This is a genomic window from uncultured Sneathiella sp., from assembly GCF_963976355.1.
Lineage (GTDB): Bacteria > Pseudomonadota > Alphaproteobacteria > Sneathiellales > Sneathiellaceae > Sneathiella.
Window position 1 is genome coordinate 1 of the sequence record NZ_CAXBKA010000003.1, and the last position, 55,285, is coordinate 55,285.

Here is a 55,285-nt window from a genome sequence, read left to right on the forward strand (position 1 = left end):
AAACGTTCATGATGTGATTAAGAACGCGGGAGATTTCCGAAAACAGGACGCGGATGTATTGTGCGCGGATCGGCACCTCGCACCCCAGCAACTTCTCCGCCGCCAGAACAAAGGCATGCTCCTGACTCATCGCCGCGACATAGTCGAGCCGGTCGAAATAGGGCATCGCCTGCATATAGGTCTTGTGCTCGATCAGTTTTTCCGTACCGCGATGCAAAAGCCCGATATGCGGATCGATGCGTTCGACCACCTCACCGTCCAGTTCCATCACCATGCGCAACACGCCATGGGCGGCCGGATGCTGGGGTCCGAAGTTCAGCGTGTAATTCTTGATCTGGATTTCAGCCATCAGCCCTGCCCTTCCGCTTTTTCATCGCCAGGCAATACATATTTGGCTCCTTCCCAGGGGCTTTCGAAATCGAACTTGCGGAATTCCTGTGTCAGGTTAACCGGCTCGTAAACAACCCGTTTCTCATCTTCACTGTAGCGCAACTCGACATATCCCGTCAGCGGGAAATCCTTACGCAACGGATGCCCTTCGAACCCATAGTCGGTCAGCATGCGGCGCAAATCCGGATGCCCAGAGAACATGATGCCATACATGTCCCAGGCTTCCCGCTCGAACCAGTTGGCGGCCGGGAACAGCCCGACGACCGACGGAACCGGCGTCCGGGCATCTGTTCGTGCCTTCACGATGATCCGCTGATTATGACGGAGGCTGAGCAGGTTATAGACGACATCAAAACGCTTGGCGCGCGTCGGATAGTCGACACCGCAAACGTCGCATAAAACCTCAAATTTGCAATTTGAATCGTTGCGGAGGAATTCGAGCACCTTGTCAACCGATTCCGCCCGCACATCGACGATCAACTCATCAAAGGCAACCTTTGTAGAGATCACGTCGGCGGAATTTTCGGCCGTGATTAACTCGCCCAGCTCTTCAAGCGCTTCATTCATGTTACTGACGATCCCTTCCGCTTAGCGCAAAAATGTTCCGGTGCGACGAATTTTCTTCTGCAACTGAAACACGCCGTAAATCAACGCCTCAGCTGTTGGCGGACAGCCAGGCACATAAATATCGACCGGGACGATCCGGTCGCATCCGCGGACAACGGAATAGGAATAGTGATAATAGCCGCCGCCATTGGCGCAGGACCCCATGGAAATCACATAGCGCGGCTCCGCCATCTGGTCATAAACCTTGCGGAGTGCCGGCGCCATTTTGTTGGTGAGGGTTCCTGCAACAATCATCACATCGGACTGGCGGGGCGACCCGCGCGGGACAACGCCCAGACGTTCCATGTCATAACGAGGCTGCCAGGCATGCATCATTTCCACCGCACAACAGGCAAGGCCGAAGGTCATCGGCCACAGCGACCCGGTCCGGGCCCAGTTCGCCAGCTTATCGACCTGCGTTACGACAAACCCCTTGTCGTCAAGCTCGTTGCCGATATCGCGGAAAAAAGCGTCTTGATCCTGTGCGCCGGGACGAGGTTCCACACCGACCGGTTCAGAACTTACTCCCATTCCAGAGCTCCCTTCTTCCATTCATAAATAAAGCCGATTGTCAGGATTCCGAGGAACACTATCATGGACCAGAAACCATACAACCCCACCCCGCCAAGTGAAATCGACCAGGGGAACAAGAACGCCACCTCCAGGTCGAAAATGATGAACAGGATGGCGACCAGGTAAAATCGGACGTCAAACTGATTGCGGGCATCGTCGAAGGGCTCAAACCCACATTCATAGGGAGAGAGTTTCTCGGCATCAGGATGCTGCGCTGCCACAATTATCGAGGCAACCACGATAACCGCTGACAACCCGACCGCAAGCCCCAGAAAAATCAGGATGGGTAAATATTCTATAAGCAAGGCTTCCATAATATTACATTCCGCCACTCCGGAGCAGGCCTTGATTGGCCCGGTGGGTGGCAATCCCTCCTACCAAATACATACAGCATTATAGTGTCGGGTTATAAGGAAGAAAACCGATTTAGCAACAAAATTCCGCCATAATTTAAAATGCCGAACGGCAACGGGAACGCCCGTGAATAATTTGCGCAGACCAGTTGCAAACAATTATCATTTGGAAGAAATGGCGGGAGTGACGGGGCTCGAACCCGCGACCTCCGGCGTGACAGGCCGGCGCTCTAACCAACTGAGCTACACCCCCGCAGGGACGCTGTTTTGTATTGGACCCAAACGGCCCTGTCAAGCAGCATAAACAGTTTTTTGGAATAAATTTTCAAGCACGGTTGATGCCTTGAAAAACACCCGAGTTTTCAAAATAACGGCGCGCGCCACTCACATGAATCGCACGCTCTTTCACCCGAAATAATCCAGCCCTCAGGGAAATCAATCCACTGTTTAAGGAAACCACGATCAAAGCAACAGCCCATACCGACGTCAGTTCGATGCCGCGTTACAGGGATGTATTTTCGGGAAAATGGTGGGTGATGAGAGATTCGAACTCCCGACCCTCTCGGTGTAAACGAGATGCTCTAACCAGCTGAGCTAATCACCCATATTCAAGCGAGCCCGTGTATATCAATCAACACCGGCCATGGGAAGCAAAAAAGACGAAGCCAGACCCAAAAAATTGGATCTGGCTTCCGTATTTCGCCGTAACCGCTTGTGTTACTTGTTAACCGAGTCCTTCAAGGCTTTGCCGGCTTTGAATTTCGGCTGTTTGGAAGCCGGAATCTTGATGGTTTCACCGGTGCGAGGATTGCGGCCTTCGGAGGCTTTGCGATCAGCGACGCTGAACGTACCAAAGCCGACCAGGCGCACTTCATCGCCACCGCTCAAAGCGCTGGAAACCGCTTCGAGAACCGCATCAACACTTTTTCCTGCTTCTGCTTTACCCAGACCTGAAATGTCAGCAACTGCGGCAACGAGATCATTCTTATTCACTATAAGCCCCCTTCAATTTAGACTTGAACATATCTTATCAATAAATTCGTTTAAGACGGTCGCATACTAGTTTGTCGGCTGCGCCGGGTCAAAGGGAAAAATCAAGATATCCCCAACTTTTCTGCGGTTTTGACCCGGTTTTTGATTAAAGTCAGTGGGTTGTTACCCCATCCTCAACTTTTCGCTGAGCCGACGCCCCGGCAAGTTCTTTCGCCAGCTCTTCCTCGCTCCAGTTCAACGGCACAAGCGGCTTCGTCAAGGCATGTTTCAACACCTCTGAAACTTCCGCAACCGGAATAATCTTGAGCCCTTCTTTCACATTGTCGGGAATTTCCGCCAGATCCTTTTCATTGTCTTTCGGGATCAGCACTGTCTTGATACCACCGCGCAGGGCAGCCAACAGCTTCTCCTTCAGACCGCCGATCGGCAGCACCCGGCCCCGCAGGGTAACTTCGCCTGTCATGGCAATGTCCTTGCTCACCGGAATATTCGTCAGCACTGAGATAATCGAAGTGACCATCGCCACCCCGGCGGACGGACCGTCTTTCGGGGTTGCGCCTTCCGGCACATGGACATGAATGTCGTGCTTGTCAAAATCCGTCGGCTTGACACCCATTTCCAGACAGCGCGACTGCACGTAGCTCTTTGCCGCCTGAACAGATTCCTGCATCACATCGCCAAGTTTACCTGTGATCTGCATACGGCCCTTGCCGTATAACTTGACCGCTTCGATCGTCAACAACTCGCCGCCGACTTCTGTCCAGGCGAGACCTGTTGTGAGGCCAACCTGATCGGTTTCCTCCGCTTCGCCGAAGCGATATTTTCGGACACCGGAATAGTCCTTGAGATTGTCGGATGTAATGGCAACCGACTTGACGCCGTCGGTAATAATCTCCTTGATCGATTTACGGCACAGCTTCGCGATTTCCCGCTCCAGATTACGAACGCCGGCTTCGCGGGCGTAGTAGCGGATAAGATCGCGGATCGCTTCATCGGTAATCGACCATTCGTTCTTCTTCAGACCGTGGGCCTTCATCTGCTTTTCAACGAGATGACGCTTGGCGATCTCCACCTTTTCATCTTCGGTGTACCCCGACAGATGAATGATTTCCATGCGATCGCGCAGCGGCCCCGGCATATTCAGCGAGTTCGCCGTGCAGATGAACATCACTTCCGACAAGTCAAACTCGACCTCTAGGTAATGATCGGCGAATGTCGTATTCTGCTCGGGATCGAGCACTTCAAGGAGCGCCGATGACGGATCGCCCCGGAAATCATTCCCCAGCTTGTCGATCTCATCAAAAAGGAAAAGCGGGTTGCTGGATTTCGCCTTCTTCATCGACTGGATGACCTTGCCCGGCATGGAGCCGATATAGGTCCGCCGATGGCCGCGAATTTCCGCTTCATCCCGAACGCCGCCCAAGGCGACGCGCACAAAGTTGCGGCCCGTTGCCTTGGCAACCGACTTGCCGAGCGAGGTTTTACCCACACCGGGAGGACCAACGAGACACAGGATCGAGCCGCGGATTTTCTTCATCCGCTGCTGCACGGCGAGATATTCAAGGATGCGTTCCTTGACCTTTTCCAGACCATAATGATCGTCATTAAGAATTTTCTCTGCCCGGACAAGGTCCTTCTTGATGCGGGTGCGTTTGTTCCACGGCAGGCTGGTGATCCAGTCAAGGTAATTGCGAACAACGGTCGCTTCGGCCGACATCGGGCTCATGTTCCGGAGCTTCTTCATCTCCTGATTACATTTTTCGAGCGCTTCCTTCGTCAGCTTGGTCTTGGCGATTTTCTCTTCAAGTTCGGTCAACTCGTCGCGGCCATCCTCGCCCTCGCCGAGTTCCTTCTGGATCGCCTTCATCTGCTCATTGAGATAATATTCGCGCTGGGTCTTCTCCATCTGGCGCTTGACACGGCTGCGGATTTTCTTCTCAACCTGCAGGACACCGATCTCGTCTTCCATCAGCGCATAGACGCGTTCCAGCCGCTCGGACGCTGACTCAATTTCCAGAAGTTCCTGCTTCTCGGAAATTTTCAAGGCCATATGGGATGCCATTGTATCAGCAAGCTTAGACGGCTCATCAATCTGATTAAGCGAGACGAGGACTTCCGGCGGAATCTTGCGGTTGAGCTTCACATACTGCTCGAACTGGGAAATCACGGATCGGGCCAGCGCCTCAAGCTCCGGCGTATCGGCATCCTTCTCTTCCAGAATTTCGGCATGTGCCTGGAAGAAATCGGGATTTGACAGAAACTCATCGATCCGCGCGCGCTCCCCGCCCTCAACCAGGACTTTTACTGTCCCGTCGGGAAGTTTCAACAGCTGTAGAACGGAAGCAATGGTTCCGACGCGATGAATGTCATCCTCTCCCGGATCGTCCTGACTCGCGTTCTTCTGCGCGACAAGTAGGATCTGCTTGTCATCCTTCATGACATCTTCGAGTGCCCGCACGGACTTATCGCGACCGACAAACAGCGGCACGATCATATGCGGGAAAACGACGATATCGCGGAGCGGAAGAACCGGGAAAATCTGGGTACGGGGTGTATCAATCATCTTGTTGCCTTCTGGGACCGGCGATCTGGAATACCCCGCACAGGCGGGAAATATATGCTGGTCCTGACTAAATAATAAAGAGCGGGAGGGAAGATTTCCCTCCCCCAAAGGCCGGACTACGCGCTACTCGTCGCGTCCTGCCGGTCAGCATATATATGGAGTGGCTGGGTACCACCGTCAACCACCTCAGCATTAATAACGATTTCCTCCACACCTTCGAGCGAAGGAAGATCGTACATCGAGTCCAGAAGGATATTTTCCATGATCGAGCGAAGGCCCCGGGCGCCCGTTTTGCGGACGATCGCCTTCTTCGCGATCGAAGACAGAGCATCTTCGGTAAAAGTCAGCTTGACATCTTCCATATCGAACAGCCGCTGATACTGCTTGACCAGCGCGTTCTTCGGTGATGTCAAAATCTCGATCAGGGCTTCCTCATCCAGATTTTCAAGCGTTGCGACAACCGGCAGACGGCCGACAAATTCCGGGATCAGGCCAAATTTGAGAAGATCTTCCGGCTCGACATCCTTCAATGTCTCTCCGACATTGCGATCCTCTTCCGCCTCCACAGCAGCGCCGAAACCGATGGACGTATCCTTGCCGCGGGAGCCGATGATCTTGTCCAAGCCGGCAAACGCGCCGCCGCAAATGAACAGGATATTCGTCGTATCCACCTGCAGGAATTCCTGCTGCGGATGCTTGCGACCGCCCTGCGGCGGAACCGATGCCACGGTCCCTTCCATAATTTTCAGAAGTGCCTGCTGCACGCCCTCACCCGAAACGTCCCGGGTGATCGACGGATTGTCGGATTTACGGCTGATCTTGTCGACCTCATCGATATAGACGATGCCGCGCTGCGCCCGCTCCACATTATAGTCGGCAGACTGCAGCAGCTTGAGAATGATATTTTCGACATCCTCACCAACATAACCGGCCTCTGTCAGTGTGGTCGCATCGGCCATGGTGAACGGGACATCCAGGATGCGCGCCAAAGTCTGGGCCAGCAATGTCTTACCGCAACCGGTCGGGCCGATCAGAAGGATATTGGACTTCGCCAGCTCCACATCATCCGACTTTCCGCTATGGTGAAGCCGTTTGTAATGATTGTGGACCGCAACGGAAAGAACCCGCTTCGCATGAAACTGGCCGATCACATAGTCATCCAGAACCTTGCAGATTTCCGTTGGTGTGGGAACGCCATCGCTCGTTTTTACCAGAGTGCTTTTGTGCTCTTCGCGAATAATATCCATGCACAGCTCTACGCATTCATCGCAAATGAACACCGTTGGTCCCGCGATCAGCTTTCTGACCTCATGCTGGCTTTTGCCGCAGAAGGAGCAGTACAGGGTATTTTTCGAATCTCCACCACTTAATTTGGTCATAAATACTCCAATAGTCCGTTCGACTTTGCATATTAGCCATCGTCGTCGCGGGCGACAACAATAATGTTTACCCCGGCGAAATCATGCAACGCAAAACGTCATGATCATCGCGAGCATACATAATACGGAATTTGACTCAACTTTCCGTTAACAGGGCGTCAAAACCGCCTGTATTACGAAAAAATTTATAAATCCGCCCGCAAAGATGGGCTTATTTGGACTTTTTCTCGTCTTCATCGTCCAGGCCGGGGCGTTTGACAACGACCTCGTCGACAAGGCCGAATTCCTTCGCCTCTTCCGCGGTCATGAAGTTGTCACGCTCTACTGCCGCCTCAATCACATCCAGCGGCTGTCCCGTATGCTCGACATAGAGCTTGTTCAGCCGCGCCCGGACTTTAAGGATTTCACGGGCCTGGATTTCGATATCCGTGGCCTGTCCCTGCGCGCCGCCTGACGGCTGATGGATCATGATGCGGGCATTGGGAAGGCTGTAGCGCTTGCCTTTTGTTCCGGCTGTCAGCAAGAAGGAGCCCATGGATGCTGCCTGACCGATACAGACCGTCGCGATGTCCGGCTTGATATATTGCATCGTGTCATAGATTGCGAGACCGGACGTGACCACTCCTCCCGGAGAGTTGATATACATGTAAATCGGCTTCTTCGGGTTTTCGGCTTCCAGAAACAGAAGCTGCGCCGTAATCAGCCCCGCCATGCCATCCTGAACCTGTCCGGTGACAAAAATAATCCGCTCTTTCAACAGACGGGAGAAGATGTCGTAAGACCGCTCTCCGCGAGCTGTCTGCTCCACGACCATTGGAACCAGATTATTCATATAGGTGTCGATGACATCAACCATTCTCGATTTTCCTTAAGTTTAGCAGTTGCGCCACGTCAGCATATAGGAGCGACGAACGCAACTGTAAATCCACATCAACGAAATACGAATTATTTCTTTTCGGCCGCTTTCTTTGCCGCAGGCTTTTTCGCGACCGGTTTCTTGGCTGCGGCTTTTTTAGGGGCCGCTTTCTTCGCGTCACCTTTTTCCGCAGCAGCGTCCTTCTTCGCGGCCGGCTTTTTCTTCGGCTTGGCGGCTTCCTCTTCGTCCGGATCCTTCATCAGTTCATCGATTGAGACTTTCTTCTCCGTCACCGTTGCCAGTTCCGCGATGAAGTCGATTACCTTGTCCTCGAAGATCGGTGCACGGAGCTGGGCCTGCATCTCGGGGCGTTTCTGGAACATCTCAAAGATCATCTGCTCCTGTCCCGGATAGTTCCGGGCCTGGGCAACCATCGCCTGGTTGACCTCATCCTGAGAGACTTCGATATTGTTAATCCGGCCGACTTCCGCCAGCAGCAAGCCGAGACGCACGCGGCGTTCTGCAATGCCATTATATTCCTCGCGCAGTTCTTCCTCGGACTGATCCTGATCTTCCAGTTTCTGGCCAGACTGTTCGAGTTCCTGTTCGAACTGTTTCCAGATATTTTCGAACTCGCTGTCCTTCATTCCGGGAGGAACATCAAAATCATGGGCTTCCGCCATGGCATCCAGCATGTTGCGTTTCAAGGACTGGCGCGAAAGCTGGTTATACTGCTGTTCGATCTGGCCGCGGACCGCATCCTTCAGCGCATCAAGATTTTCAAGGCCGAGCTTGGTGGCAAACTCATCATTGATTTCGACATCCGCCGCTTCGCGGATTTCATGAACCTTGACTTCGAATACAGCATCCTTACCGGCCAGGTTCTCCGCGCCGTAATTTTCGGGGAAGGTTACCTTGACTTCAACGTCATCGCCAGCTTTCGTTCCGATGAGCTGTTCCTCGAAACCGGGAATAAAGGAATTGGAACCGAGTTCCAGCTGATGGCCTTCCGCCGCCCCGCCGTCAAAGGCGACACCGTCGACCTTGCCGACGAAATCGATCAGAAGCGCATCGCCTTCCTTGGATTTGCGGTTGCCGGAGATGGCAACAAAATTTTTCTGCTGACCGGCAATTTCCGTGAGGGCTTCTTCAACCTTGCCGTCCTCGACTTCGGCAACCGGCTTTTCAAGCTTCAGCTTGGAAAAATCCATTGGCTCGAAGTCCGGCATGATCTCTACTTCAATCGTGAATTCAAGGTCTTGCCCTTCATCGAATTTGGTGATTTCGATTTTCGGCTGCTGGGCCGGGCGCAGGGAGTTGTCATCCAGCGCCTGCTGGCTTGCTTCATTAACCGTCTGCTCAAGCACCTCGCCCATGACGGATTTACCGAACCGCTGACGCAAAATGGCAAGTGGCACTTTCCCCGGGCGGAACCCCGGAAGTTTGACTTCCGCGCCAACCTCGGTCAGTTTGTTCGTAACCTTGGTGTCGATTTCCGCGGCCTCAACAACAATCGTGAAATCCCGCTTTAGGCCGTCAGAGTTAGTTTGTGTAATTTGCATGAACGATCGCCCGTCATCTTTTATTTAGCAATAAACGCTCCCCCTCACATCCTGTGACGGGAAACGCCAGCTCGAAAGCTTCCTTTACATCTTGGTGCGGGTGGAGGGAATCGAACCCCCACTTCGTAAGAAACTGGTACCTAAAACCAGCGCGTCTACCAATTCCGCCACACCCGCATCTCGAATTTAAACCCGGCAGCGCCTGCAAAAAATTGCATCCGCCCGAACCGGGAGCGGCTGTCTATAGCATATGATTTCTGGGATTGACTAGGGGAATTACCAATAAAGGGCGAGAAAAGTATAAACGACAGAAAAGGTATGTATCGGTGGGGTGAAATCGACACCAATCACATCACCTTAGCAGGATGAAAGGATCATTAGCAATGGTTTGTCTGTATAGGCCGGATAACCGTCAAACGGGCATAATGGAACTATGCTGCATGGAAATCCCGTTCAAATATCGCAAGGGCCAGTACGTTAGTTCCGGCATGTTCCTGATATCCGGTCCGAAGAACCGTCTTCTCGTAATGGACATGTGGAATACCCTGGTCGTCATCTGTAATGCGCAGAACCTTAGCCTGTTCCTGCAGACTCAACATCATCCCGCGGTAAAAAATATCACCTGAAGCGATCCGATCGCGTAAACTTTGCTTCTTGAAAAACATGCTACTCACCCAAAATAAAAGCCTAATTTTTCCGTTATACGTAATTAATACGGGCAATTCGTAAAAAAACGGTTGAGAAATGCAACGCATTTTAGGCATTTTTATGACTGTCTAAAACTTTTCTCAAAATAGACGGAATAGCCGTTTCAATATCTTCGGAAATCAAGCCGGGACCGATGGCCTCCCCTGCTTCTCCATGCACCCAGGCGGCGGCGGAAGCGGCGGAAAACGCGCTCATGCCGCCTGAGAAAAATCCTGTAATCAGTCCTGCAAGGACATCACCGGATCCTGCCGTGGCAAGATATGGCGGCGCGTTATAATTGATAACGGCCTTACCATCCGGCGTTGCAATGACGGTGTCCGCCCCTTTCAGCAAAACCACCGCCCCTGAGAGGGAGGCTGCCATTCTCACCCGCTCAAGCTTTGATCCCGCGAGAGAGAAAATACGTTCAAACTCCGCCTCATGGGGTGTAAGCACCACTTCGCCATACTCCTTTTCCCCAATCAGCGAAAACAGCGTATCGGGGTCATCCTTGAAGACCGTCAACCCGTCCGCATCGATAATAACATTTGCCGAACTTTCAAGGGCAAGGCTTGTAAACTCGCGGGTCCGTTCGGTGACACCATTCCCCGGACCGACGAGCACGGTTCCGACCCGCCTCTCGCGAAGCCAGCTCTCAAACGCCTCTCCATCCGCTAGAGAGACAACCATTACAGCCTCAAGTGCGGCCGCATAGGTTTGTAGCGCCGACGGCGGGCTGACGACAGTCGCCGCCCCTGCCCCGGCCCGCAGGCTGGCGCGGGCGGCCAATCTTGCCGCCCCGGTCGCGGCGGTGCCGCCGCCGACTATCGCCGCATGGCCACGGCTGTATTTCTGTATTTCCGGTCCGAGTGAGGGCAAGTCGTCCTGCCAGAGTTCCGGATCGTTCAGATGAGTCTCGGGATCGATCTCTTCCAGACAATCACTGTCGATGCCGATATCGACAATCTTCAGCTCGCCGCAATAGGCGCGGCCCGGATAGAGGAAATGCCCCGGCTTTGCGCGAAAGAAGCTCACCGTCATCGCCGCCGGTATGGCACCGGCATCCACCGCCCCGGTATCCCCGTTGACGCCGCTTGGCATATCGACCGCAACCACCGGAATCTGATCACGTTTGATCCGCGCGAAGAAGGCGGTGATATCACTCTCAAGATAACGCGAAAAACCCGCCCCGAAGATGGCATCCACCACCAGATCGACTTCAGCGATTTCCGCCCGTGCGAGCGGCAACACGGGACCGTTCCACTGATCCCGCATCAGCGCGGCATCCCCTTTCAGCAACTCCGGATCGGAGATGGAAGCAAGATCGACCTGCCAGCCTGCTTCCTGCAACAGACGGGCAACGACATAACCGTCACCGCCGTTATTGCCGGGGCCGCAAAGAATGAGGGCGCGACCGGATGGGTATTTTCGCTGTATCTCCGCCGCGATCCCCTCGCCTGCCGCTTCCATGAGCATGGCACCGGCCACGCCGCCCTCAATCGTCAGGCGGTCCGCGAGATACATTTCCTCCACGCTCAGCAGTTCGGTCGGCAGGGACATCCGATCAGACCAGTTTTGCAAGGTCCGAGCGGGCCGCCGCAACAGGCGATACCCGTTCAAAGGCATAGGCCGCGTTCAGGACCGCTGCATCATTTTGCATGGGGCCGACGATCTGCAGTCCGATCGGCAATTCTTCCGAATTAAGGCCGCAGGGAATGGAACAGGCCGGCTGCTGCGTCAGGTTGAAGGGATAGGAAAACGGCGTCCAGTCAACCCAGCCGCCGACCTCTTCCAGTTCCGTCGGCGCCAGCTTGCCAACCTCAAAGGCCGGAATGGCAAGCGAGGGTGTCAGCAACAGATCATAGGTTTCAGAAAACTGTTTCATGCGCATGCCAAGATCCCCGCGCGCCTGAACCGCATCCATATAATCAGTAAGCGTGATGGAGGCCGCCTCCTCGAACACACGGCGCAAGCCTGGATCAAGCTCGTTCAGCTGTTTGTCCGTCAGATTGCGAAGTGCATAGCGGGCCCCGGACCACCAGAGAACATTGAAAATCGGCAGGGGATTCTCGAACAGGAAATCCACCTCCTCGACATTCGCGCCAAGTTCCGAGAAAAGCTCGGCGCCCCTCTTGACCGCTGCCGCTACTTCCGGATCAACCGCCGCATAGCCGAGCGTCGGGCTATAGGCGACCCGCTTGCCCTTGATCGAGGCGGACAGAGCCGCAACATAGTCCGTATCGACGGGCGGCAGGGTTGTCCAGTCGCGCGCATCCGGCCCGCTCATCACCCGCAGCATGAGCGCGGCATCCGTTACCGTACGGGTCATCGGCCCGACATGCGCCACCGTCCCGAAGGGAGAGAGCGGCCAGGCAGGCACCCGGCCATAGCTCGGTTTGATCCCGAATATTCCGGTGAAGGACGCTGGTATACGAATGGAGCCACCGCCATCCGTTCCGACATGCAACACGCCCATGCCTGACGCGCACGCCGCCGCGGCGCCACCGCTGGACCCGCCAGGTGTCATATCCGTGTTCCAAGGATTCCGGGTAATGCCGGTGCGTGGGCTGTCGGTCACGCCCTTCCAGCCAAACTCCGGCGAGGTCGTCTTCCCGAGCAGGACCGCACCATGTTCTTTCAGGCGGGCAACACAGGGAGCATCATCATTCCACGGTCCCGCAACATCGACACTGAGGGAGCCCCGCAATGTCGGCCAGCCTTTTGTAAGCAAAATATCCTTGATTGTTGTCGGGATGCCGTCAACCAGACCTATGGGCTCTCCCGCCTGCCAGCGCGCTTCGGATTCCCGGGCGCTGTTCAGGGCATACTCCTCATCCACCAGTACAAACGCATTGAGTGCACCGTTGTATTTTGCAATCTGGGACAGGGCCGCCTGCGTTGCCTCCACAGGTGAAATTGTTCCTGCCCTGTATCCCTCAAGTAATTCCGTCGCCGTTGCATAGGCCAGATCGTCGGTCATATCATCCCCCGCTTGATATTGTTGCCGGAAAAGAGATTAGGCATTGAGGTCGCTTCGGGCAACCACCATTCCTTGACGATGCCATTTTTTAACGTCATATGAAAACGGCCCGCGACGAGTGGCACATTGACGGAAATCATGAGAAAACCCAATATCAAGACGCCGAAGACCAGACTGGGACGCCTGATCGTGGGCTGGGCCCTAGTCCTTGGCGGCATTCTCGGTTTCCTGCCCGTCCTCGGATTCTGGATGATCCCCCTCGGCCTCATCATCCTTTCCGCGGACTCTCCTTACCTCCGCCGATGGCGACGGAAAGCGGAAGTCTGGATCGGGAAAAAATGGAAAGGAAGAGGTAAGCAGCAAAATTAAGTCCTGATTATGCAGCTTTAAATCCCATAAAATAAGGTTTTTCACAAATTCAGCTCTTTCCAATTACCGCAAGGTAGCTGGCAACCTCTTTCCTACTTTTTAAAATCACAACCCTGCCGACAAATCCATCAAGGGAGTCTTCCAGCCTGGGTCGGTGAACGGCATTAAAATTCAAGATATATTTCAGAAATTCCCAATCAAAACGCTCAGGACATCCTTCGGGCATATCCTCCCGTACACGACCATAACTGCGAGCTGTCCTGAAGATCACGCGCCAAAGGCAGAGCATCCTTGGCATATCGAGAAAAATAACAGTGTCCGCATAGGCAAGCCGGGCCGAGAGCGTACGACCATAATTTCCATCCATTATCCAATAAGGATTCTGTGCCAGCGTCGATATTTTGGATGCGAAAACGCTGAGGTCGCCTTCCATCCAGCCCGGTCTCCAGAAAATCTGATCCAGTGATATTATTGGCAACCGGGTGAGCCGCGCAAGTTCCCGCGAGAAAGTCGATTTTCCCGCCCCCGCACATCCGACAACCATAACACGTTCCAAGACAATTTTTCCTTCCAACTGCTACAATATGTGCACCGGCGCCATAACTCAAACGCAAAAAAAGCCCCGAAATCGAATGACTTCGGGGCTTTCGAATTTGGGGCGGGCGAGGGGTCTTGAACCCCCGACCTCCTGAGTCACAGTCAGGCGCTCTAACCAACTGAGCTACGCTCGCCGCAGGAGCCGCCTTGTTTAGCGATCCTATCGAGACCGGTCAAGAAAACTTTAGCCTGCCCGTTTAAAAAAATCAGCTAGTTTCCCGATTGCCGCCTCCAGCACTTCGTCCCTTTTGGAAAAGCAGAAGCGGGCGAAATTCGTGCGCGCGCCTTCGGACTGGTAAAAGGCACTGACCGGGACGGCGGCAACCCCGGCCTCCGTCGTGATCAGGCGGCAGAATTCCTCGTCCGTCCCATCGAAGCCGATCGAGCTGATATCCGCATTGATAAAATAGGTGCCGTCGCAATCTGCCGTCGTGAAGCCGATCCGGTTGAGGCCATTACGGAAAATATCCCTCTTCGACTGCATCGAGGATTTCAGATCCTGATAAAATTCATCATCCTTGGCGAGCCCGTAGGCCACCGCCTTCTGCAGGTTCGGCGCAGTCGTGAAGGTCAGAAACTGGTGCGCCTTGGCGATGCGCGCGGTCAGTTCCGCCGTGGCCGTCAGATAACCGACTTTCCAGCCCGTGAGAGAGAATGTCTTGCCCGCGGAGGCAATACGCGCCGTCCGCTCCCCCATGCCCGGCAGCGTCAGGAGCGAGAGATGCTTCTTGTTCCCGAAAATAATATGCTCATATACCTCATCACAGATGGCATAGGTATCATGCTTGATGGCGAGCTCCGCGATCAGTTCCAGCTCTTCGCGGCTGAAAACCTTGCCCGTCGGGTTCATCGGACTGTTCATCAGGATCAGCTTGGTCTTGTCACTGAACGCCGCGCGCAGTTTCGCCTCGTCAATCTCCCAGTTCGGGGGATCGAGGCGGACAAATTTCGGAATGCCGCCCGCCAGCTTTATCATGGGAAGGTAGCAATCATAAAGCGGCTCGAACAGGACCACCTCATCTCCCGGATTGATCAGGCCAAGCATACTGGCCGCCAGCGCCTCCGTCGCACCGGAGGTGACCAGCACATCCGTCTGCCAATTGACACTGAGGCCATAGAAGCGCGCATCATGCGCGGCAACGGCTTGCCGAAGCTCCGGGATGCCCATCATCGGCGGATACTGGTTCGGCCCCTCCTCCCCCGCCCGGGCGGCGGCATGGCGGATATCGGCGGGGCCATCCTCATCGGGGAAACCCTGTCCCAAGTTGATCGCCTTATGCTCGATTGCAAGCTTGGACATCACCTCGAAGATCGTTGTCCCGAAGTTGCTGAGCACATCACTGGTATTTTTCACGCTAGATCCTGTCAGAGATATTATTTTTCCCGACAGGTTATGCGTGGTTTTATCAGGATTTCAAGTGAAACCATAAGGGGGTGGAATGTTTGCGCCCCGATTTCTTGTTCCTCGGTCAGTCTTCCCGGTCCAGCTCGATCACTTCCAGGGATTTTTCATCCAGTTTCAAATCCCAGCGGGAGCCGTCTTCCTTGCGCGCATCATCGATTTCCCAGTAGGGGCCGTCATCATCAAGTTCGATCTCTTCCCAGCTCACATAGCCGAGTTTCTTAAGTTCCGCTGTCAGCATCGTCAATTCATCCGCATTAGGATTACGATCTGCGAGGGCCGGGTTACTCAAAGACAGGCTCGCAAGAACCAAAAGAGATGCTGAAACTAAGAACTTCATGACACTTCCAATCTGTAGAAAATCCGGTTAATTACATTTGAAAATCCTATATGGTATCGCTTGGTCGGCATTTGAAGGTTCATGAACAAAATCGTACAGACGGGAATAAACAATGGCTATTTCGGCAAAGATGGCGCGCCTTGGGACGGAAACTGCTTTTGATGTGCTGGCGCGGGCCAATGCGCTGGCGGCGGGCGGCATGGATGTCATCAACCTCGGCATCGGACAGCCGGACTTTCCCACGCCTGACAATATTGTCGAAGCGGCCGTCAAGGCACTTCGTGACGGGCAGCATGGCTATACGGCGGCGAACGGCATCCCCGAACTGCGGGAGGCCGTCGCCGAGGATATTTTAAAGTATCGCGGGGTAGAAGTTAATCCCGATCATATTATCGCCGTTCCCGGCGGCAAGGTCACCATGGCCTTCGCCATCGAGATATTCGGTGAGGATGGGGCGGAAATCATGTATCCCAATCCCGGTTTCCCGATATATGAAAGCATGATCCGCTTCACCGGCGCGACCCCGGTTCCGATCCGCCTGATTGAGGAGAACGGCTTTTCCTTTGATGCCGAAACCGTCCTCTCTCAGATTACCGGACGGACGAGACTGATCATTCTCAACACCCCGGCCAACCCGACCGGCGGTATTGTCCCCAAAGTTGAACTGGAAAAGCTTGTCGAAGGTCTGAAAAAACACCCGGAAGTCTATGTATTATCGGACGAAATATACAGCCGTATGACATACGACGGAGAAGGCCATTGCAGCATGTTGCAGTTCCCGGACTTGCGCGGCCGGCTGATCATCCTCGATGGCTGGTCGAAAACCTATGCCATGACGGGATGGCGGATGGGATGGGGGCTATGGCCGGAACATCTTGTCCCCCATGCCCAGCGCCTTTGTGTCAACTTCCATTCCTGCGTGAATGCCCCAGCGCAATATGCGGGGATAGAGGCGCTCAAGGGGGACCAGGGTCCGGTCGATAAAATGATGACGGCTTTTGATGAGCGCCGTGCCCTGATCCATGCAAGACTGAATGCCGCGCCGGGCGTGAGATGCGTTCTGCCGAAGGGCGCGTTCTATGCCTTTCCGAACATCTCCGATACCGGCCTGTCCGCAAAGGAGATGCAGGATCGCCTGCTGAATGAAAAAGGCGTTGCGGTCATCGCCGGAACCAGCTTCGGGGCAGAAGGCGAAGGCTATGTCCGTTTCTCCTATGCGAACTCGCTGGAAAATATCGAGTGCGCAATGGACCGCTTCGAAGACTTCCTGAAAGGATTGTAAGCCATGGAAGAAAAGCGCCTGACCGAGTTGGAGCTGAAATTCACGGAGCAGGAACATACCATCAGTGAACTCAGTGACATGATGAACCGGCAATGGCAGGAAATTGAAGTCCTCAAGCGGAAACTCGTCTCTGCCCATGATCGTATTTTATCGCTTGAGGATACAATGCCGGCCACGCCGGACGCCGAGAAACCGCCGCATTATTGACGAGCCATGTTGGTATTCCGCCACTGCTTGCATTTTTGTCCGGTGACCATTACAACCGCCCCTCATCTTTTACAGGGATATTGAAATGACTGACGCGCGTAACAAATCTGACGACGAAGCCAAGAACCCCGCCGAGGAAGATCCGGTCATCGGCTATATCCTTCGCGCCGTGAGTTCGGGCAAAGATGTCGCGCCTCAGGAAATTGCGGCGGCCATTGCTGCCGATCGCGCAAAATCGACCGCGCCCAAGGACATCTGGCGGAAGTATATGACCGCTGTGCGCCAGCAGGCTATTCACCTCGCCCGGCAGGACAAACTTCTGATCATCCGAAAGGGAGAAGTGGCGGATCCGAACGACTTCAAAGGACTTTATAAACTGCGCAGGATATCATTTGATTAATTTTTAATCATCTGCCTGTTTTTTAATCGCCTATTTTTTAGCCAACCTGCCTTCATGCGTTCAGTAAGTTCTGGAAACCGCAGTTTTTTAAGACTTCGGGAGCATTCAAAATTACTTCCCAATTCTGGCACGCCTCATGCTATAGAAAGGGCGAAGTCACCTTGGACGAACTGACATCTAAATTTAGTTGAGACCTGCCTTATGAAAAAAATCGAAGCGATCATCAAACCGTTCAAACTTGATGAAGTGAAGGAAGCTCTTCACGAAGTCGGACTACAGGGCATCACTGTTACCGAAGCGAAAGGTTTCGGCCGCCAGAAAGGCCATACGGAACTGTATCGCGGCGCGGAATATGTTGTGGATTTCCTGCCCAAGGTGAAAATCGAGATTGTTCTGGAAGATTCGCTGGTTGAAAGGGCGCTGGAAGCCATTCAACAGGCCGCCAGAACAGGACGGATCGGGGATGGAAAGATTTTCGTCTCCACCGTTGAAGAAGTCATTCGCATCCGGACGGGCGAGAAAGGCCCTGAAGCGATCTGAATTTATGCACGCCCGATAAACGGGCGGCGGAACCATTCCCCGAACAGTTAAACAGAGAGACGTTACAATGGCTGCTGATATTCTTAAAATGATCAAGGAAAACGAAGTCGAATATGTGGATCTTCGTTTTACCGACCCGAAAGGTAAATGGCAGCATCTCGCCATGCATGTGGATGTTGTTGATGAAGACATGTTTGAAGACGGCGTGATGTTCGACGGCTCGTCCATCACCGGCTGGAAAGCTATCAATGAATCGGACATGACCCTGATGCCGGACAATTCAACGGCCGTCATGGACCCGTTTGCAGCCCGCCCGACCCTGATTGTTTTCTGCGATATTCTTGATCCGATGAGCGGCGAGAGCTACGAGCGTGATCCGCGCTCCGTCGCGAAAAAGGCAGAAGCCTATCTCGCCAGCACAGGCATTGGCGACACCGCCTATTTCGGCCCGGAAGCAGAATTCTTCATGTTCGATGACGTGCAGTTCGCCAACGGCAGTCACCATACCTTCTATAAACTCAACGATGTTGAAGCCCCGACTATGGGCGGCGCCGAAATCGAAGGCGGCAACAGCGGCCACCGTCCGCGCGTCAAAGGCGGCTACTTTCCGGTCCAGCCCGTTGACAGTGGCGCCGACATCCGAAGTGAAATGGTCTCCGTCTGCAAGGAAATCGGTCTTTCGGTTGAGAAGCACCATCATGAAGTGGCACCGAGCCAGCACGAACTTGGCATGAAATTCAGCACTCTTGTCGGCGCAGCGGACGAAATCCAGAAGCAGAAATATGTCGTTCATAACGTCGCCCACGCCTATGGCAAGACGGTCACCTTTATGCCGAAACCGGTTTCGGGTGACAACGGCTCCGGAATGCACACCCATATGTCCATCTGGAAAGGCGGAAAACCGGCCTTCGCGGGATCGGGATATGCGGACCTTTCCGAAACAGCGCTGTTCTACATTGGTGGCGTTATCAAGCATGCCAAGGCACTCAATGCCTTTACCAATGCGAGCACGAACTCCTACAAGCGTCTTATTCCAGGCTTTGAGGCACCGGTCCTGCTCGCCTATTCCGCGCGCAACCGTTCCGCTTCATGCCGTATCCCCTACTCCCCGAGCCCGAACGGCAAACGCGTTGAAGTCCGCTTCCCGGACTGCACGGCAAACCCCTATCTTGCCTTTGCGGCCATGATGATGGCGGGCCTTGACGGCATCCAGAATAAAATCCATCCGGGCGATGCCATGGACAAGGACCTTTATGACCTGCCGCCGGAAGAATTGAAAGACATCCCGACGGTTTGTGGCTCGCTGCGCGAAGCGCTGGAAGCTCTCGATGCAGACCGCGAGTTCCTGAAAAAGGGCGGCGTCTTCACTGATGACATGATCGACGGATATATCACCATGAAATGGGATGACGTCTTCAAGTTCGAACATGCCCCGCATCCGGTCGAGTTCGATATGTATTACAGCGTCTGACAGTACTTCAGACCAAAAAAAGGCCGCTGGAAAACCAGCGGCCTTTCTTCTTATATGTCGCTATTTATCGTTTTCCGACCCGTCCTGGTCATTGGATGACATCCTCGCCCTTTTGAATCCAGGCAAGAAACTTTGACGATGTTTTCACTTCACTCCATTTTTTTGGAAGCACGCCTTTGTATCCTTTTTCATCAAATCCTGTTGGATCAGATACAACGATGTCGCCGGTTTCAACATTAACGTATCCTTGGAAATCATATATGTTCAGTTGAGATTCCTTGCCTACAATTACATTAATACTCGCCGTTACATTATTGAAATAATTAATATATTCATCTTTTCTCTGTTTCCAATTTTCTTCATCTTCATCGATCTCCTTGCTCTTATTTACGACAAGGAAATCTAAGTCTTGCTCACCCTTGAATTCCATCCAGCCAACTGAAGAATCATAATAAACGGTGACATAGCCCGGACACACGAGATCCTGTCGCTCGAGACAGGCGAAATACCTTAAATTATACTGCCCTTTGTCAAACATCTCGATCATTGGTACGCCAAGCTTGCTGTCCAGCTCCTCCATGATCTGAAGTTCATATTTAATAATGCGAAGAAGGACAGCATTAACGGCCTGCTGATTGAGTTGTTTGATGAATGTTTCCCCGTTCAAATCCTGATATTTTTCGTACTTGCCATACGCTTCCTTATCATTGAAATGGTAGATGAGTTGATTTACGCTTTTATGAAAAGCTGTCGCCCCCAGCTGCGCGAATGAAAATACGGCTTTGGAATGCTTAACCTTGTAGCCCCATTTGAATGAACCATGACCAAGATAAACCACCGGCAACCTATTGGTTTCCGTTGTCGAGTTTTTCTTGAAGATTTCTATAAATTGGACCTGCTTTGCGTCATTATCGTCAAAAGCCATGACATTTGTCGATATCAGACACAATATCAGCAACGGGAATAATATTTTCCGCATCATTTATATCCTAAATATATATAAACGTGCGAACAGGCTAATTGTGAAGCCTTTAGTTTCCCCTCCTGTATGTCGAAATATTAATCGACCGGGCGCGGCTTGCCATTATCATCGATAGCAACGAATACATATGTTCCTTCGGTCACCTTGATTTCATCGGGATTCAATTTTCGCGTGACTATGGTCGTCAGCTTCACGGCAACCGATGTCCGCCCGACCCGCTCAATTTCGCCATAGATACTGACGACATCACCCACCTTGATCGGCTGATGAAAGGTCATCGCCTCAACAGCAACCGTAACGGTGCGCCCCTTCGCCCGACGCGCCGCCAGAATGCCGCCTGCCATGTCCATCTGCGACAAGACCCAGCCGCCGAATATATCCCCGTTATTGTTACAATCACTGGGCATTGGCGCTGTGCGGATGACGGGATCGCGGAATTCATTCGACATGATCTTTGGGCTTCCTAGTTGCTATGTGTTAGGGGTATAAGTTATACACTTTCAGCCGGTTGAAAAAACAGGTTTTATCCTGAACAGCGTAACTTTTAGGTCAGCGAAACAGCTTTATGTCCGATCTTTTCCAACAAACAAAATCTGATAGCTCCGATTACTCTGCAAAGGACATTGAAGTCCTTGAAGGACTGGAGCCTGTCCGTCTCCGGCCCGGCATGTATATTGGCGGCACGGACGAGCGCGCGCGCCACCATTTGGCGGCGGAAGTGCTCGACAACTCGATGGACGAGGCGGTCGCCGGTCATGCCACCCGTATCGAGGTAGAGCTGTTCGCCGATGGCTCCCTCGCCATTCGCGACAACGGACGCGGCATTCCCATTGACCGCCACCCCAAGTTCAAAGACAAGTCGGCACTGGAAGTGATCCTGACCACGCTTCATTCAGGCGGTAAATTTTCGAACAAAGTCTATCACACGGCGGGTGGCCTGCATGGCGTCGGTATTTCCGTTGTGAACGCCCTCTCCGATCGGATGACAGTCGAGGTTGCCCGCGACAAGGAACTCTGGCGGCAGGAATTCTCAAAGGGCGCTCCCCTGACACAGCTTGAAAAAGTCGGCGCTGCACCGAACCGCCGCGGTACCTCCGTCCAGTTCCATCCCGATCCGGAAATCTTCGAAAAGGGCACCGCCCTACGTCCGGCGAGGCTCTACAAGATGGTCCGGTCAAAGGCCTATCTTTTCCGGGGCGTGGAAATCCGCTGGAAATGTGATGAGGAACTGATCAAGGACGATACGCCTGCCGAGGCCACGCTCCATTTTCCGGGCGGCTTGCGCGACTTCCTCAATGCCTCCCTCGACGGTGTAAAGGCCGTGACGCAGGAGCCCTTCTCCGGACGGGTCGAAATGGACAATGACCGTGGACGCGTTGAATGGGCAATTGCCTGGCCGCTGACGAATATCTCGTTCCTCAACTCCTACTGCAATACCGTGCCGACGCCGGAAGGCGGCACTCATGAGCTCGGTTTCCGGGGCGCACTCCTGCGTGGCCTCAAAGCCTATGGCGAGCTGATCAACAACAAGAAGGCGGCACAGATCACGGCGGAGGATATTCTCTCAAGCGCATCCGCCGTACTGTCCGTCTTTATCCCCGATCCGCAGTTCCAGGGACAGACGAAGGAAAAACTCACGACCACGGAAGCAAGCCGCCTTGTCGATCTTGCCATCAAGGATCATTTCGATAACTGGCTGGCGGGTGCGCCGGATCAGGCGAATAATCTGCTCGCCTGGGTGATCGAAAAATCCGAGGAACGGCTGCGCCGCCGTCAGGAAAAGGAAACCAGCCGCAAGACCGCGACGAGCCGCCTGCGGCTTCCCGGCAAGCTGGCCGATTGTAGCCAGAGCGGACGAGAAGGCACGGAGATTTTCATTGTCGAGGGTGACAGCGCCGGCGGCTCCGCCAAACAGGGTCGCGACCGCAAGACACAAGCGATCCTGCCGCTGCGCGGAAAGATCCTCAATGTTGCCTCCGCCACCAACGACAAGATCAACGCCAACCAGGAACTGAAGGATCTCATCCAGGCGCTCGGATGCGGCTTGCGCGACAAATACCGGAGTGAGGACCTCCGCTATGACAAGGTCATCATCATGACTGACGCCGATGTCGACGGCGCGCACATTGCCTCGCTCCTGATGACCTTCTTTTACCGCGAGATGCGGCAACTGATCACTGACGGCCATCTCTATCTGGCGCAGCCACCGCTTTACCGGCTCTCGCAGGGGGGCAAGACCCTCTATGCCATGGACGACGCCCATAAAGACCGCTTGATGGAAACCGAGTTCTCAGGCCGCGGCAAGGTCGATATCAGCCGGTTTAAAGGCCTTGGCGAAATGCCGCCAGCCCAGCTCAAGGAAACGACGATGAACCCGGAAAAGCGGGTTCTGCTTAAAGTCGATGTTCCGATGGAGGAATTCGGCGAGACTGCCGATCGCGTGGAAAGCCTGATGGGCAAACGACCGGAACTGCGGTTCTCCTTCATTCAAGAGAACGCGCAGTATGTTGAGGATCTGGACGTTTAGGCGGAGATTTAACTCCGTGCAAGCCAATGGCGCATATATTTACTGGTAACTTCCGGCTCTTCCATCGTTGGCAAATGGCCGCAGTTCGGAATTTCTACATATTGCGCGGTCGGGATCTCAACGGCCATCGCGCGCTGTAGCTTCGGTGGAATCAGCATGTCATCCGCCCCGGCCAGAATGAGCGTCGGGCAGGAAATCGTTTTCAGCATCTCCGTCAGCACATCGCGATCCAGCAGCGCCCTCTCCTGCCTAAGGAAAGCTTCCTTGCCGACATCTTCCGCCATCTTGAAAATGCGGGCGATAAGCTCTTCATCATTCAGGCGTGATTCATGGATCAGGATCGGCAGAAGGCTCCGGGTCACCCCCTTAAAGGTCGAGCCCTGCTCAACCAGCTTGATGAAATCGAGCCGTCTTCGCCGATCTTCAGGCGAGTCGGCGACGGCCCGCGAATCCATAATCGCCAGATGGGTCACCCGTTCCGGCGCCTGTCGCATGACCTCGAGAGCGATATAGCCGCCCATGCTCAACCCGGCGAGAGCAAACCGCTCGGGCGCTTCCGACAGAAGCCGTCTGGCAATCGCGGGCATCGTATCGTCGCGTGTGTGATCCGCAATGGTGATATCGGCGATATCATCCAGTGCCTCAATCTGATCGCGCCATAAATCTCCGGTGCAGAGCAACCCCGGAATAAGCACAAGTGAATGTTTTTCTGTCATTTTTTTATAAATTGATGTAGTTTAGACGCTACTTTGATGTTTAGAGATTAAAATCTCTTTTACAGTCAAGGCGTCCGCTTGAGAACCGTTAACTTTAATTCCTTGGCATTTTAGTGTAATACAGCCGTCTCAGGCGCGGTTTTACTGGGAAATTCGCAGGAAACATTTGACAGAGAGCGTTAATTCTCTAGATTGCGCTCAGTTTTAAGAAGATTTTATATTTATTCGAACGGTAGTTCACACTATATGATATTTGCAGATCTCGGCCTCAGCACCGAAGTATTAAAAGCGGTTAAAGAAACCGGTTACGAAAACCCCACCCCCATTCAGGAAAAGGCTATTCCTTATGTACTGATGGGGCGCGACGTGCTTGGCACGGCTCAGACGGGAACCGGCAAAACCGCAAGTTTCACCTTGCCAATGATTGATATTCTCGCCGCGGGTCAGGCAAAGGCGCGCATGCCACGCTCCCTGATCCTGGAACCCACGCGGGAACTGGCGGCACAGGTCGCCGATAATTTCGAGAATTATGGCAAATACAGCAATCTCTCCATGGCCCTCCTGATTGGCGGGATGTCTTTTTCCGATCAGGACGCCAAGCTCGACAAAGGCGTCGACGTCCTGATCGCAACTCCCGGCCGTCTGCTCGACCATGTGGAACGCGGCAAGGTGCTGCTTAACGGCGTCAAAACACTTGTGATTGACGAAGCCGACCGCATGATGGACATGGGCTTCATTCCGGATGTCGAACGGATTGTCTCCCTGTTGCCGCCGCTTCGCCAGACGCTTTTCTTCTCGGCCACCATGTCGAAGGAAATGCGCAAGCTGGCGGACAAGTTCCTGATGAACCCGAAGGAAGTCGCCGTCTCTCTGCCCACCTCAACCGCGGCGACGGTGACGCAGGGACTTTATGTCGTGCAGCGCGCCGAAAAGCGTCCGCTTATCCGAAAGCTGTTGGAACAGGAAGAAGTCAGGACTGCCTTCATCTTCTGCAACCGCAAGAAAGATGTCGATATTCTGCTGGGATCGCTTATCAAGCATGGCTTCAATGCAGGGGCACTGCATGGCGACATGAGTCAAAGCCATCGCATGGAAACGCTCGATAAGTTCAAAAATGGCGAAATCAAGATTCTCGTCTGCTCCGATGTCGCTGCGCGCGGCATCGATGTCAGTTCCGTCAGTCACGTCTTCAACTTCGATGTCCCGACACATGCGGAGGATTATATTCATCGCATCGGGCGGACCGGGCGTGCCGGACAGCAAGGCCACGCCTATACTATCGCCACGAAAAGCGAAGACAAATATTTGGAAGCCGTCCAGAAGCTTGTGGGTAAGGAAATCCCTGTGCTGAAGCTGGAGGGAATGGATGAGATCAGCGAGGAAGCCGCGGAGATCGCCGCTCGAGAAAAGAAGACGGGCCGTAACCAGAAAGGCGGCCGCCGCCACGCCGCAGACCAGGCCCCGAAAGCAAGGGGATCCGGCAAAAAAGCCGAACCGGCCGCAGACAAAGCCACAAAAAATTCCGGCAAGAAAGAAAATAAGGCATCCGGCACCATGGTGCAAAAAGGACGACCGCCCCGACATGCAAATGATGAGGGGGATAGCCCCGTTGTCGGCCTTGGGGACAACATCCCTGCCTTCTTTAAAATTCCGCTCGGGAAGACAGCCCAGAAATAAGAGCAATCCAATACAAGGCTTCCGATGGAAGCCTTTTTTACTTTCAACTGCCGTCAAAATTTGTATTATACAACAACATTTTACACCCCGGCATGCAGCGACAGGGACTCTGCGGGAAGGTAGGTTTTTGTGAAAACAATTTTTATCATGGTAAAATGTGAGCTTGGCAAAGCCTATCATGTTGCCGCAGAGGCGGTGGAGAATGTCGAGAATGTATCGGAAGTCTATTCGATTTCTGGCAAGTATGACCTGATGATGAAATGCTATCTCAATGATGATCAGGATACGGGCCATTTCGTGAATGAGCAGATTCAGGCCCTTCCGGGCATCAAGGACACCTTTACCATGATAACCTTCAAGGCCTTCAACTAACCTCAATCCAACGCAATCGGATGCAAGGTCAGGAAAACAATTCCTTTGCGCCGATGACAAAAAGCCTTAATCTACGGACTTCTAATGGGAGTAGTGCAGGACATATGTTTCCGATACAGCACAGGGAGAATTTATTGTGAACAAGAAATTTATCAGCCTGATTTCCGCCTTGGCGTTAATGGGCACTCCGGCCATCGCAAGTGCCGCAGATCCCGTTAAAATCGGCTTCGTGACGACACTGACGACAGGTGCCGGCGCAATCGGCAAAGACATGCGTGAAGCTGTCGATCTCGCGGTTGAACATCTCGGCGGCAAAATGGCCGGACGCGATATTGAAGTGATTTACGAGGATGATGGCTTCAAACCGGAAATCGGCAAGCAGAAAACCGACAAACTGGTCAAAAAGGACAATGTTGACTTTATCGCAGGCTACATCTGGAGCCATGTTCTGATGGCCTCCTACAAGAGCGCCGTCGATAACGACACATTCATGATCAGCTCCAACGCCGGGCCAAGCCCTCTTGCCGGTAAACTCTGCCATGAAGACCTCTTCTCGACCTCCTGGCAGAATGACCAGACAACCATGGCCATGGGCGAAGTATTGAACCAGCGCGGGATTAAGAAGCTCTATATCATGGCTCCGAACTATGCCGCGGGTAAGAATATGGTCAGCGGGGTTGAACGGACCTTTAAAGGCGAAATTATCGGCAAGGACATGACGAAATTCCCGGATCAGCTTGACTTCTCTGCCGAATTGGCAAAAGTCCGTGCCGCCGAGCCGGATGCCTTGTTTGTCTTCTATCCCGGCAAGCATGGGGCCCAGTTCATCACGCAATATGCCCAGGCCGAATTGAACAAGACCGTTCCGCTTTATACGACTTTCACGATCGACAGCATCAGCCTGCCCCGTGTCGGTGAACTGGCGGAAGGCAGCCTTATGACCATGTTCTGGTCACCCGATCTTGATACCCCGGCAAACAAGAAATTTGTGACGGACTTCAAGGCGAAATACGGTCACTATCCAAGCCATTATGCGGCGCAGTCCTATGATTCCATCATGCTGATCAACAGCGCGGTGGAGAAAGTCAATGGCGACCTGAGCGATCGGGATGCTGTTCGTAGCGCTCTGAAAGCTGCAGATTTCCAGAGCGTTCGCGGGGAGCTTAAATTCGGAAATAACCATATTCCGATCCAGAATTTCTACCTGCGCGAAGTTGTCAAGGATGAAAACGGCGACTATACGACGAAGATCGTGTCAACCGTTTATGAAAACCATCAGGATCCCTATGCTCAAGAATGCAACATGAAATAAGCTATCAGCCATTCTGATGAGAACGGAAAAGGCGCGTATGTCTACAGGGCCTACGCGCTTTTTTGTTCAGGTTAAGGCAAATTCACGATAAGGCGTCACCATGAACTGGTTGTTATTGCTGGAGCAGATACTCAACGGTTTCCAGCTTGGCCTGCTGTTATTTCTGTTGGCGGCCGGGCTGACGCTTGTTTTTGGCATCATGGACATGGTCAATCTGGCGCATGGATCGCTCTATATGATGGGCGCCTATTTTTGCGCGACCTTCACAGGCTGGACCGACTCCTTCCTACTCGGCGCCTTCTTGACTTTGCCCGCCGTCTTTCTTCTCGGCATTATCGTCGAGATGATCGCGCTTCGAACCCTGTATGCCCGCGACCATCTGGATCAGGTCATGGCGACCTTTGGCCTGATCCTGTTCTTCAATGAGGCAACGCGCCTGATCTGGGGGCCGATTGGTCTCGTCATCCCGCTTCCCGACTTTTTAAATGAGACGGTGGAAATCATTCCGGGCGCCCCCTACCCGGCTTTCCGTCTCGCGATTATTCTTGTCGGTTTCATCGTTGCAGGACTGCTCTATTTTATCGTGGCCCGAACGAAGCTTGGCATGCTGATCCGGGCAGGCGCCAGCAACCGCGAAATGATCGGGGCGCTCGGGATCAATATCCGGCTCCTGTTTACGCTTGTTTTCGGACTCGGTGCGGCGCTCGCCGGGCTCGCCGGACTGATGGCCGGGCCGATCCTCTCGGTGGAGATCGGCATGGGCGAAAGCATTCTGATCCTGACCCTGGTTGTTATCGTTATCGGCGGCATTGGCTCGATCAAGGGCGCCTTTATCGCCGCCATCCTGATCGGCCTGATTGATACGGTGGGACGATCCTTCCTGCCCGAGATACTGAACCTCGTCCTGCCAGAGGCCAGCGCCTCAACGGCCGCCCCGGCAATTTCATCGATGATGATATATCTGCTAATGGCCCTCGTCCTTGCTATCAAGCCGCAAGGCCTCTTTCCACCAAAAGGGGTTGGCCGATGACCATATCTTCCCGGCATATTCTGAATACAGCCCTGCTTGTCTTCCTCGGCCTGATCCCCTTCATCACGGACTGGATGGGCGACAGCTTCTACACGGGCCTTGTCGCACGCATTCTGATCCTCGCCATTGCCGCCCTCAGTCTCAACTTGCTGATCGGATATGGCGGCATGGTCAGCTTCGGTCACGCCGCCTACATCGGCGTTGGCGCCTATTGCGTCGGTATCGGGGCCTTTCATGCTTTCGAGGACGGTATCGACTGGATGCTGAACGGCTATGTGCAGCTCAGCGCGGCATTGCTGGGATCGGCTTTCATTGCCCTGATCATTGGCGCCATCAGCCTCAGAACACGGGGTGTCTATTTCATCATGATCACCATGGCCTTCTCCCAGATGCTGTATTTCAGTGCCGTCGGCGTTGAAACCTATGGCGCCGATGACGGGCTGACGATCTATCAGCGCAGTGACATGCTGGGCCTGATTGACCTGAATGACGAAAAGAGTCTATATTACCTGATATTTGCATCGCTGCTTGTCGTTCTCTACCTCATGCACCGGCTTGTTGAGTCACCCTTCGGCAATGTCATACGCGGCACCAGATCGAACGAAGCCAGAATGCGCGCCATCGGCTTCTCGCCCTATAAATACCGCCTGACGGCCTTTGTTATAGCCGGAACCATTGCCGGATATGCGGGCTTCCTGATGGCCAACCTCAATGACTTCGTCAGCCCCGATATGATGCATTGGACCCGCTCCGGTGACCTTATCATCATGATTGTACTCGGCGGTATGGCCAGTCTCTTTGGCCCGCTATATGGAGCGCTTGCCTTTTTGATGCTGGAGGAGCTGCTGTCCTCCATTCCGCTCACGGTCGGCGGCCTTCACGTCGGCGAATACTGGCAGCTGATATTCGGGCCGCTCCTGATCCTGATCGTGCTGTTTGCCCGCAATGGCATTGACAGCTTCCTTCCGCAGTCGAGGAAAAGCTCATGACGGCGAATGATATTCTGATCGTTGAGAAGCTGGTAAAGCGCTATGACGGGCTGCTGGCAACGGATGGCCTGTCGCTTACCGTGCGTGAGGGGGAACTGCACGCCATTATCGGTCCCAATGGCGCAGGAAAGACCACTTTGATCAAGCAGCTGACCGGAGAAATCCCCTCGGACGGCGGCAAAATCATTTTTAATGGCCGTAACCTGCGACGCCATTCGGAACCGAAGCGTTCTCATCTCGGGCTCGCCCGGTCGTTCCAGATTACCTCCCTCTTTCAGAATTTCACGGTTCTCGAGAATATCCGCCTTGCGGTCCAGGCCCACAGCGGACATTCCTTTCAATTCTGGAAAAAGGTCGACGAGAATAAGAAACTCAACGAACCGACCCAAAAAATTCTGCAAGAGCTGGAACTGGAGGAGCAGGCACATACGCCGGTTTACAGTTTAAGCCATGGGGCGCAGCGGCAACTTGAAATTGCCATCGCCCTCGCAACCAAACCGAAGATGCTGCTGCTGGACGAGCCGATGGCCGGCATGTCAGGGGAAGACAGCGAGCGCCTGATCGAACGTCTCGCGGCGCTGAAATCTCGTTACAGCATTCTGTTGATTGAACATGATATGGATGCGGTTTTCAGCCTTGCCGACAGAATTAGCGTTCTTGTCTATGGGCGGGCAATTGCGACGGGAACCCCCGATGAAATCCGCGATAACGAAGAAGTCCGTCAGGCCTATCTCGGGGAGGAAAGCTGAACCATGCTCGAAGTAGATGCCATCGACAGCTTTTACGGGCAGAGCCAGGTTCTGTTCAACATGTCCCTGACGGTAAAGGAGGGGGAAGTCGTCACCCTGATGGGCCGAAACGGCATGGGGAAAACAACGACCATCCGCTCGATCATGGGTCTGACACCTGCGCGAAAAGGCAGCATCAAGTTCAGGAATACGGATATAACGGCCCACTCCCCGTACCGTATTGCCCGCATGGGTATCGGGCTAGTTCCTGAAGGCCGGATTATATCGCCCAACCTGAATGTCGAGGAAAACCTGGTGGCGACGGCGCATGCCGGTCCGTCCGGCAACGGCCGATGGACATTGGAGGCAATCTGGACGCTTTTTCCCAAGCTTCAGGAACGCAAGCATAGCATGGGAAGCCAGCTCTCCGGCGGAGAGCAGCAAATGCTTGCTATTGCTCGCGCGCTCATGACCAATCCCGATATCCTCCTGCTCGACGAAGCGACGGAAGGGCTTGCGCCGCTCATCCGCCAGGAAATCTGGCAATGCCTTTTCAGCCTGAAAAAAGAAGGCCAGGCCATTCTGGTGATCGACAAGAACATCCGCGCCCTCGCCGATATCGCGGACCGCCACTATATCATAGAGAAAGGCAGCATCGTTTGGGAAGGTTCAAGTCAGGCGTTACTGGAAAGCGAGGAAGTAAAGCATAAGTACCTTGGCGTATGACATGCAATTATCAATAGTATTTTTTTACAATAAATACTATTATTAAGCATAAACCCTCCGAAATAAATGAATATTTCTTATTTTCCATAATTTTTTGTATTGTCAGAAACTTTCTTTACTGACAAACGGGATCTTGCAAAGTAAAGTCTCAAAAAATTTCGTTGAGGGCAGTTCAATTGGTACCAAAAGACGATTTTGAGAAAGTCCGGATCAATGCGCAGAAGACATTGGCGCTGATGGAAGATCGGGGGATCCGGCAAACCCCTCACAATTATGCCATCTGGTATGAATATTTGCTGGGATCCAACCCTGACCTGACACGGGCCGTCAATGAACTAATTACCCAACACGGAAAGTATACGGACAAAATCGGCCTCGAACTTTACGAGCGCTTTTTTACCCGCGAAAAAGAAGGCCGCGTGATTCAGGAAACGAGCCGTCTGGTTCAGAAATCCATGGAAAACATGATGGGCAATCTGAATGAAAGCTCGGCCACCTATTCCGCCTATGGTAAAAACCTGAATAACTTTGCAGAGAAGGTTGAGGGTCTGAGTGGATCAGAACTGCAAGGCATTATCGACGAGATTGTCAGCCAGACCCACTCCATGTCCGGCAATACAATCAGTTTGCAACAGGGGATCGACAGCGCATCGCGTGAAATAGCGGACCTGAAAAGGCGGCTGCAGTTCGTTCAGCAGGAAGCCTATACCGACTCCCTGACCGGAATCGCCAATCGTAAATGTTTTGATGCGGAGCTTGCGAAGAAAGTTAATGAAGCGCAGGAAAGATCATCCAACCTATGCCTGATCATGGCTGACATCGATCATTTCAAGGGCTTTAACGATACCCATGGCCATACGTTCGGAGATCAGGTCATAAAGCTGGTGGCGTCGACACTGGCAAAAGGAATTGATGCAGACGCCGTCGCCGCCAGATACGGAGGTGAGGAGTTCAGCGTCATCCTTCCGGATACTGAACTATCGGAAGCCGTCAATATCGCGAATGATCTGCGTATGGCAATTTCCGCCAAAAAACTCATTAAGCGATCTACCAAAAAAGAAGTCGGAAAAATCACCATGTCGCTGGGGGTTGCGGCTTATGCCCAGCGAGAGAATGTATTGGCATTTGTCAACCGCGCAGATCAAGCCCTCTATTCAGCGAAGAAATCCGGCCGCAATTGCGTGAAACACTCCGAGCCCGCGCTCTCGCGGTAAATAATACTCACCCGCCACACCCTGATGTCCCGACAAATGCCGGCATAATTTTTAATCTTTCGATTATTCTGCATGCGGATAACCAATAAAATCCTGTTATCCCCTCGCCTATTCGATTAATCTCTGGCGAACACATTTTCGAAAAAACAACAATCAAGAAAGTAGGGGAGCCATGACCTACGCTACAATCAAATTCGATGTCCAAGATGGAGTCGCGAAAATTACCTTGAACCGACCGGACAAGCTCAATGCCTTCAGTGATGAGATGCATGAAGAACTCCGGGCGATCATGCCTGTATTGAAGGGGGACGACGTACGGGCCATCCTGATCACGGGTGAAGGCCGCGCTTTCGGTGCAGGGGCGGATCTGTCGCCTGACGCCTTGGGCGGTGACGGTGGATTCGACGCCGGGGAGACTCTGGAGAAAAACTACAATCCGCTGATCGTCTTCATCCGCACCATCGACAAACCCGTAATCGCTGCGGTTAATGGCATTGCCGCAGGGGCCAGCATGAGCCTCGCCCTCGCCTGCGACATCGTTCTGGCTGCCGAATCTGCGACGTTCCTGCAGGCATTCTGCCATATCGGCCTGGTACCGGATGCGGGCAGCACCTTCTTTCTACCGCGCCTTGTCGGTTCCGGTAAGGCCATGGGCCTCGCCATGATGGGCGACAAGATTCCCGCTGCGGAAGCCGAGAAGATGGGCCTGATCTGGAAAACCTACCCGGATGAAGAACTGATGCCCGCCGCCGAAGCACTGGCAAGCCGCATGGCGGTAGGTCCGACAAAGGGCTATGGACTGATCAAGCAGGCCATGAACGCCAGCCTCGACAACGATCTGCAAGCTCAGTTGGACCTCGAGCGCGATTACCAGCAGGTAGCCGGCCGCACGGAGGATTTCGTGGAGGGTGTCTCAGCGTTCCTCGGCAAACGGAAAGCCAGCTTCAAGGGCCGCTGACATGCCAGAGAATGAGGGCTTGAGCCCTGAAGATATCGCCAGAACCGTCGGCGAGACCATGTACCGCAAGGACACGGCGGCGCAGCACCTTGGCATTGCCCTGAAGGACATCGGTCCCGGACGCGCCATAATGACCATGCGCGTCGCCGATTTCATGCTGAACGGGCATAAAATCTGCCATGGCGGCTATGTTTTCACGCTCGCGGATACCGCCTTCGCCTATGCCTGCAATGCCTATAACCAGAATACCGTCGCACAAGGAGCGCAAATCAGCTTTCTCAAGGCCATCAAGCCCGATACCCTGCTCACTGCGAGCGCGATAGAAAAAAGCCGGACAGGACGTACCGGCCTTTATGACATAACCGTCCATGATGAGGACGGACAAACCGTTGCCTTGTTCCGGGGCAATTCTCACACGATCAAGGGACAGATGATCCCGGGTCTCACACAGAAAGAAGAAAAATGAAGAACGCCTATATTTGTGATGCAGTCAGAACTCCCATAGGTCGCTATGCCGGCAGCCTGTCTGCCGTTCGCACGGATGATCTTGGCGCCGTCCCGATCAAAGCCCTGATGGAGCGCAATCCGTCTGTCGACTGGGAGAAAGTCGATGATGTGATCTTCGGCAATGCCAATCAGGCAGGCGAAGACAACCGCAATGTCGCCCGGATGTGCGCCCTGCTCGCCGGGCTGCCGGAGAGCGTCGGCGGCGCCACGATCAATCGTCTGTGTGGCTCGGGCATGGATGCCACGGCCTCCATCGCGCGGCAGATCATGACCGGGGAAGCCAACCTTGGCATTTCCGGCGGTGTTGAAAGCATGAGCCGAGCGCCCTTCGTGATGGGCAAGGCAACGGAGCCTTTCTCGCGCAGCGCAGAGATTTTCGACACCACCATCGGCTGGCGCTTCGTCAACAAGAAGATGAAGGATCAGTACGGCATCGATTCCATGCCTGAAACCGCGGAGAATGTGGCGGAGGACTATCAGGTCCGGCGCGAGGATCAGGACCTCTTCGCCCTGCGCAGCCAGGAAAAGGCCGCAGCCGCACAGGCCAACGGTTCCTTTAATGATGAGATTGTTCCTGTCACGATTCCACAGCGCAAGGGCGATCCGATCATTGTGGATAAGGACGAGCATCCGCGCGCAACCACCATCGAGAAGCTTGCCGCCCTGAAAGCCCCGTTCCGGGCAGGCGGTTCGGTTACCGCCGGAAATGCCTCCGGTGTGAACGACGGCGCCTGCGCCATCCTGCTCGCCTCGGACGAGGCGATGAAGGAATATGGCCTGACCGCCAAGGCCCGCATACTGGGCGCCGCCACAGCCGGTGTCCCACCGCGCATCATGGGGATCGGCCCTGCCCCGGCCAGCCAGAAGCTGCTCGCCCGGCTCGGCCTCACCATGGACGACATGGATGTGATCGAGTTGAATGAAGCCTTTGCCGCGCAGGGCCTCGCCGTTATGCGGGAACTCGGCCTGAAGGATGATGATCCGCGCGTCAATCCGCTTGGCGGGGCAATTGCCCTTGGTCATCCGCTCGGCATGTCCGGCGCCCGGCTGCTGACCACCGCGATGTATCAGCTCCATCGCACTGGCGGGCGCTACGCGCTCTGCACCATGTGCATCGGTGTCGGCCAGGGGATCGCCACGGTTATCGAACGCGTATAACGAATGAGGGAGACATGCGCCTGACCCCACCGTCGAAGGACGAGCTTGATCCGATCGAGATAGCCAGCCGGGATGAAATCTCGGCCTTGCAACTGGACCGGCTCAAATGGAGCTTGGCGTATGCCTACCGGAATGTTCCGCTCTTTCGGGAGCGGTTCGATGCCGCCGGTGTTCACCCTGACGATCTGAAAACCCGGGAGGATATTGCGAAATTTCCCTTCTGCAAAAAGCAGGACCTTCGCGACAACTATCCCTTCGGCATGTTCGCCGTGCAGAAGGCCGACATTGTCCGGCTTCATGCCTCCTCCGGGACAACCGGCCGGGCGACGGTCGTCGGCTATACAGCGGGCGATATCGATAACTGGGCAAACCTCGTCGCCCGCTCCATCCGGGCTAGCGGCGGACGGCGCGAACATACAGTCCATGTGACCTATGGCTATGGCCTTTTTACGGGCGGGCTTGGCGCGCATTACGGGGCGGAAAAGCTAGGCTGTACTGTTGTCCCCATGTCGGGCGGCCAGACAGAACGTCAGGTTCAGATCATCAATGATTTCGGCGCCGATATCATCATGGTTACCCCATCCTACATGATGGCGATTGCGGAGGAGTTCGAGCGGCAGGGCCTTGATCCGCGCAAATCACCGCTCAAGGTCGGCATCTTCGGCGCCGAGCCCTGGAGCGAGGCAATGCGCCACGAAATCGAGGAACGCTTCGATATCGACGCACTCGATATCTATGGCCTGTCGGAGGTGATGGGCCCCGGCGTTGCCAGTGAGTGCATCGAGACCAAGGACGGCCCTGTCGTCTGGGAGGATCATTTTTACCCTGAAGTTATCGATCCTGAAACAGGAGAAGTCCTGCCCGATGGTGAGAAAGGAGAGCTTGTCTTCACCACACTCACGAAGGAGGCCTTTCCGGTAGTCCGCTATCGCACCGGCGACCTCACCCGCCTGTTGCCGGGCACAGCGCGGTCCATGCGCCGCATAGAAAAAATCACGGGACGCACGGATGACATGCTGATCATCCGTGGCGTCAACCTCTTCCCGTCGCAGGTCGAGGAACTGGTAGTTCAGACGGAGGGGCTGTCCGCCCACTATGTGCTGGAGGTCCGGCGGGAAAGCGCCCTGGATACCCTCACCGTGCGAGTCGAACATGCCCTCGCAGGCTCTTCTGATCCAGCGGCGGCTACAAATCTGCAACAACGCATCAAGAATATTCTTGGGGTGACCGCAACAATTGACATCTGCGCCCCGGGCTCGATCGAACGATCGCTTGGCAAGGCGAAGCGGGTGAATGACCTCAGGAAAACATAGAGTTAGACGATGACAACAAATTTCCCTGGGTTTCCAAAAGAGCTCCTCCGGTTTTATGCCGAACTGATCGAGAATAACAATCGAGACTGGTTCACGAAGAACAAACAGCGTTACAAGGAAGTTGTCGTCTATCCGATGTGCGATTTTATCGAGGCCATGGCGCCGCGGCTTGAAGCCATCGCACCCATGTATATTGCCGATGCTCGCCCGAATGGCGGATCAATGTTCCGGATCTATCGTGATGTCCGTTTCTCCCGCGATCCCAAACCTTATAAAGAGCATCTCGCCTGCCAGTTTCGTCATCAGGCGGGCCGCGACGCCCATGCGCCGGGGTATTATGTGCATATCGCACTGGACGGCGTCAGGTTTGGTGGCGGAATATATCTGCCTCCTGCCTTCGCCCTTAAAGCTATTCGCCAGGCCATTGATGAAAATCCGGAAAAATGGCGGAAGGTAAAAGCCGACCCTGACTTTCAAAATACATTTGACGGCATCCGGGGCGATAGCCTGAAACGCGCGCCGAAAGGATTCTCGCCGGATCATCCGGAGATCGAGGATCTGAAGCGCAAAACCCTCTTCATCACCAAGCCGCTCAGCTCCGTTGAGCGTATCACACGACCTGACTTCATCGAGGAAGTCGATGATGTCTTCCAGAAGGCAACGCCCTTCATGCGCTTTCTCACCAACGCGGTTGACCTTCCTTTTTAGATAATCCGCACACGCCGTCCGGCCTTAACCTATCATTAAGAGTATTTTCCTAAAATTATCGGCATATCGGAATGTTGGCTTCGTGCAAGGATAGACGCCATGATGAACACAATTGAATTACACCCGGATACAGCTGTGGATTTATACAGCACGGCTCATAACCTGATCATCCATCAGGGAGAAAATGCCATCGACATGCTGCATGCCGAAGCGCAGACCTTGCGTGAGAACAGCGAGGCAGAGGAAGACCTCTACGCCTGCATCGAACTCATTCGTGTGGTTGGGGAACTGATCGACATGGAGATCGCTGGCCCCATTCACTAGGATTTCATCCGAAGGACATAAAAAAGGCGGCACTTAAAATGCCGCCTTTTTTATTGAAATACGAACGCCTAGCTTTGCAGAACGACGCGACCGACGACCTTTCCGGCGCGCAGGTCCTCCAGCGTGTTATAGGCTTCCTTCATCGGACGCGGAACAATGGTGAGTTCACTGAGCTTCCCCGCTTTTGCAAGTTCCATCAGTTCCCGCATTTCACGAAGGTTGCCGACATAGCTTCCCTCGACGGATATCGCCTTGATCGGGAACATGGGAAGCGGCATAGAGAAGCCTCCACCGAACAGCCCGACGATTACCAACTTCCCGCCTTTCGCAAGGACCTTGGCGCCAAAGGCCGCGCTGCTCTCGGCTCCGACAAAATCGATGGTGGCGTTCACACCGCCCCCTGTCGTGCCCATGAAACTTTTAAAGGCAGCCGGATCGGAAGGATCAATTGCCGCAACCGCCCCCGCTTCAATTCCGGCTTCGCGTTTTGCCGGATCGATATCCGCGACGTAAATCTCGGCATCGGTGACGGATTTTGCAATTGCCATCGCTGCAAGGCCGACACCGCCCGCTCCCATAATCAGCAGCTTCCCGCCGTCCGTGCGGGATTTTACCTTGTTGAGCGCGCTATAAGCCGTCAGGCCGGAGCATGTATAGGTGCATGCCAATTCCTTGGGAAGAGCGCCGTAATCGAGCAGATAACGTGAATGCGGTACGATCAGAGTGTCGGAATATCCTCCTGCCACGTCAATGCCGAGCTGACGCGGACGGTTACAGAGCTGCTCCTCACCCGAGGCGCAGATCGCGCATTCCCCGCAGCCGATCCACGGATAGACGACGCGCTTGTCACCGACTTTTACGTCCGTCACATTTTCACCGACCCCCGTTACTGTACCGACAATTTCATGACCAAGCGTAAAGGGAAGCTCCCGCCCACCCTTGATGTTAAGCTGCTTGCCATTGCCGAGATCAAAATGCCCTTCCCAAATATGGATATCACTGTGGCAGACACCACAGGCCGTGACATCCATCAGGACTTGATCTCCCATTGCGACGGGAGCGTCGCCGGTGTTTTCCACCAGCGGCGCCCCGTATTCTTCAAACTGATAGCTCTTCATTTTTTCCTCCCAGATTTCTTGAAGCTCAGCGATCAGGCAATATTGATCCAAGTCGTTTTCAACTGAGTGTATTTTTCAAGAGCATGAAGAGAGCGATCCCGGCCGTTGCCCGACTGCTTATATCCGCCGAACGGCGTCGACATATCGACATCATCATAGGTATTGACCCAGACCGTCCCGGCCCGAAGCGCCTGTGCTAGCTGATGCGCCTTCGAGATATCCCGCGTCCAGACAGAAGCGGCCAGACCGTATATGGTGTCATTGGCGATCTTGATCCCCTCTTCCATATCCTTGAAGGTGATCGTACTGACAACCGGGCCGAAGATCTCTTCCCTCGCAATGGTCATGTCGTTTGACACATTATCGAAAATCGTCGGTTCGATATAGAAGCCCCCCGTTTCCTGCATGACCTGCTTGCCGCCGTAATGCAGCTTTGCACCTTCTTCCTGGCCTTTGCCAATATAGCCCATGACGCGTTCCGTCTGATTTTTATCGACCATCGCGCCGACAATCGTCTTGGCATCCAGCGGATCACCCGGCTGGAGGGTTTTCGCGACATTCGCGATCTTCTCAACCAGTTCGTCCTTGATGCTGTCCTGCACGACAACGCGGGAAGCCGCTGTGCAGACTTCACCCTGGTTGAAGAAGACGCCCATGGCGATTTTCTTCGCGGCAAGGTCAAGATCCGCGTCCCCCATAACCAGACTCGGGCTCTTGCCGCCGCATTCCAGACCAATGGCTTTCAGGTTGCTTTCCCCCGAATAACGCATAAACAGCTTGCCAACCTCAGTCGAACCCGTGAACGCCAGCGCATCCACATCCATATGACGGCCAAGAGCCTGTCCAGCAGTTTCACCGAAACCGGGAAGGACATTGAAAACGCCTTCAGGAATACCGGCTTCAACCGCCAGTTCCGCAATCCTGAGCGCCGTCAGCGGGGACTGCTCCGCCGGTTTCAGGATCACGCTGTTACCAGCCGCCAGTGCCGGAGCAAATTTCCATGCGCCCATCAGCAACGGGAAGTTCCACGGAACCACACAGGCGACGACACCAATCGGTTCCCGCGTGATGAGCGCGAGAGAACGACGGCGGTCCGTCGGGGCAATTTCATCATAGAGCTTGTCAATCGCCTCGGCATACCAAGAGATACTGCCCGCAGATCCCGGGATATCGACGGCGCCGGCCCATTTTACGGGCTTGCCCATGTCCAGACATTCCAGCAGCGCCAGTTCATCCTTGTTCTTCATGATCAGACCGGCAAACTTCTGAAGAACCGCCTTGCGCTTGGCGGGCGCAGCGCGAGACCAGGCGCCGGATTCGAAGGCGGCGCGCGCGGCAGTCACAGCGCGGTTCACATCCTCAACATCACAGGAGGCAACCTGTGTCAGGACACGGCCATCAAGCGGGCTGACGCAATCAAATGTTTTGCCGGAAGCGGCGTCGACATACTGGCCATTGATAAAGGCCTTGTTCCGGATCGAAATTTCACTTTCAAGCTTCTGCCAGTCTTCTCGTGTCGGGGTAGGTGCTGCGGACATACTTTTTCCTCTTTATTTTATTGATGTCAGACATAATTTTTTCTTGTACAGAAAATAACGAAAGCCCCGGGCTCATGAAAGCCTTTTTCTTACAATGACAATACCGAAAGCCCTCCGCCGGTGAAAGACTTAGTTTGCCGGTGGACAAAAAATATTTTCCGCCGACGCGCTGACAGTCATTCTTCCTTGATATATAGCTACTTCTTACTGAATTCTCATAATTTCGATAGGCACTTTTTATGGTACCCGGAAATATCAACCTCACCCAGCTCCAGACATTTCTATGGGTCTCTTCCTTGCGTAGCTTTCGCAAGACGGCCGAAAAAATGAACACGACACAGCCCGCAATATCTTCCCGGATCGCCAGGCTGGAGGAAACGCTAGGTGTCCGCCTGTTCGAGAGGGATACAGGCTTCATTCATCTGACGGCAAAAGGGCTTGAGCTTCTGCCCTATGCCGAGAAACTTCTCAGAACATCCGCCATGCTGGTGGACCGGATCAGCCAGAATGAGGATTATGTCGGTATATTGCGTCTTGGCGTTTCAGAGGCGATCGTCCATACGTTCCTGCCAGATTTTCTAACCGGCCTGCGTCAGAAGTTTCCGGAAATTGAGGTGGACATCGTTGTTGATGCAACTGCGAATCTGCGCCGGGAGCTGATCGAGCGCTCAATCGACTTTGCCTTGCTGATGGGGCCGGTGACAGATTACCAGATTGAAAACCACGATCTGATCGAGTTTGATGTTATCTGGGCCGCAGCCCCGTCCCTCAAAATCGACACGGATAGTGAATTGTCTTTGGATGAATTGGCCACCACCCCACTCATCACCTATGCGCGAAACACGCGGCCCTATGCCGACCTGTCGCGGCAGCTTCGCAAGAACATGGAATTGCCCGCCCGCATTTACTCCTCCAGCTCACTTGCGGCTATTCACAGGATGGCTCTGGATGGTGTCGGTATTGCACATCTGCCGCGTCAGATGATACAGGCGGATATTGTAAACGGCCGCCTAAAGCAGGTACAATGTGTCTGGCACCCGCCCAGCCTTAAATTCACGGCGTCCTACCCGACCGAACCTTATAGCCCCGTGACCGAGAAAATCGTACAGCATGCTTTGGAAGTTGCTCGCGAATACCGCAAGCAGATAGAAACCCTTGTCCCCCTCACCGTACAGTGAGAATGACGGAAAACACGGCAACATATGGCGCATCCATACTATTGTTGCAGTTTAATCTTGCCTAATGTTACGGTGTCATGACAAAAGACCATCACCGTCACCTGTCAGGGGAATTTTCGTCTTAGGCTCCTGACGAAATGGGCATAAAGCCCGAGAGTAAATGTTAGAGCGAGAAATGAGTACCTACGTTTTTTCCGTTTACAATACCGAAGCGCGTAATGCGCTCGACAACAACCAGGAACATCCCCATATTTCAATGCGCTGGGCCACTCCGTGCCGTTTTGCCATCGAAGCGGAAAATCCGCAAAAGGCAGAGACCTGCATTAAGGAAAAGTATCCCCGCGAAGAGGGTTTTGTGACCAAACGCCTGAACTGATCTTCACGTGGATCCGATGGCGGCATTCGGGGGCGCATAATAACTGCCTCAACGGTTTGGCCTGCTCAAATGTACGTCTTTTCATCTCCTCAAAAGGAAGCGAGACCCATGACAAACAAACAAAAAATAATAAGCGAATCAAAGGGACCCGTTACAACCATCATCGTCAACAGGCCGGAAGTACGGAACGCACTTGATCAGGAATCGATGGAACTCCTCACGCTTGCCTATCGTGCGTTCGAAGCGGATGACAGTCAGCGCGTCGCCGTTGTTACCGGTGCAGGCGGGGCATTTTGTGCAGGCGCCGATCTGAAAGAAGCCTCCAAACGGGTTGATTACAAAGCCTGGGCCGGCCATCAGGACGGTCCGTTTCACAAGCCGCTATCAAAGCCGCTGATCGGGGCCATTGCCGGTCATGCCTGCGCCGGCGGCATGGGCCTCGCCCTTCACTGCGATATCCGTATTGCCGAGGAAACGGCTGTTTTCGGTATATTCTGCCGTCGCTGGGGTGTCCCGATGAGCGACGGGACGCCGGTCCGCCTGCCCCGTGTTATCGGGATGGGTCGCGCTCTCGATATGATGCTGACCGGACGGCCGGTTCCCGCAGATGAGGCGCTGTCTATGGGACTTGTCACACGTGTCGTCCCGACCGGCATGGCGCGTGCCGCCGCAGAGGAACTTGCCCTACAAATTGCAGATTTTCCACAAATCGCCATGCTGTCGGACCGGGAAAGCGTTTACATGCAGGAAGGCAAAACCGACGCGGAAGCCGTTCAGTTCGAGATGATGGCCGCGGAGGAAGCGAAACAGAGGGAAGCAAAAGCCGGTGCCGCCCGCTTTGCCGCCGGCGAGGGCCGTCACGGTGCTTTTTGATAGTTCCCGAAAACCGGATATCCCCTCCAGGGCTTGATCGCCCGCAAGGCGAAAATTGACCGCATGCTCGCCACATGCGGCAGCTTTGCGAGGCAGTTCCTGTGGATGCGGTCATAGTCCCGTACATCGCTGGCGGTAACCCGCATGATGTAGTCAGCATTGCCGGTCGTCAGATGACATTCCAGAATTTCATCATAGGTCATCACCGCTTTTTCAAAAAAATCCAGCGTCTCCTGGCTTTGCGATGTCAGAGAGATTTCGACAAAAACATCGACCTCCAGGCCCAATGAGCGCTTATCCAGCCGCGCCATATAACCATCAATAACGGCCGCATCCTCCAGCAGCTTGATGCGGCGGTGGCAGGCCGACAGGGAGAGGTTTACCCGCTCTGCGATCTCAGAAATAGGCTGGCTCGAGTCCCGCTGCAACTCCAGCAAAATCTGCCGATCAAAGTTATCCATTGGAATTTTTCCCGTTATCTATTCTATTTATCGGAATTTATACTAAAAAAATTCATAGACAAAATAATTTTCGGAAATAATTTCACGCGAAAAATCGTACAATTCTTGTCTTCGAAATTGATCTGTCTGGGGGAGAAAACAGCATGATCGTCGGAACACCCAAGGAAATCAAAAACCATGAATACCGCGTCGGACTGACACCGGAAAGCGCCGGGGAACTTGTTACCCGCGGCCATGAAGTGCTGGTGGAGACGAATGCAGGCCGCGATATCGGCGCATTCAACGAGGATTACGAGGCCGTCGGCGCGAAAATAGTCGGCACCGCCGAAGAAATTTTCGCCCGCGCCGAAATGGTCGTCAAGGTAAAGGAACCCCAGGCGATTGAGCGTGCCATGCTGCGCGAAGGCCAGATTTTATATACCTATTTGCATCTTGCGCCGGACCCGGAGCAGACTCATGATCTGATAAAATCAGGCGCTGTCTGCATTGCTTATGAGACGGTCACGGATAATGCAGGCGGTCTTCCGCTTTTGAAACCAATGAGCCAAGTCGCCGGTCGCATGTCGGTCCAGGCCGGCGCGGCGGCACTTGAAAAATCCCATGGTGGACGCGGGGTCCTGCTTGGCGGTGTCCCGGGTGTTGCGCCGGGCAAGGTCGTAATTATTGGCGGGGGCGTAGTCGGATTCAATGCGGCCCAGATGGCGATAGGGCTGCATGCGGATGTCACGATCCTCGATCGTAATCCGGTCGCGCTTGAACGACTCGAAAATCATTTTGAATCGTCTGCCAAGGTGATTTATTCCACCAACGCCCTTCTCGAACGGCTGGTGATGGAGGCCGATCTGGTGATTGGCGCCGTGCTTATTCCCGGCGCTGCTGCGCCGAAGCTGGTTACCCGCGAAATGCTGGCCACCATGCAGGAGGGAGCTGTCATCGTTGATGTGGCGATTGACCAGGGCGGTTGCTTTGAAACGTCAAAGCCGACAACCCATGCAGACCCAACCTATGTTGTCGACGGTGTCGTTCATTATTGTGTCGCCAATATGCCGGGTGGCGTTGCCAGAACCTCGACTTACGCGCTTAACAACGTCACCCTGCCCCATGCCCTGCGCATTGCAGACAAGGGTTGGAAACAGGCCCTACAGGACGACCGGCATCTAGCAAACGGTCTGAATGTCTGGAACGGCAAGATTACCTGCGATCCTGTCGCGCGTGATCTCGGCCTCGATTACACGCCAGTCGAGACTGCCTTGCAGAGCTGATCTGTTCAGCTCGCGGCGGCAGGGCGGTTAAACCGCAGCTGAAGCAAAAGCAAGGTAAAGCTGAACGTTAATGCGTAGTTGGGCAGCGCAAATATTATGATGTTTCTGATGATATCGGCCATAACGGATGCCCGGCGATCCCCAAACTTTGCCATCAGGTTTCTGTTTTTCGGATGAGTAGCAGTCCCGCAAGCAGCAATCCACAGAAACAGTTGGCGACCCCGGCACGACTCGAACGTGCGACCTATTGATTAGAAGTCAATTGCTCTATCCAGCTGAGCTACGGGGCCGTTATTCTGCTAAATTCGATCTGTCGCTAGCCGCGAACCCGGGTATAGGCGAAGTTTTCCGCATAGGCCTTAAGATGAAGGCGGCGCTTCTTGGCTTCAAAAACCGTGTAGGGTATATTGTTCAACTCGCAAAAAGCGATGGCACTTTCCTTGTCGTCAAAATCGACTATCACCTGCGAATTCATGTCCCGTGACCCGGTCCATCCCATCAGCGGTTCAATATATCTCGCTTCGGAAGGTGCATATTCAAGCCGCCAGTGCTTGGTCCCCTTGCGGCCCGACTGCATGGCGTTTTTCGCCGGTTGGAAAATTCTCGCCTTCATTGTCATCGCTCAACTACTCTCCAGTATGGCTGAAGACTTCAGCAGGCACATAGTCCAGTTCGCCAAAGCCCGGCGCTTCCCAGTAAAGCTCCAATGTCGCAGTGTTCTTCTTTTCGAAATATTTGATATGGACCGGATACCAGCCCGGCTCCGAAATCTCAACAATTATTTCATCGGAAAAGCGATCGGCATGAACATCCGGATCCTCATAGATCAGCCTGTCACCAATCGAGACCCAGACACCGTCATTTGAGTGCACCATAAAGACATAACGGCCGGGCTGTTCCAACTTGATGAATCCCTTGATAATCGCTCCAACCATATCGTTGCTTTTCGCCGTCAAGACATTCCCTTGACCCACCTGATAATTCAGCATCGGAATGGGCTCACCCGGCTGGCCATCCATATAGCCCATGTTCTCTTCAAGCTCTTTAATGCTGTCGACCTTCACCCCGTAATAGGTGACCGCGAGGCCCGGCTTGAGGTTGGCGGCATCTGGTTGCGGCGAGGCCGGCTTGAGATCGGCAAATGTTTCCGCCTGCGCGAAAGCAGGTACCATAAAAAGGCCCAGCAGAAGAATGGCGACGCGCGCCTGCTGTATAACCAGCTTTTGCATAACACTCTCGTTCATCTGCCCGTCACCTCCTCAATTGTAAATCTTTATAATATTCTATTGAAAATTTACCTGACGGCAACGGAAAGCGCAACAACCCGACATTCTTCATAAAATCGTCACGCATTTTTTGCCTGAAATCATAAAAAAACCCTGCAAATCATTGATTTACAGGGTTTTAGATATGGTCGGGGCGGCAAGATTCGAACTTGCGACCTCTCGCTCCCAAAGCGAGCGCACTACCAGGCTGTGCTACGCCCCGTTCGGTGAAAGGATCATCTATACTAACAACGCCCCGCTCGCAAGTCAGAATTAAGAATTTTTCTAAGACCCAGCATGAACGTAATGGAATATAGCGTCGGCTTTGAACAGTACTTTGCCACGTGCCCTCAACTCACCACGGACGAAGACGACCGTTCGTGTGCTTCGAATCACCTCGACGTCGGATTCCACCCAGTCTCCTTCGCGCGCCGGTGAGAGGAACTCGGAGTTCATCTTGATTGTCACACAATGCCGGCCGGTTTCATGACGTACAGAGGCCGCAAGCGCAGCGTCGGCGAACGTCATCATCATTCCGCCATGCACCACCCTGATGCTGTTGAGATGACGTTCCTCCACCCGGAAAGCCCGGATCAATTTGCCGTCGTTTGTAATCTTCTCATAGAAGGGGCCGTTGATGTTCGTGAAAGGCGCTGCTCTTTCAACAATCTCAAATCCATCGGGAACGGGACGGGTTCCGGTTGTGTTGTTATTCATTGTTTGTCCGGTGGTTACTGATTTTCAAAAATGGGATGATACAGAACATCCCCGATCTTAACAGAGTTTTCGTGAGCAAATCCGCCGTTCAGTTCAAGAACCGCCCGGGCCGCCCCTTCGAATGTAACGACATCCAGGGAATGAGGAACTGCTTTGTCCTTGATATAGAGAATTTTTCCGGATGCATCCACAAAGAACATATCGAGTGAAATTTCCGTATCTTTCATCCACATCGTAATCTTCCGGGTTTCCCCGAAGTCAAAAAGCATCCCCTGCATTGGCGGCAGGGTGGGACGATGCATCAACCCTTTACTCCGCTCCGCGGGATCATCCGCGACTTCAACATCCAGGAGAATGCTCCGCTCCGCGGTTTTTAGGATGAGGCGTTCGGTCTCAGAGACTGTTTCAGCGTGAGGCGCCGATATCGCCGCATAAAACAGCAATAAAATCAATCCAGTCAGGATAAATATGAAACCATTACGCGAACTGGTGAGCGGTGTCATTCGACCGAAGAATTCCTTGTCTGCAAACATATTTTCTTTATAGTAGGGGCTCCTCGGGGGGAGCCAGTTTGGCTGAGAGGTTCCGATACGCGGAACGACCCCGAATACCTGATCAGGTTAATACCTGCGTAGGAACGAGAGGTCAATGGAACCGGAACGCCCAGACATTTTATCTATGCCGAAGCCGATGAACGTCGCATCAGGCGATCTGTCGCCTGTCGGTGTGACGCTGACCCTCGACCGTCTCGAATTTGATGGGCAGTTGATCCTCGGTGATCTTAAGCTGATACTGGAACCCGGCAAAATTACCTGTCTGCTGGGTCCCAGCGGGGTCGGCAAGAGCAGTATTCTCAAAGTTCTTGCCGGATTTATTCCGCTGCCCGGGCAAAGCCGTATAACGGTCAGCGACAATGACCCCCTGGCCGGGCGCCTGTCTTATATGGATCAGCAGGACCTGCTCCTGCCATGGGCAACCGTACAGGAAAACCTGCTGATCGGTGATCGGCTAAGGGGAAACCCGCCAAATATCGAACGCGCCCGCCACCTCCTTGATCATGTGGGGCTTGCGGATCGACAGGACGCCCTTCCTGCGACCCTTTCCGGCGGTATGCGCCAGCGCGTTGCTCTGGCCCGGACATTGATGGAGGGAGCGCCGATCGTGCTGATGGACGAACCATTTTCCGCGCTCGATGCCATTACAAAGTTACGGCTCCAAGATCTGGCGGCGGACATGCTGAACGGCAAGACGGTCCTGCTCATCACCCATGACCCGCTGGAGGCCTTGCGCATTGGCCATGTTATACATGTTCTCTCCAGTGTCCCGGCCACCCTATCCTCACCACTGGCTCCAGAAGGATCCATTCCACGCAATCCGACTGACGACACGCTCAAGCATCACTACTCCGAAATTATGGCGCAACTTGCGGCTTCCGGGCGGTTGTCATGAAAATTTTTCGTATGCTGATTACCATAGCCGGACTGCTTCTCCTTTGGGCTGCGATTGCCGCGCTTCTTGATCTGCCGAAATTCATACTCCCTTCGCCGCTGATCGTGATGGAGGCGCTTGTCCGTCATGCCGGGTTGATTGCGGAGAACGCAATCACCACGGCCACGGAAATTCTATTGGGCCTTATCCTTGGGGTTATGTTCGGGATGATATCTGCTCTCATGATTTCCGCCTATCAACCTGTAAAGCAATGGGTTTTTCCGCTGCTGATTGCAAGTCAGGCGATCCCTGTCTTCGCGATAGCACCGCTGCTCGTGCTGTGGCTGGGGTATGGTATTGCCCCGAAAGTGGTGATGAGCCTGCTCATCATATATTTTCCGGTAACCGTCGGATTTCTGGACGGCCTTAACCGGACGGACCCCGCATGGCTGAATCTTGCCACACTACTACAGAAGTCAGGCCATAAAGGCCGCCTTGGAGACCTTGTCCGCCTCTATCGCTATATCAAGATTCCGTACGCCCTTCCCTCACTCGCCTCCGGCATCCGGGTTGCGGCGGCAGTTGCCCCGATCGGTGCCGTGGTTGGTGAGTGGGTCGGCGCCTCTTCCGGTCTCGGTTACCTGATGCTCCATGCGAATGCCCGTGTCCAGACGGACCTGATGTTCGCCAGCCTGCTGGTCCTGACCCTCATGGCACTTCTTCTTTATTACCTGATCGATCATGGCCTCCGGCGCGCTTTGCCCTGGCTTTCAGATCAGGACGACACTGTCACCCAAAAATGGAGTTAGTAAATGAAAAGAATATTCCTCCCCCTGTTGATCGTTCTTGCGATCCAGAGCACCACGGCGAGCGCCGCGGAAAAACTGACCGTGCTGCTGGACTGGTTCGTCAATCCAGACCATGCCCCTCTGATCGTTGCCGATGAAAAGGGTATTTTTGAAAAGCATGGGCTTGATGTCGAGATGATCGCTCCTGCGGATCCAAATGACCCGCCAAAACTGGTTGCGGCCGGTAAGGCGGATCTGGCGATCTCCTATCAGCCCCAGCTTCATATGCAGGTGGCAGAAGGGCTGCCGCTCAAACGGATTGCAACCCTCGTGGCGACGCCACTGAACAGCCTCGTGGTTCTTGAAGATGGTCCGATAAAGTCACTCGCCGATCTCAAAGGGAAAAAAGTCGGCTATTCCATCGGCGGATTTGAAACGGCGCTCCTGAATGCCATGCTGGCCCCTCATGATATCTCACCGTCCGACCTCACCCTCATCAATGTGAACTTCTCGCTTTCCCCCAGCCTTTTGTCCGGACAGGTAGATGCCGTCATCGGCGCCTTTCGGAACTTCGAACTCAACCAGATGGATATCGAAGGATATCCCGGACGGGCTTTCTACCCTGAGGAAGAGGGTGTGCCAGCATACGATGAGCTTATCGTTGTCGCCAATTCAGCAAAGCTGGATGATCCAAGACTGATCCCGTTTGTCGAGGCACTGGAGGAAGCGACGCAGTATTTGATCAACCACCCGAAGGAAAGCTGGGAGCTGTTCATCAAGAATCATCAAGAGCTGGATGACGAGCTCAACCGGCGGGCATGGAGTGCAACCCTGCCCCGCTTCGCACTACGACCCGGCGCCCTGGATACAGGCCGGTATGATCGCTTCGCAAAGTTTATGAAAAAGCAGGGCCTGATCGAGACGATCAAGCCCGTGGCAGACTATGCCACCGCCCTGCAATAGGCTGTGAATTAAGAGAAATAACAGACATTTACGTCCGGAATATTAATTTATTCCGGACGCTGGATTTCTGCGACTTGCGGCCCCTTTGCACTATCGCCGATCCGCACAATCATCCTCTGGCCCGCCTGAACGGGCAAAGCCCCTTCTCGGCGTAGAGTTTCCATATGCACGAAGATATCCTGTGTGCCGTCTCCGCGCGTCAGGAAGCCATACCCCTTGACCGGATCGAACCATTTCACTTCAACCTCGACAAAGTCACCTTGCGGCTGCACCGCAGGATGGTTGGTGACATTGTTCTTTTCCGGCACCCGCGGCTCGAAAGGAACGGCCGTCGACGTGTCAATATCAAGAACCTTTATTGCCTGAAGCCCTTTCGAGCGACGCACGACAATACAGGTTACGCTTACACCTTCCGCCACATACTCATGACCGGCCTCGCGCAGACAAGAAAGATGGAGAAAAATATCGCCCGGCTCATTATTCGGCGTCAAAAAGCCAAAACCCTTGACCGTGTTGAACCATTTAACACGTCCTGTCATTTCAAAGGTTGTTTCCGGGGACTCGATCGATTTTGTCTCTTCCTGCTTACTCCGTAATTGTTCAATTTTGGCTGTCATATATTACTCCCGAACTTGGCGATCGTCCTGTATCGTCTCGCCAGACAGGGAGTTTAACACATTTTTAAGGAAACTTTCAATATTCGAATTGGTTGAATACTTGCCGCCTGTTTCCGGTAACATGGTATGACAAAAGCAGTATTTCGCGCCCCAAAAAATGATCGCGACACATTACCGCATGGATGTTACTTGCAGCAGGCAAAATCCCGTGGCATATACGGGGAAAGAGTCAGGGATCAGCCATAAATTTTGCTCCCTATAATTTTAACAGATGCCGACGACAGGGATTGCAGGACTTTGTTAAAAACCCTTAGTTTGTTTCTCGTGCTAATGGCGGTCTGGCTATTGCTGTCGGGAATCTACACTCCTCTAATCACCGGATTTGGCGTCGGCTCCTGCCTGTTGTCTGCCCTCATCGCTTATCGCATGGATGTCGTCGATCGTGAGGGACATCCACTCCATCTGGGACCCCGCATCATCACATATTGGGCATGGCTCTTTGTCGAGATATTCAAGGCGAATATCGATGTGGCAAAATGCGTTCTCTTTCCGCGAAAATATTTACGGCCCAGCATGTTCACAGTCACCGCCACTCAGAAATCCGATCTCGGCCGTGTCATTTATGCCAATTCTATCACGCTGACGCCGGGAACGGTGACGGTGGATCTTGATGGCGACCAGGTCATGGTCCATTCCATGACCGAGGTTTCAGCGGAAGGGATCAAAAGCGGCGACATGGACCGCCGGGTCACCAAAGTCATGGAGGAAGCATGACGATTTACGCCATTGCCGCGATCGCCATTCTTGTCAGTATTGCCCTTGCCCTCACCCGCGCAATCATCGGTCCGACCTCTTATGACCGTATTCTTTCCGTGAATGCCATCGGAACAAAAACAGTCTTGCTGATCGGCGTGATGGGTTTTTTGGGGGGACGGCCGGACTTTCTTGACCTTGCACTGGTATACGCCCTCGTCAATTTCATTGGTACGCTGGCTGTTCTGAAATATTTCAAGTTCGGCACCCTCCGTGGCACCCTCTCCAAACCGAGGGATAACGCATAATGGAACTGGTCCTCGATATAGCCACATGGATTCTGCTGCTGGCGGGGAGTGTATTGCTCCTGATCACCGGATATGGCCTGCTGCGTCTGCCAGACCTTTATACGCGTATTCATGCCGGAGGCATGGCCGACACGCTTGCCACATTCCTGATATTTATCGGTCTTGCCTTGCAAAGCGGCTTTACGCTTGTAACCGCCAAACTGCTGCTCGTCCTTGTCTTTGTCTTCTTCACCAGCCCAACATCGTCATACGCGCTTGCGCAAGCGAGTTTCGTTGCGGGCCTGAAGCCAAAACTGGACGGCTTCGGCCCAGCGAAAAAGACAGATGAAGACGCATAATCATTTACAGAAAGCCGAGAGGGAGACAAGACCATCGCTGCCTTTGTAGATATTTTCCTGATGCTGTTGCTGATTGCAGGAACAATGACAGTCCTGATGGTGCGCAACCTGTTTGTCGCGACCATGCTTCTCGGCATCGTCAGTTTTACGATGGCACTGATTTTCGTCAGTCTTGATGCGGTCGATGTTGCCTTTACCGAAGCGGCGGTCGGCGCCGGTATCAGTACCGTTCTCTACATCGGCACCCTTGCACTTGTCGGATCGCAGGAGAAGGAGCGTCCGAAACTCGCATTGGGTCCCCTCGTCATCTGTGTTCTGGTCGGCGCGGTCCTCTACTACGCGACATATGAAATGCCCGAGTTCGGCCATCCGGAGAATCCGGTCCAGACCCATGTGTCACCCCGGTATGTTCAGGAAAGCCCGACGGAGATCGGCATACCGAATATGGTGACCTCCGTTCTCGCAAGCTATCGCGGCTACGATACTTTTGGTGAGGTAACCGTGATTTTCACGGCCGGGATCGGCGTTCTTCTGATCCTGCGCCAGCGCCGCCGGAAACGCTCCGAGGCAGAAAAGGACGCAAAGGACACTCCGCTTGATGAAAATCGCAACGGTCAGGGAAGCAGCCTGAGCGGACTTGGAAGCGCCCATGATCTGGTGCCCCATGTCATCGCCAAATTATTGATCCCCTTCATCTTTGTTTTCGGGCTTTATGTCCAGTTTCATGGCGATTTTGGACCCGGCGGCGGCTTTCAGGCCGGGGTGATTTTCGCCGCCGGCATCATCCTGTACGCCCTTGTCTTCAGCCTTGATCTGGCACGGGCCGTTATCAGTGAAAAAGCCATTCTGTTCCTGATCTCTGCAGGCGTCGTGCTCTACGGGGGGGTCGGTATCGTCAGCATGATGCTGGGTGGCAATTTCCTGGATTACAATGTGCTTGCCTCCGATCCAATCGCGGGTCAGCATATCGGCATCCTGCTGGTGGAACTTGGCGTCGGCATTACGGTAACGGCAGCGATGCTGGCCATTTTCTATGCTTTCGTCGGTCGCGCGGACCTGATTGAGGAAGCCGCGCAGCGGGGAGAAAACTGATGTCCTTTGGTTTCTTCAACTATTGGGTTTTCATCATCCTGCTGATGATCGGCCTCTATACGGTGATGAGCCGGAGCAACCTCGTTAAGAAAATGATCGGCCTATCGCTGTTCCAGATTTCCGTTTTCCTTTTCTATATCAGCATGGGAAAGATATCCGGCGGCACCGCGCCCATTGTTATCAGCGGGTCTCTTGATACGGCGGAGGCCATTTATTCGAATCCGCTACCTCATGTCCTGATCCTGACCGCTATTGTGGTCGGCATTGCGACGACGGCTCTTGGCCTTTCTCTGGTGGTCCGGATCAAGGAATCATTTGGCACCATTGAAGAAGACGACATCCTCGAAATGGAGGATGGCGCCTGACATGATATCTCTGAGTTCCCAGTTTCCAATTCTGGTCGCCCTTGCGCCTTTGATGGCCGCCCCCTTCTGCGCCCTGTTTCGCGGCAACACGCTGCCCTGGGCCCTGACAACGATTATCAGTGCCTTCAGTTTCTATGTCAGCCTGTCACTACTGTTTTCCGTCGTCGCCTCCGGTCCCATCTCCTACGAGCTGGGCGGCTGGGCACCGCCATGGGGGATTGAGTATGTCGTCGACCCGCTGAGCGGCTTCATGCTCGTTCTGATCAGCGGGATCAGTACGGGGGTCCTGCTCTTTGCCCGGGACAGCATTACGAAGGAAGTGCCTGCGCATCAACTTGGCCTGTTCTTTGCTGCCTATCTGCTTTCCCTCACCGGCATGCTTGGTATCTGCATTACCGGCGATGCCTTCAATATTTTCGTTTTTCTGGAAATCATGTCGCTGTCCTCCTATGCGCTCATCGCCATGGGCGAACGGGCGGACCGCCGCGCCCTCACCGCGGCTTTCCAGTATCTGATAATCGGCACTGTCGGCGCGACATTCTACCTGATAGGTGTCGGCCTCATCTACATGATGACGGGAACGCTCAACATTGCGGATATCGCCTCACGCTTTCCCGAAATCGAAGGCACGCGGCCCATCCTCGCCGGGGTGGGCTTCATCATTGTCGGCATTTGTATCAAGCTGGCGCTGTTCCCGATGCATGTCTGGCTGCCCAACAGCTATACCTATGCGCCGACTATCATAACGGCCTTCTTTGCGGGAACGGCAACCAAGGTGTCGGTTTATCTTCTGATCCGCTTCATTTTCACCGTCTTCGGTCCCGAATACAGCTTTGCCGGACTGGGCCTGACGGACGTTCTGATGCCGCTCGCCATCCTCGGGTTCCTGTCAATGTCGGCCGTCGCGATCTTTCAGACGAACTTGAAGCGTCTCCTGGCCTATTCGAGTGTGGCCCAGCTTGGATATATGGTTCTTGGTATCGCCTTGGCGAGCGAGGCGGGCCTGACCGCATCGATCGTCCATATCTTCAATCATGCGGTGGTAAAGACGGGTCTGTTCCTGTCCGTCGGATGCATGTTCTATGTCGTCGGCTCGACCTACCTTAAGGATTTGCACGGGGTCGGCAGGCGCATGCCCTTGACGACCTTCGGCTTCGCCCTCGGCGGTCTGGGGTTGATCGGCGTCCCGCTTACCCCCGGCTTTATCAGCAAATGGTATCTGGTTGTTGCAGTCCTCGAAAAAGGCTCATACTTCGGCTATGCCCTTGTTGCTGCGCTGATGGTGTCAAGCCTGCTGGCTGTGATCTATATCTGGCGTGTGGTGGAGGTTGCCTATTTCCGCCCGCCACCCGAGGGAACGGAGACGCGGGAGGCGCCGCTCTCCCTGCTCATCCCGACATGGATTTTCATTCTCGGCAGTTTCTATTTCGGTATTGAAACCAGCTTCAACGTCGGCTTTGCCAAGACCATTGCGAGTTTCCTGATGGGGGGCGCATAAATCATGTTCACCCTGGAAACCCATGTCATTCTGGCCCTGATTATCCCGCTCCTCGGTGCGGTCGGGATTGCCATTGCCTCCGCCGCACCCAATATCCGCGAGACCGTCACACTGGTCACCTCGGTTCTGCTCTGCCTCAATGTTTTCAGTATCCTGCCGGGCGTGATGAACGGCATCGAACCTGTTGTGGTCCTTGTCCAGTTAATGCCGGAGATTGGCCTGACCCTCAAGGTCGAGCCGCTGGGGATGACCTTCGCCGCGGTCGCATCCTCCCTCTGGATCATCAATTCGATCTATTCGATCGGCTATATGCGCGGAAACAATGAGCCCCGGCAGACCGGCTTCTACGTCTGTTTCGCCATCGCCATTGCCGCAACGATGGGTGTAGCCTTCTCGGCCAACCTGCTGACCTTATTCGTTTTCTACGAAGTGCTGACGCTATCGACCTATCCGCTGGTCACACACAAGAAAAATGCGGAGGCATTGAAAGGCGGCCGGATCTATCTCGGCATCCTGATCGGCACCTCCATCGGGCTTTTTCTGCCGGCGATCATCTGGACCTGGACTCTCGCCGGTACCGTCGATTTCGTCAAAGGCGGCATTCTTGATGGCCATGCCAGCGCCGGGGTCACAGGCGTACTGCTGTTCCTCTTCATGTATGGTATCGGCAAGGCCGCCTTGATGCCGATCCACCGCTGGCTCCCGGCGGCTATGGTTGCCCCCACACCGGTGAGTGCCCTGCTGCATGCGGTTGCCGTTGTGAAAGCGGGCGTCTTTGCGGTTTTGAAAATCGTCATCTATATCTTCGGCATCGACTTCCTGAGTCAGACCGGCGCGTCTGAATGGCTCACCTGGGTCGCCGCCTATACCCTGATTGCGGCCTCGGTGGTTGCGCTCACCAAGGATAACCTGAAGGCCCGGCTCGCCTATTCCACCATCAGTCAGCTTGCCTATGTGGTGCTCGGCGCCTCCATGGCAACCTCGATGGCGGTCGCGGGGGGCGCACTTCAGATTGTGATGCACGCCTTTGGCAAGATCACCCTCTTCTTCTGCGCAGGCGCCATCTACACCGCCGTGCATAAGACCGAGATAAGTGACATGCGCGGGCTTGGCCGGCAAATGCCGCTGACCTTCATCGCCTTCCTGATCGGGGCACTTAGTATTATCGGCCTGCCGCCACTCGGCGGGAGCTGGAGCAAGTTTTATCTCATGCTTGGCGCCGCGGAAGCGGACGAGATATATCTGATGATCGTGCTGCTGGTCAGTTCACTGCTCAACATCGCCTATCTGTTGCCGATTGTTGCGCGGGGCTTCTTCTATCCGCCGCTCGGCCAAAGCGACGAGCCGAAACCCGTCGGATATGAAAAATCCGATTTCTCATGGCGGAACATTCAGGAAGCACCGCTCTTTTGCGTGCTGCCGCCCGTATTGACCGCCATCACCTGCGTGATACTTTTCTTCCTTGCGGATCCGATCATCAGGCTGATCGAACCGATTTTGACGCCATAGGGATAGCATATTATGTCACACCCGGATGACGAAAAAAAATACTGGCT

General features: G+C 54.0%; 61 protein-coding genes, 6 tRNA genes, 1 pseudogene and 1 riboswitch (1 of these 69 cut by a window edge). Of the genes and pseudogenes, 36 read left to right on the forward strand and 32 right to left on the reverse strand.

Annotated features, from left to right (window positions below; all coding sequences use genetic code 11):
* From AAC599_RS06930 to AAC599_RS07000, 15 genes and pseudogenes are all read right to left on the reverse strand, one after another.
* A pseudogene (locus tag AAC599_RS06930) lies at window positions 1–349 on the reverse strand (NADH-quinone oxidoreductase subunit D); the annotation flags it as partial.
* The gene (locus AAC599_RS06935; protein WP_340149686.1) at window positions 349–957 is read right to left on the reverse strand and encodes an NADH-quinone oxidoreductase subunit C; all 609 of its coding nucleotides are present in this window, start codon (window positions 955–957) and stop codon (window positions 349–351) included. The gene AAC599_RS06935 and the pseudogene AAC599_RS06930, both read right to left, overlap by 1 nt.
* A 21-nt stretch (window positions 958–978) precedes the next feature.
* A complete protein-coding gene (locus AAC599_RS06940; RefSeq protein ID WP_340149687.1) occupies window positions 979–1,527 on the reverse strand; it encodes an NADH-quinone oxidoreductase subunit B family protein in 549 nt (182 codons plus the stop codon).
* Window positions 1,518–1,883, reverse strand: coding sequence for an NADH-quinone oxidoreductase subunit A (locus tag AAC599_RS06945; protein WP_340149688.1), 366 nt, complete (start codon window positions 1,881–1,883; stop codon window positions 1,518–1,520). The genes AAC599_RS06940 and AAC599_RS06945 overlap by 10 nt, the downstream gene beginning before the upstream one ends.
* Before the next feature lie 215 nt (window positions 1,884–2,098).
* Window positions 2,099–2,175, reverse strand: a tRNA-Asp gene (locus AAC599_RS06950).
* Window positions 2,176–2,449: 274 nt separating this feature from the next.
* Window positions 2,450–2,526: transfer RNA gene (locus tag AAC599_RS06955), tRNA-Val, on the reverse strand.
* Window positions 2,527–2,639: 113 nt separating this feature from the next.
* Complete coding sequence (locus tag AAC599_RS06960; protein WP_293960990.1) at window positions 2,640–2,915, reverse strand: HU family DNA-binding protein; 276 nt, start codon at window positions 2,913–2,915, stop codon at window positions 2,640–2,642.
* A gap of 151 nt (window positions 2,916–3,066) precedes the next feature.
* Window positions 3,067–5,478: an endopeptidase La gene (gene lon, locus AAC599_RS06965; protein WP_340149689.1), complete on the reverse strand. Its 2,412-nt coding sequence runs from the start codon at window positions 5,476–5,478 to the stop codon at window positions 3,067–3,069.
* Between the two features lie 116 nt (window positions 5,479–5,594).
* Entirely contained in the window at window positions 5,595–6,857 is a 1,263-nt protein-coding gene (gene clpX, locus AAC599_RS06970; RefSeq protein ID WP_340149690.1) for an ATP-dependent Clp protease ATP-binding subunit ClpX, read from the reverse strand.
* 211 nt (window positions 6,858–7,068) lie between these two features.
* Entirely contained in the window at window positions 7,069–7,713 is a 645-nt protein-coding gene (clpP, locus tag AAC599_RS06975; protein ID WP_340149691.1) for an ATP-dependent Clp endopeptidase proteolytic subunit ClpP, read from the reverse strand.
* Between the two features lie 89 nt (window positions 7,714–7,802).
* Complete coding sequence (gene tig, locus AAC599_RS06980) at window positions 7,803–9,275, reverse strand: trigger factor (protein ID WP_340149692.1); 1,473 nt, start codon at window positions 9,273–9,275, stop codon at window positions 7,803–7,805.
* A gap of 92 nt (window positions 9,276–9,367) precedes the next feature.
* Window positions 9,368–9,452: transfer RNA gene (locus tag AAC599_RS06985), tRNA-Leu, on the reverse strand.
* Between the two features lie 254 nt (window positions 9,453–9,706).
* On the reverse strand, window positions 9,707–9,940 hold the full coding sequence (locus AAC599_RS06990) for a hypothetical protein (RefSeq protein ID WP_339634807.1): 234 nt from the start codon (window positions 9,938–9,940) through the stop codon (window positions 9,707–9,709).
* A 91-nt stretch (window positions 9,941–10,031) separates the two neighbouring features.
* Window positions 10,032–11,522 (reverse strand): NAD(P)H-hydrate dehydratase, encoded by a 1,491-nt coding sequence (locus AAC599_RS06995; RefSeq protein WP_340149693.1) that lies wholly within the window; start codon window positions 11,520–11,522, stop codon window positions 10,032–10,034.
* Between the two features lie 4 nt (window positions 11,523–11,526).
* The gene (locus tag AAC599_RS07000) at window positions 11,527–12,942 is read right to left on the reverse strand and encodes an amidase (RefSeq protein WP_340149694.1); all 1,416 of its coding nucleotides are present in this window, start codon (window positions 12,940–12,942) and stop codon (window positions 11,527–11,529) included.
* A 138-nt stretch (window positions 12,943–13,080) separates the two neighbouring features.
* Here AAC599_RS07000 and AAC599_RS07005 point away from each other — a divergent pair, with 138 nt between their 5' ends.
* Window positions 13,081–13,311, forward strand: coding sequence for a PGPGW domain-containing protein (locus AAC599_RS07005; RefSeq protein WP_340149695.1), 231 nt, complete (start codon window positions 13,081–13,083; stop codon window positions 13,309–13,311).
* A 49-nt stretch (window positions 13,312–13,360) separates the two neighbouring features.
* On the opposite strand, the gene AAC599_RS07010 is transcribed toward AAC599_RS07005, so the two are convergent.
* The 4 genes from AAC599_RS07010 to AAC599_RS07025 form a co-directional block, all read right to left on the reverse strand.
* Window positions 13,361–13,744, reverse strand: a complete 384-nt coding sequence (locus AAC599_RS07010; protein ID WP_340149696.1) for a hypothetical protein — start codon at window positions 13,742–13,744, stop codon at window positions 13,361–13,363.
* A gap of 221 nt (window positions 13,745–13,965) precedes the next feature.
* A tRNA-His gene (locus AAC599_RS07015) sits at window positions 13,966–14,042 on the reverse strand.
* A gap of 50 nt (window positions 14,043–14,092) precedes the next feature.
* Window positions 14,093–15,262, reverse strand: a complete 1,170-nt coding sequence (locus AAC599_RS07020) for an aminotransferase (RefSeq protein ID WP_340149697.1) — start codon at window positions 15,260–15,262, stop codon at window positions 14,093–14,095.
* 115 nt (window positions 15,263–15,377) lie between these two features.
* Entirely contained in the window at window positions 15,378–15,650 is a 273-nt protein-coding gene (locus AAC599_RS07025; protein WP_340149698.1) for a PepSY domain-containing protein, read from the reverse strand.
* Window positions 15,651–15,762: 112 nt separating this feature from the next.
* Between AAC599_RS07025 and AAC599_RS07030 the strand changes: the two genes are divergently transcribed.
* From AAC599_RS07030 to glnA, 5 genes are all read left to right on the forward strand, one after another.
* A complete protein-coding gene (locus tag AAC599_RS07030; RefSeq protein WP_340149699.1) occupies window positions 15,763–16,932 on the forward strand; it encodes a pyridoxal phosphate-dependent aminotransferase in 1,170 nt (389 codons plus the stop codon).
* 3 nt (window positions 16,933–16,935) lie between these two features.
* The gene (locus tag AAC599_RS07035) at window positions 16,936–17,139 is read left to right on the forward strand and encodes a SlyX family protein (protein ID WP_340149700.1); all 204 of its coding nucleotides are present in this window, start codon (window positions 16,936–16,938) and stop codon (window positions 17,137–17,139) included.
* An 85-nt stretch (window positions 17,140–17,224) separates the two neighbouring features.
* A complete protein-coding gene (locus AAC599_RS07040; RefSeq protein WP_340149701.1) occupies window positions 17,225–17,539 on the forward strand; it encodes a DUF3253 domain-containing protein in 315 nt (104 codons plus the stop codon).
* A 201-nt stretch (window positions 17,540–17,740) separates the two neighbouring features.
* On the forward strand, window positions 17,741–18,079 hold the full coding sequence (locus AAC599_RS07045; RefSeq protein ID WP_293962718.1) for a P-II family nitrogen regulator: 339 nt from the start codon (window positions 17,741–17,743) through the stop codon (window positions 18,077–18,079).
* Window positions 18,080–18,146: 67 nt separating this feature from the next.
* Window positions 18,147–19,550 (forward strand): type I glutamate--ammonia ligase, encoded by a 1,404-nt coding sequence (glnA, locus tag AAC599_RS07050; protein WP_340149702.1) that lies wholly within the window; start codon window positions 18,147–18,149, stop codon window positions 19,548–19,550.
* Between the two features lie 88 nt (window positions 19,551–19,638).
* Here the strand turns inward: glnA and AAC599_RS07055 are convergent, their stop codons facing one another.
* Both AAC599_RS07055 and AAC599_RS07060 read right to left on the reverse strand, forming a co-directional pair.
* Window positions 19,639–20,475 carry a hypothetical protein gene (locus tag AAC599_RS07055; RefSeq protein ID WP_340149703.1) on the reverse strand — a complete coding sequence of 279 codons (837 nt, stop codon included), beginning with the start codon at window positions 20,473–20,475 and terminating at the stop codon, window positions 19,639–19,641.
* A gap of 134 nt (window positions 20,476–20,609) precedes the next feature.
* Window positions 20,610–20,981, reverse strand: a complete 372-nt coding sequence (locus tag AAC599_RS07060; protein WP_293962720.1) for an acyl-CoA thioesterase — start codon at window positions 20,979–20,981, stop codon at window positions 20,610–20,612.
* A gap of 116 nt (window positions 20,982–21,097) precedes the next feature.
* Between AAC599_RS07060 and parE the strand changes: the two genes are divergently transcribed.
* On the forward strand, window positions 21,098–23,059 hold the full coding sequence (gene parE, locus AAC599_RS07065) for a DNA topoisomerase IV subunit B (protein ID WP_340149704.1): 1,962 nt from the start codon (window positions 21,098–21,100) through the stop codon (window positions 23,057–23,059).
* 8 nt (window positions 23,060–23,067) lie between these two features.
* Here parE and AAC599_RS07070 read toward each other — a convergent pair whose 3' ends face one another.
* Entirely contained in the window at window positions 23,068–23,775 is a 708-nt protein-coding gene (locus tag AAC599_RS07070; RefSeq protein ID WP_340149705.1) for an alpha/beta hydrolase, read from the reverse strand.
* Window positions 23,776–24,021: 246 nt separating this feature from the next.
* Here AAC599_RS07070 and AAC599_RS07075 point away from each other — a divergent pair, with 246 nt between their 5' ends.
* From AAC599_RS07075 to AAC599_RS07140, 14 genes are all read left to right on the forward strand, one after another.
* Window positions 24,022–25,452, forward strand: a complete 1,431-nt coding sequence (locus AAC599_RS07075) for a DEAD/DEAH box helicase (protein ID WP_340149706.1) — start codon at window positions 24,022–24,024, stop codon at window positions 25,450–25,452.
* A 129-nt stretch (window positions 25,453–25,581) separates the two neighbouring features.
* Window positions 25,582–25,824 (forward strand): Lrp/AsnC ligand binding domain-containing protein, encoded by a 243-nt coding sequence (locus AAC599_RS07080; protein ID WP_340149707.1) that lies wholly within the window; start codon window positions 25,582–25,584, stop codon window positions 25,822–25,824.
* Window positions 25,825–25,960: 136 nt separating this feature from the next.
* On the forward strand, window positions 25,961–27,136 hold the full coding sequence (locus AAC599_RS07085) for an ABC transporter substrate-binding protein (protein WP_340149708.1): 1,176 nt from the start codon (window positions 25,961–25,963) through the stop codon (window positions 27,134–27,136).
* A 100-nt stretch (window positions 27,137–27,236) separates the two neighbouring features.
* The gene (locus tag AAC599_RS07090; protein ID WP_340149709.1) at window positions 27,237–28,166 is read left to right on the forward strand and encodes a branched-chain amino acid ABC transporter permease; all 930 of its coding nucleotides are present in this window, start codon (window positions 27,237–27,239) and stop codon (window positions 28,164–28,166) included.
* Window positions 28,163–29,155 (forward strand): branched-chain amino acid ABC transporter permease, encoded by a 993-nt coding sequence (locus tag AAC599_RS07095; RefSeq protein WP_340149710.1) that lies wholly within the window; start codon window positions 28,163–28,165, stop codon window positions 29,153–29,155. The genes AAC599_RS07090 and AAC599_RS07095 overlap by 4 nt, the downstream gene beginning before the upstream one ends.
* Window positions 29,152–29,904, forward strand: coding sequence for an ABC transporter ATP-binding protein (locus AAC599_RS07100; protein WP_340149711.1), 753 nt, complete (start codon window positions 29,152–29,154; stop codon window positions 29,902–29,904). Before AAC599_RS07095 ends, AAC599_RS07100 begins: the two co-directional genes overlap by 4 nt.
* A 3-nt stretch (window positions 29,905–29,907) precedes the next feature.
* On the forward strand, window positions 29,908–30,609 hold the full coding sequence (locus tag AAC599_RS07105) for an ABC transporter ATP-binding protein (RefSeq protein WP_340149712.1): 702 nt from the start codon (window positions 29,908–29,910) through the stop codon (window positions 30,607–30,609).
* A gap of 176 nt (window positions 30,610–30,785) precedes the next feature.
* Window positions 30,786–31,823, forward strand: a complete 1,038-nt coding sequence (locus tag AAC599_RS07110; protein WP_340149713.1) for a GGDEF domain-containing protein — start codon at window positions 30,786–30,788, stop codon at window positions 31,821–31,823.
* Between the two features lie 172 nt (window positions 31,824–31,995).
* Window positions 31,996–32,781 carry an enoyl-CoA hydratase-related protein gene (locus AAC599_RS07115; RefSeq protein ID WP_340149714.1) on the forward strand — a complete coding sequence of 262 codons (786 nt, stop codon included), beginning with the start codon at window positions 31,996–31,998 and terminating at the stop codon, window positions 32,779–32,781.
* 1 nt (window position 32,782) lies between these two features.
* Complete coding sequence (paaI, locus tag AAC599_RS07120; RefSeq protein WP_340149715.1) at window positions 32,783–33,247, forward strand: hydroxyphenylacetyl-CoA thioesterase PaaI; 465 nt, start codon at window positions 32,783–32,785, stop codon at window positions 33,245–33,247.
* Complete coding sequence (gene pcaF / locus AAC599_RS07125; RefSeq protein ID WP_340149716.1) at window positions 33,244–34,446, forward strand: 3-oxoadipyl-CoA thiolase; 1,203 nt, start codon at window positions 33,244–33,246, stop codon at window positions 34,444–34,446. The genes paaI and pcaF overlap by 4 nt, the downstream gene beginning before the upstream one ends.
* A gap of 14 nt (window positions 34,447–34,460) precedes the next feature.
* Window positions 34,461–35,759, forward strand: a complete 1,299-nt coding sequence (gene paaK / locus AAC599_RS07130) for a phenylacetate--CoA ligase PaaK (RefSeq protein ID WP_340149717.1) — start codon at window positions 34,461–34,463, stop codon at window positions 35,757–35,759.
* A 9-nt stretch (window positions 35,760–35,768) separates the two neighbouring features.
* Complete coding sequence (locus AAC599_RS07135) at window positions 35,769–36,467, forward strand: DUF2461 domain-containing protein (RefSeq protein ID WP_340149718.1); 699 nt, start codon at window positions 35,769–35,771, stop codon at window positions 36,465–36,467.
* Window positions 36,468–36,566: 99 nt separating this feature from the next.
* Window positions 36,567–36,791 (forward strand): hypothetical protein, encoded by a 225-nt coding sequence (locus AAC599_RS07140; RefSeq protein WP_293962736.1) that lies wholly within the window; start codon window positions 36,567–36,569, stop codon window positions 36,789–36,791.
* Between the two features lie 68 nt (window positions 36,792–36,859).
* Here the strand turns inward: AAC599_RS07140 and AAC599_RS07145 are convergent, their stop codons facing one another.
* Together AAC599_RS07145 and AAC599_RS07150 are read right to left on the reverse strand one after the other, a co-directional pair.
* Window positions 36,860–37,909 carry an alcohol dehydrogenase gene (locus AAC599_RS07145; RefSeq protein WP_340149719.1) on the reverse strand — a complete coding sequence of 350 codons (1,050 nt, stop codon included), beginning with the start codon at window positions 37,907–37,909 and terminating at the stop codon, window positions 36,860–36,862.
* Window positions 37,910–37,941: 32 nt separating this feature from the next.
* Complete coding sequence (locus tag AAC599_RS07150; protein ID WP_340149720.1) at window positions 37,942–39,447, reverse strand: aldehyde dehydrogenase; 1,506 nt, start codon at window positions 39,445–39,447, stop codon at window positions 37,942–37,944.
* Window positions 39,448–39,686: 239 nt separating this feature from the next.
* On the opposite strand from AAC599_RS07150, the gene AAC599_RS07155 reads away from it, so the two are divergent.
* The 3 genes from AAC599_RS07155 to AAC599_RS07165 all read left to right on the forward strand — a co-directional run bounded on the left by AAC599_RS07155 (window position 39,687) and on the right by AAC599_RS07165 (window position 41,874).
* Window positions 39,687–40,625, forward strand: coding sequence for a LysR family transcriptional regulator (locus AAC599_RS07155; protein WP_340149721.1), 939 nt, complete (start codon window positions 39,687–39,689; stop codon window positions 40,623–40,625).
* Window positions 40,626–40,800: 175 nt separating this feature from the next.
* The gene (locus AAC599_RS07160) at window positions 40,801–41,001 is read left to right on the forward strand and encodes a hypothetical protein (RefSeq protein WP_340149722.1); all 201 of its coding nucleotides are present in this window, start codon (window positions 40,801–40,803) and stop codon (window positions 40,999–41,001) included.
* Window positions 41,002–41,109: 108 nt separating this feature from the next.
* Window positions 41,110–41,874: a crotonase/enoyl-CoA hydratase family protein gene (locus tag AAC599_RS07165; RefSeq protein WP_340149723.1), complete on the forward strand. Its 765-nt coding sequence runs from the start codon at window positions 41,110–41,112 to the stop codon at window positions 41,872–41,874.
* Here the strand turns inward: AAC599_RS07165 and AAC599_RS07170 are convergent.
* The gene (locus tag AAC599_RS07170; RefSeq protein ID WP_340149724.1) at window positions 41,859–42,335 is read right to left on the reverse strand and encodes an Lrp/AsnC family transcriptional regulator; all 477 of its coding nucleotides are present in this window, start codon (window positions 42,333–42,335) and stop codon (window positions 41,859–41,861) included. The genes AAC599_RS07165 and AAC599_RS07170 overlap by 16 nt on opposite strands.
* A 143-nt stretch (window positions 42,336–42,478) precedes the next feature.
* On the opposite strand from AAC599_RS07170, the gene ald reads away from it, so the two are divergent.
* Window positions 42,479–43,597: an alanine dehydrogenase gene (gene ald, locus AAC599_RS07175; protein ID WP_340149725.1), complete on the forward strand. Its 1,119-nt coding sequence runs from the start codon at window positions 42,479–42,481 to the stop codon at window positions 43,595–43,597.
* 213 nt (window positions 43,598–43,810) lie between these two features.
* Here ald and AAC599_RS07180 read toward each other — a convergent pair.
* The 6 genes from AAC599_RS07180 to AAC599_RS07205 form a co-directional block, all read right to left on the reverse strand.
* Window positions 43,811–43,887, reverse strand: a tRNA-Arg gene (locus AAC599_RS07180).
* Between the two features lie 26 nt (window positions 43,888–43,913).
* The gene (locus AAC599_RS07185; protein ID WP_340149726.1) at window positions 43,914–44,216 is read right to left on the reverse strand and encodes an ETC complex I subunit; all 303 of its coding nucleotides are present in this window, start codon (window positions 44,214–44,216) and stop codon (window positions 43,914–43,916) included.
* Between the two features lie 7 nt (window positions 44,217–44,223).
* Window positions 44,224–44,841 carry a PA14 domain-containing protein gene (locus AAC599_RS07190; RefSeq protein WP_340149727.1) on the reverse strand — a complete coding sequence of 206 codons (618 nt, stop codon included), beginning with the start codon at window positions 44,839–44,841 and terminating at the stop codon, window positions 44,224–44,226.
* Window positions 44,842–45,008: 167 nt separating this feature from the next.
* Window positions 45,009–45,085: transfer RNA gene (locus AAC599_RS07195), tRNA-Pro, on the reverse strand.
* 62 nt (window positions 45,086–45,147) lie between these two features.
* Window positions 45,148–45,579, reverse strand: a complete 432-nt coding sequence (locus AAC599_RS07200; protein WP_340149728.1) for a PaaI family thioesterase — start codon at window positions 45,577–45,579, stop codon at window positions 45,148–45,150.
* 14 nt (window positions 45,580–45,593) lie between these two features.
* Complete coding sequence (locus tag AAC599_RS07205) at window positions 45,594–46,082, reverse strand: DUF192 domain-containing protein (RefSeq protein ID WP_340149729.1); 489 nt, start codon at window positions 46,080–46,082, stop codon at window positions 45,594–45,596.
* Window positions 46,083–46,128: 46 nt separating this feature from the next.
* Window positions 46,129–46,234: riboswitch (TPP riboswitch) on the forward strand.
* Here AAC599_RS07205 and AAC599_RS07210 point away from each other — a divergent pair.
* From AAC599_RS07210 to AAC599_RS07220, 3 genes are all read left to right on the forward strand, one after another.
* Window positions 46,228–47,028, forward strand: coding sequence for an ABC transporter ATP-binding protein (locus AAC599_RS07210; protein WP_340149730.1), 801 nt, complete (start codon window positions 46,228–46,230; stop codon window positions 47,026–47,028). (Overlaps the previous riboswitch by 7 nt.)
* Window positions 47,025–47,816 (forward strand): ABC transporter permease, encoded by a 792-nt coding sequence (locus AAC599_RS07215; RefSeq protein ID WP_340149731.1) that lies wholly within the window; start codon window positions 47,025–47,027, stop codon window positions 47,814–47,816. The genes AAC599_RS07210 and AAC599_RS07215 overlap by 4 nt, the downstream gene beginning before the upstream one ends.
* A gap of 3 nt (window positions 47,817–47,819) precedes the next feature.
* A complete protein-coding gene (locus tag AAC599_RS07220) occupies window positions 47,820–48,758 on the forward strand; it encodes an ABC transporter substrate-binding protein (RefSeq protein ID WP_340149732.1) in 939 nt (312 codons plus the stop codon).
* A 47-nt stretch (window positions 48,759–48,805) separates the two neighbouring features.
* On the opposite strand, the gene AAC599_RS07225 is transcribed toward AAC599_RS07220, so the two are convergent.
* Entirely contained in the window at window positions 48,806–49,375 is a 570-nt protein-coding gene (locus AAC599_RS07225; protein WP_340149733.1) for a cold shock domain-containing protein, read from the reverse strand.
* 297 nt (window positions 49,376–49,672) lie between these two features.
* Between AAC599_RS07225 and AAC599_RS07230 the strand changes: the two genes are divergently transcribed.
* The 8 genes in view from AAC599_RS07230 to AAC599_RS07265 are tightly spaced (at most 51 nt apart) and all read left to right on the forward strand, a layout consistent with a single transcriptional unit that may run on beyond the window.
* Window positions 49,673–50,149: a Na+/H+ antiporter subunit E gene (locus tag AAC599_RS07230; protein WP_340149734.1), complete on the forward strand. Its 477-nt coding sequence runs from the start codon at window positions 49,673–49,675 to the stop codon at window positions 50,147–50,149.
* Window positions 50,146–50,436 carry a monovalent cation/H+ antiporter complex subunit F gene (locus AAC599_RS07235; RefSeq protein WP_293962753.1) on the forward strand — a complete coding sequence of 97 codons (291 nt, stop codon included), beginning with the start codon at window positions 50,146–50,148 and terminating at the stop codon, window positions 50,434–50,436. Before AAC599_RS07230 ends, AAC599_RS07235 begins: the two co-directional genes overlap by 4 nt.
* Window positions 50,436–50,774 (forward strand): monovalent cation/H(+) antiporter subunit G, encoded by a 339-nt coding sequence (gene mnhG / locus AAC599_RS07240; RefSeq protein ID WP_340149735.1) that lies wholly within the window; start codon window positions 50,436–50,438, stop codon window positions 50,772–50,774. The genes AAC599_RS07235 and mnhG overlap by 1 nt, the downstream gene beginning before the upstream one ends.
* A gap of 51 nt (window positions 50,775–50,825) precedes the next feature.
* A complete protein-coding gene (locus AAC599_RS07245; RefSeq protein ID WP_340150295.1) occupies window positions 50,826–51,866 on the forward strand; it encodes a DUF4040 domain-containing protein in 1,041 nt (346 codons plus the stop codon).
* On the forward strand, window positions 51,866–52,231 hold the full coding sequence (locus tag AAC599_RS07250; protein WP_340149736.1) for a cation:proton antiporter subunit C: 366 nt from the start codon (window positions 51,866–51,868) through the stop codon (window positions 52,229–52,231). The genes AAC599_RS07245 and AAC599_RS07250 overlap by 1 nt, the downstream gene beginning before the upstream one ends.
* Window position 52,232: 1 nt before the next feature.
* Entirely contained in the window at window positions 52,233–53,729 is a 1,497-nt protein-coding gene (locus AAC599_RS07255) for a monovalent cation/H+ antiporter subunit D family protein (protein WP_340149737.1), read from the forward strand.
* Between the two features lie 3 nt (window positions 53,730–53,732).
* Complete coding sequence (locus AAC599_RS07260) at window positions 53,733–55,238, forward strand: monovalent cation/H+ antiporter subunit D family protein (protein WP_340149738.1); 1,506 nt, start codon at window positions 53,733–53,735, stop codon at window positions 55,236–55,238.
* Window positions 55,239–55,250: 12 nt separating this feature from the next.
* A protein-coding gene (locus tag AAC599_RS07265) for a hypothetical protein (RefSeq protein ID WP_340149739.1) crosses the window boundary here: on the forward strand, window positions 55,251–55,285 show its start. It continues 238 nt past the right edge of the window; 35 of the gene's 273 nt are visible here — the first part of the coding sequence; its start codon is at window positions 55,251–55,253; its stop codon lies off the right edge, out of view.

Excerpts from the sequence above, each read along its gene's own strand:
- AAC599_RS06935 (WP_340149686.1), bottom strand. The coding sequence starts at position 957 with ATGAATGAAGCGCTTGAAGAGCTGGGCGAGTTAATCACGGCCGAAAAT.
- AAC599_RS06940 (WP_340149687.1), bottom strand. The coding sequence starts at position 1,527 with ATGGGAGTAAGTTCTGAACCGGTCGGTGTGGAACCTCGTCCCGGCGCA.
- AAC599_RS06945 (WP_340149688.1), bottom strand. The coding sequence starts at position 1,883 with ATGGAAGCCTTGCTTATAGAATATTTACCCATCCTGATTTTTCTGGGG.
- lon (WP_340149689.1), bottom strand. The coding sequence starts at position 5,478 with ATGATTGATACACCCCGTACCCAGATTTTCCCGGTTCTTCCGCTCCGC.
- clpX (WP_340149690.1), bottom strand. The coding sequence starts at position 6,857 with ATGACCAAATTAAGTGGTGGAGATTCGAAAAATACCCTGTACTGCTCC.
- clpP (WP_340149691.1), bottom strand. The coding sequence starts at position 7,713 with ATGGTTGATGTCATCGACACCTATATGAATAATCTGGTTCCAATGGTC.
- tig (WP_340149692.1), bottom strand. The coding sequence starts at position 9,275 with ATGCAAATTACACAAACTAACTCTGACGGCCTAAAGCGGGATTTCACG.
- AAC599_RS06990 (WP_339634807.1), bottom strand. The coding sequence starts at position 9,940 with ATGTTTTTCAAGAAGCAAAGTTTACGCGATCGGATCGCTTCAGGTGAT.
- AAC599_RS06995 (WP_340149693.1), bottom strand. The coding sequence starts at position 11,522 with ATGTCCCTGCCGACCGAACTGCTGAGCGTGGAGGAAATGTATCTCGCG.
- AAC599_RS07000 (WP_340149694.1), bottom strand. The coding sequence starts at position 12,942 with ATGACCGACGATCTGGCCTATGCAACGGCGACGGAATTACTTGAGGGA.
- AAC599_RS07005 (WP_340149695.1), top strand. The coding sequence starts at position 13,081 with ATGAGAAAACCCAATATCAAGACGCCGAAGACCAGACTGGGACGCCTG.
- AAC599_RS07010 (WP_340149696.1), bottom strand. The coding sequence starts at position 13,744 with ATGGAAGGCGACCTCAGCGTTTTCGCATCCAAAATATCGACGCTGGCA.
- AAC599_RS07025 (WP_340149698.1), bottom strand. The coding sequence starts at position 15,650 with ATGAAGTTCTTAGTTTCAGCATCTCTTTTGGTTCTTGCGAGCCTGTCT.
- AAC599_RS07030 (WP_340149699.1), top strand. The coding sequence starts at position 15,763 with ATGGCTATTTCGGCAAAGATGGCGCGCCTTGGGACGGAAACTGCTTTT.
- AAC599_RS07035 (WP_340149700.1), top strand. The coding sequence starts at position 16,936 with ATGGAAGAAAAGCGCCTGACCGAGTTGGAGCTGAAATTCACGGAGCAG.
- AAC599_RS07040 (WP_340149701.1), top strand. The coding sequence starts at position 17,225 with ATGACTGACGCGCGTAACAAATCTGACGACGAAGCCAAGAACCCCGCC.
- AAC599_RS07045 (WP_293962718.1), top strand. The coding sequence starts at position 17,741 with ATGAAAAAAATCGAAGCGATCATCAAACCGTTCAAACTTGATGAAGTG.
- glnA (WP_340149702.1), top strand. The coding sequence starts at position 18,147 with ATGGCTGCTGATATTCTTAAAATGATCAAGGAAAACGAAGTCGAATAT.
- AAC599_RS07055 (WP_340149703.1), bottom strand. The coding sequence starts at position 20,475 with ATGGCTTTTGACGATAATGACGCAAAGCAGGTCCAATTTATAGAAATC.
- AAC599_RS07060 (WP_293962720.1), bottom strand. The coding sequence starts at position 20,981 with ATGTCGAATGAATTCCGCGATCCCGTCATCCGCACAGCGCCAATGCCC.
- parE (WP_340149704.1), top strand. The coding sequence starts at position 21,098 with ATGTCCGATCTTTTCCAACAAACAAAATCTGATAGCTCCGATTACTCT.
- AAC599_RS07070 (WP_340149705.1), bottom strand. The coding sequence starts at position 23,775 with ATGACAGAAAAACATTCACTTGTGCTTATTCCGGGGTTGCTCTGCACC.
- AAC599_RS07075 (WP_340149706.1), top strand. The coding sequence starts at position 24,022 with ATGATATTTGCAGATCTCGGCCTCAGCACCGAAGTATTAAAAGCGGTT.
- AAC599_RS07090 (WP_340149709.1), top strand. The coding sequence starts at position 27,237 with ATGAACTGGTTGTTATTGCTGGAGCAGATACTCAACGGTTTCCAGCTT.
- AAC599_RS07095 (WP_340149710.1), top strand. The coding sequence starts at position 28,163 with ATGACCATATCTTCCCGGCATATTCTGAATACAGCCCTGCTTGTCTTC.
- AAC599_RS07100 (WP_340149711.1), top strand. The coding sequence starts at position 29,152 with ATGACGGCGAATGATATTCTGATCGTTGAGAAGCTGGTAAAGCGCTAT.
- AAC599_RS07105 (WP_340149712.1), top strand. The coding sequence starts at position 29,908 with ATGCTCGAAGTAGATGCCATCGACAGCTTTTACGGGCAGAGCCAGGTT.
- AAC599_RS07115 (WP_340149714.1), top strand. The coding sequence starts at position 31,996 with ATGACCTACGCTACAATCAAATTCGATGTCCAAGATGGAGTCGCGAAA.
- paaI (WP_340149715.1), top strand. The coding sequence starts at position 32,783 with ATGCCAGAGAATGAGGGCTTGAGCCCTGAAGATATCGCCAGAACCGTC.
- pcaF (WP_340149716.1), top strand. The coding sequence starts at position 33,244 with ATGAAGAACGCCTATATTTGTGATGCAGTCAGAACTCCCATAGGTCGC.
- paaK (WP_340149717.1), top strand. The coding sequence starts at position 34,461 with ATGCGCCTGACCCCACCGTCGAAGGACGAGCTTGATCCGATCGAGATA.
- AAC599_RS07135 (WP_340149718.1), top strand. The coding sequence starts at position 35,769 with ATGACAACAAATTTCCCTGGGTTTCCAAAAGAGCTCCTCCGGTTTTAT.
- AAC599_RS07140 (WP_293962736.1), top strand. The coding sequence starts at position 36,567 with ATGATGAACACAATTGAATTACACCCGGATACAGCTGTGGATTTATAC.
- AAC599_RS07145 (WP_340149719.1), bottom strand. The coding sequence starts at position 37,909 with ATGAAGAGCTATCAGTTTGAAGAATACGGGGCGCCGCTGGTGGAAAAC.
- AAC599_RS07150 (WP_340149720.1), bottom strand. The coding sequence starts at position 39,447 with ATGTCCGCAGCACCTACCCCGACACGAGAAGACTGGCAGAAGCTTGAA.
- AAC599_RS07155 (WP_340149721.1), top strand. The coding sequence starts at position 39,687 with ATGGTACCCGGAAATATCAACCTCACCCAGCTCCAGACATTTCTATGG.
- AAC599_RS07160 (WP_340149722.1), top strand. The coding sequence starts at position 40,801 with ATGAGTACCTACGTTTTTTCCGTTTACAATACCGAAGCGCGTAATGCG.
- AAC599_RS07165 (WP_340149723.1), top strand. The coding sequence starts at position 41,110 with ATGACAAACAAACAAAAAATAATAAGCGAATCAAAGGGACCCGTTACA.
- AAC599_RS07170 (WP_340149724.1), bottom strand. The coding sequence starts at position 42,335 with ATGGATAACTTTGATCGGCAGATTTTGCTGGAGTTGCAGCGGGACTCG.
- ald (WP_340149725.1), top strand. The coding sequence starts at position 42,479 with ATGATCGTCGGAACACCCAAGGAAATCAAAAACCATGAATACCGCGTC.
- AAC599_RS07185 (WP_340149726.1), bottom strand. The coding sequence starts at position 44,216 with ATGACAATGAAGGCGAGAATTTTCCAACCGGCGAAAAACGCCATGCAG.
- AAC599_RS07190 (WP_340149727.1), bottom strand. The coding sequence starts at position 44,841 with ATGAACGAGAGTGTTATGCAAAAGCTGGTTATACAGCAGGCGCGCGTC.
- AAC599_RS07200 (WP_340149728.1), bottom strand. The coding sequence starts at position 45,579 with ATGAATAACAACACAACCGGAACCCGTCCCGTTCCCGATGGATTTGAG.
- AAC599_RS07205 (WP_340149729.1), bottom strand. The coding sequence starts at position 46,082 with ATGACACCGCTCACCAGTTCGCGTAATGGTTTCATATTTATCCTGACT.
- AAC599_RS07210 (WP_340149730.1), top strand. The coding sequence starts at position 46,228 with ATGGAACCGGAACGCCCAGACATTTTATCTATGCCGAAGCCGATGAAC.
- AAC599_RS07215 (WP_340149731.1), top strand. The coding sequence starts at position 47,025 with ATGAAAATTTTTCGTATGCTGATTACCATAGCCGGACTGCTTCTCCTT.
- AAC599_RS07220 (WP_340149732.1), top strand. The coding sequence starts at position 47,820 with ATGAAAAGAATATTCCTCCCCCTGTTGATCGTTCTTGCGATCCAGAGC.
- AAC599_RS07225 (WP_340149733.1), bottom strand. The coding sequence starts at position 49,375 with ATGACAGCCAAAATTGAACAATTACGGAGTAAGCAGGAAGAGACAAAA.
- AAC599_RS07235 (WP_293962753.1), top strand. The coding sequence starts at position 50,146 with ATGACGATTTACGCCATTGCCGCGATCGCCATTCTTGTCAGTATTGCC.
- mnhG (WP_340149735.1), top strand. The coding sequence starts at position 50,436 with ATGGAACTGGTCCTCGATATAGCCACATGGATTCTGCTGCTGGCGGGG.
- AAC599_RS07250 (WP_340149736.1), top strand. The coding sequence starts at position 51,866 with ATGTCCTTTGGTTTCTTCAACTATTGGGTTTTCATCATCCTGCTGATG.
- AAC599_RS07255 (WP_340149737.1), top strand. The coding sequence starts at position 52,233 with ATGATATCTCTGAGTTCCCAGTTTCCAATTCTGGTCGCCCTTGCGCCT.
- AAC599_RS07260 (WP_340149738.1), top strand. The coding sequence starts at position 53,733 with ATGTTCACCCTGGAAACCCATGTCATTCTGGCCCTGATTATCCCGCTC.